The 57,671-nt window shown below is 50.2% G+C and carries 49 protein-coding genes (2 of these 49 cut by a window edge); 28 read left to right on the top strand and 21 right to left on the bottom strand.

Translation table 11 applies throughout. The annotated features are described in order from the left end of the window. On the bottom strand, positions 1–1,067 hold the 5' end (the start) of the coding sequence (locus tag BMW93_RS33465; protein ID WP_090386903.1) for a histidine kinase. It extends 2,512 nt beyond the left edge of the window; only the first 1,067 of its 3,579 coding nucleotides appear in the window; it begins with the start codon at positions 1,065–1,067; the stop codon falls past the left edge of the window. Between the two features lie 271 nt (positions 1,068–1,338). Here BMW93_RS33465 and BMW93_RS33460 point away from each other — a divergent pair, with 271 nt between their 5' ends. The 4 genes from BMW93_RS33460 to BMW93_RS33445 all read left to right on the top strand — a co-directional run bounded on the left by BMW93_RS33460 (position 1,339) and on the right by BMW93_RS33445 (position 5,848). Continuing rightward, on the top strand, positions 1,339–1,623 hold the full coding sequence (locus BMW93_RS33460) for a hypothetical protein (protein WP_090386901.1): 285 nt from the start codon (positions 1,339–1,341) through the stop codon (positions 1,621–1,623). A 464-nt stretch (positions 1,624–2,087) separates the two neighbouring features. Continuing rightward, positions 2,088–4,241, top strand: coding sequence for a hypothetical protein (locus BMW93_RS33455; RefSeq protein ID WP_143061773.1), 2,154 nt, complete (start codon positions 2,088–2,090; stop codon positions 4,239–4,241). An 11-nt stretch (positions 4,242–4,252) separates the two neighbouring features. Further along, positions 4,253–5,356, top strand: coding sequence for a T9SS type A sorting domain-containing protein (locus BMW93_RS33450; RefSeq protein ID WP_090386898.1), 1,104 nt, complete (start codon positions 4,253–4,255; stop codon positions 5,354–5,356). Positions 5,357–5,470: 114 nt separating this feature from the next. Beyond that, positions 5,471–5,848: a hypothetical protein gene (locus BMW93_RS33445; RefSeq protein ID WP_090386896.1), complete on the top strand. Its 378-nt coding sequence runs from the start codon at positions 5,471–5,473 to the stop codon at positions 5,846–5,848. Between the two features lie 349 nt (positions 5,849–6,197). On the opposite strand, the gene glgB is transcribed toward BMW93_RS33445, so the two are convergent. The 3 genes from glgB to BMW93_RS33430 are packed head-to-tail and all read right to left on the bottom strand — an operon-like array spanning position 6,198 to position 13,441. Beyond that, a complete protein-coding gene (gene glgB / locus BMW93_RS33440) occupies positions 6,198–8,123 on the bottom strand; it encodes a 1,4-alpha-glucan branching protein GlgB (RefSeq protein WP_090386894.1) in 1,926 nt (641 codons plus the stop codon). 11 nt (positions 8,124–8,134) lie between these two features. Further along, positions 8,135–11,476 (bottom strand): maltose alpha-D-glucosyltransferase, encoded by a 3,342-nt coding sequence (treS, locus tag BMW93_RS33435; RefSeq protein WP_090386893.1) that lies wholly within the window; start codon positions 11,474–11,476, stop codon positions 8,135–8,137. A 6-nt stretch (positions 11,477–11,482) separates the two neighbouring features. After that, positions 11,483–13,441 (bottom strand): alpha-1,4-glucan--maltose-1-phosphate maltosyltransferase, encoded by a 1,959-nt coding sequence (locus tag BMW93_RS33430; RefSeq protein WP_090386891.1) that lies wholly within the window; start codon positions 13,439–13,441, stop codon positions 11,483–11,485. Positions 13,442–13,902: 461 nt separating this feature from the next. Here BMW93_RS33430 and BMW93_RS33425 point away from each other — a divergent pair, with 461 nt between their 5' ends. The 6 genes from BMW93_RS33425 to BMW93_RS33400 all read left to right on the top strand — a co-directional run bounded on the left by BMW93_RS33425 (position 13,903) and on the right by BMW93_RS33400 (position 20,526). Continuing rightward, positions 13,903–14,280 carry a response regulator gene (locus tag BMW93_RS33425; RefSeq protein ID WP_090386889.1) on the top strand — a complete coding sequence of 126 codons (378 nt, stop codon included), beginning with the start codon at positions 13,903–13,905 and terminating at the stop codon, positions 14,278–14,280. A gap of 69 nt (positions 14,281–14,349) precedes the next feature. Beyond that, positions 14,350–18,567 (top strand): malto-oligosyltrehalose synthase, encoded by a 4,218-nt coding sequence (gene treY, locus BMW93_RS33420; protein ID WP_090386887.1) that lies wholly within the window; start codon positions 14,350–14,352, stop codon positions 18,565–18,567. Positions 18,568–18,648: 81 nt separating this feature from the next. Next, positions 18,649–19,119, top strand: a complete 471-nt coding sequence (locus BMW93_RS33415) for a hypothetical protein (protein ID WP_090386885.1) — start codon at positions 18,649–18,651, stop codon at positions 19,117–19,119. Positions 19,120–19,141: 22 nt separating this feature from the next. Further along, entirely contained in the window at positions 19,142–19,726 is a 585-nt protein-coding gene (locus BMW93_RS33410; RefSeq protein ID WP_090386883.1) for a DUF4202 domain-containing protein, read from the top strand. Between the two features lie 27 nt (positions 19,727–19,753). Beyond that, entirely contained in the window at positions 19,754–20,326 is a 573-nt protein-coding gene (locus tag BMW93_RS33405; protein ID WP_090386882.1) for a zeta toxin family protein, read from the top strand. Continuing rightward, entirely contained in the window at positions 20,323–20,526 is a 204-nt protein-coding gene (locus BMW93_RS33400; RefSeq protein ID WP_090386880.1) for a hypothetical protein, read from the top strand. Before BMW93_RS33405 ends, BMW93_RS33400 begins: the two co-directional genes overlap by 4 nt. 48 nt (positions 20,527–20,574) lie before the next feature. On the opposite strand, the gene BMW93_RS33395 is transcribed toward BMW93_RS33400, so the two are convergent. Further along, positions 20,575–22,422, bottom strand: coding sequence for a VWA domain-containing protein (locus tag BMW93_RS33395; protein ID WP_090386878.1), 1,848 nt, complete (start codon positions 22,420–22,422; stop codon positions 20,575–20,577). Positions 22,423–22,560: 138 nt separating this feature from the next. On the opposite strand from BMW93_RS33395, the gene BMW93_RS33390 reads away from it, so the two are divergent. The 4 genes from BMW93_RS33390 (at position 22,561) to BMW93_RS33375 (ending at position 26,244) form a co-directional block, all read left to right on the top strand. Then, positions 22,561–23,151 (top strand): RNA polymerase sigma factor, encoded by a 591-nt coding sequence (locus tag BMW93_RS33390; RefSeq protein ID WP_090386874.1) that lies wholly within the window; start codon positions 22,561–22,563, stop codon positions 23,149–23,151. Continuing rightward, entirely contained in the window at positions 23,138–24,286 is a 1,149-nt protein-coding gene (locus tag BMW93_RS33385; protein ID WP_090386873.1) for a hypothetical protein, read from the top strand. The genes BMW93_RS33390 and BMW93_RS33385 overlap by 14 nt, the downstream gene beginning before the upstream one ends. Before the next feature lie 342 nt (positions 24,287–24,628). Next, complete coding sequence (locus BMW93_RS33380) at positions 24,629–25,018, top strand: response regulator transcription factor (protein WP_090146739.1); 390 nt, start codon at positions 24,629–24,631, stop codon at positions 25,016–25,018. 14 nt (positions 25,019–25,032) lie between these two features. Beyond that, positions 25,033–26,244, top strand: a complete 1,212-nt coding sequence (locus BMW93_RS33375; RefSeq protein WP_090386871.1) for a sugar transferase — start codon at positions 25,033–25,035, stop codon at positions 26,242–26,244. 16 nt (positions 26,245–26,260) lie between these two features. On the opposite strand, the gene BMW93_RS33370 is transcribed toward BMW93_RS33375, so the two are convergent. After that, positions 26,261–26,878 (bottom strand): DapH/DapD/GlmU-related protein, encoded by a 618-nt coding sequence (locus BMW93_RS33370; RefSeq protein WP_090386869.1) that lies wholly within the window; start codon positions 26,876–26,878, stop codon positions 26,261–26,263. 101 nt (positions 26,879–26,979) lie between these two features. Here BMW93_RS33370 and BMW93_RS33365 point away from each other — a divergent pair, with 101 nt between their 5' ends. Genes BMW93_RS33365 through BMW93_RS33340 form a run of 7 tightly spaced genes read left to right on the top strand, consistent with a single transcriptional unit; the run spans position 26,980 to position 34,742 of the window. Then, entirely contained in the window at positions 26,980–27,657 is a 678-nt protein-coding gene (locus tag BMW93_RS33365) for a TolC family protein (RefSeq protein ID WP_090386867.1), read from the top strand. Then, positions 27,654–29,834, top strand: coding sequence for an exopolysaccharide transport family protein (locus BMW93_RS33360; RefSeq protein WP_090386865.1), 2,181 nt, complete (start codon positions 27,654–27,656; stop codon positions 29,832–29,834). Before BMW93_RS33365 ends, BMW93_RS33360 begins: the two co-directional genes overlap by 4 nt. Next, on the top strand, positions 29,831–31,003 hold the full coding sequence (locus tag BMW93_RS33355; RefSeq protein WP_090386863.1) for a glycosyltransferase: 1,173 nt from the start codon (positions 29,831–29,833) through the stop codon (positions 31,001–31,003). The genes BMW93_RS33360 and BMW93_RS33355 overlap by 4 nt, the downstream gene beginning before the upstream one ends. A 12-nt stretch (positions 31,004–31,015) precedes the next feature. Further along, the gene (locus BMW93_RS35635; protein ID WP_177194274.1) at positions 31,016–31,162 is read left to right on the top strand and encodes a hypothetical protein; all 147 of its coding nucleotides are present in this window, start codon (positions 31,016–31,018) and stop codon (positions 31,160–31,162) included. Next, positions 31,162–32,649 carry an O-antigen ligase gene (locus tag BMW93_RS33350; RefSeq protein ID WP_090386861.1) on the top strand — a complete coding sequence of 496 codons (1,488 nt, stop codon included), beginning with the start codon at positions 31,162–31,164 and terminating at the stop codon, positions 32,647–32,649. The genes BMW93_RS35635 and BMW93_RS33350 overlap by 1 nt, the downstream gene beginning before the upstream one ends. Continuing rightward, on the top strand, positions 32,646–33,503 hold the full coding sequence (locus BMW93_RS33345; RefSeq protein WP_090386859.1) for a beta-1,6-N-acetylglucosaminyltransferase: 858 nt from the start codon (positions 32,646–32,648) through the stop codon (positions 33,501–33,503). The genes BMW93_RS33350 and BMW93_RS33345 overlap by 4 nt, the downstream gene beginning before the upstream one ends. A 54-nt stretch (positions 33,504–33,557) precedes the next feature. After that, the gene (locus BMW93_RS33340; RefSeq protein WP_090386857.1) at positions 33,558–34,742 is read left to right on the top strand and encodes a glycosyltransferase; all 1,185 of its coding nucleotides are present in this window, start codon (positions 33,558–33,560) and stop codon (positions 34,740–34,742) included. Positions 34,743–34,752: 10 nt separating this feature from the next. Here BMW93_RS33340 and BMW93_RS33335 read toward each other — a convergent pair whose 3' ends face one another. From BMW93_RS33335 to BMW93_RS33320, 4 genes are all read right to left on the bottom strand, one after another. Next, complete coding sequence (locus tag BMW93_RS33335) at positions 34,753–37,362, bottom strand: ATP-binding protein (protein WP_090386855.1); 2,610 nt, start codon at positions 37,360–37,362, stop codon at positions 34,753–34,755. Between the two features lie 61 nt (positions 37,363–37,423). Beyond that, positions 37,424–38,191 carry a glycosyltransferase gene (locus BMW93_RS33330; RefSeq protein ID WP_090386853.1) on the bottom strand — a complete coding sequence of 256 codons (768 nt, stop codon included), beginning with the start codon at positions 38,189–38,191 and terminating at the stop codon, positions 37,424–37,426. An 8-nt stretch (positions 38,192–38,199) separates the two neighbouring features. After that, a complete protein-coding gene (locus BMW93_RS33325; RefSeq protein ID WP_090386851.1) occupies positions 38,200–38,976 on the bottom strand; it encodes a glycosyltransferase in 777 nt (258 codons plus the stop codon). A 3-nt stretch (positions 38,977–38,979) separates the two neighbouring features. Then, positions 38,980–39,846 (bottom strand): glycosyltransferase family 2 protein, encoded by an 867-nt coding sequence (locus BMW93_RS33320; protein WP_090386849.1) that lies wholly within the window; start codon positions 39,844–39,846, stop codon positions 38,980–38,982. Positions 39,847–40,004: 158 nt separating this feature from the next. Here BMW93_RS33320 and BMW93_RS33315 point away from each other — a divergent pair, with 158 nt between their 5' ends. The 5 genes from BMW93_RS33315 to BMW93_RS33295 all read left to right on the top strand — a co-directional run bounded on the left by BMW93_RS33315 (position 40,005) and on the right by BMW93_RS33295 (position 45,773). Beyond that, the gene (locus BMW93_RS33315; protein ID WP_090386848.1) at positions 40,005–41,354 is read left to right on the top strand and encodes a lipopolysaccharide biosynthesis protein; all 1,350 of its coding nucleotides are present in this window, start codon (positions 40,005–40,007) and stop codon (positions 41,352–41,354) included. 6 nt (positions 41,355–41,360) lie between these two features. After that, complete coding sequence (locus tag BMW93_RS33310; protein WP_090386846.1) at positions 41,361–42,296, top strand: hypothetical protein; 936 nt, start codon at positions 41,361–41,363, stop codon at positions 42,294–42,296. 6 nt (positions 42,297–42,302) lie between these two features. After that, a complete protein-coding gene (locus BMW93_RS33305; protein WP_090386843.1) occupies positions 42,303–43,643 on the top strand; it encodes a flippase in 1,341 nt (446 codons plus the stop codon). A 10-nt stretch (positions 43,644–43,653) separates the two neighbouring features. Continuing rightward, entirely contained in the window at positions 43,654–44,466 is an 813-nt protein-coding gene (locus tag BMW93_RS33300; RefSeq protein ID WP_229241096.1) for an alpha-1,2-fucosyltransferase, read from the top strand. A 92-nt stretch (positions 44,467–44,558) separates the two neighbouring features. Continuing rightward, positions 44,559–45,773: a glycosyltransferase gene (locus BMW93_RS33295; RefSeq protein WP_090386840.1), complete on the top strand. Its 1,215-nt coding sequence runs from the start codon at positions 44,559–44,561 to the stop codon at positions 45,771–45,773. Between the two features lie 31 nt (positions 45,774–45,804). Here BMW93_RS33295 and BMW93_RS33290 read toward each other — a convergent pair whose 3' ends face one another. The 5 genes from BMW93_RS33290 to BMW93_RS33270 are packed head-to-tail and all read right to left on the bottom strand — an operon-like array spanning position 45,805 to position 49,534. Further along, a complete protein-coding gene (locus BMW93_RS33290; protein WP_090386838.1) occupies positions 45,805–46,920 on the bottom strand; it encodes an acyltransferase in 1,116 nt (371 codons plus the stop codon). Continuing rightward, positions 46,917–47,492 carry an anti-sigma regulatory factor gene (locus tag BMW93_RS33285; protein ID WP_090386837.1) on the bottom strand — a complete coding sequence of 192 codons (576 nt, stop codon included), beginning with the start codon at positions 47,490–47,492 and terminating at the stop codon, positions 46,917–46,919. The genes BMW93_RS33290 and BMW93_RS33285 overlap by 4 nt, the downstream gene beginning before the upstream one ends. Before the next feature lie 3 nt (positions 47,493–47,495). Then, on the bottom strand, positions 47,496–47,834 hold the full coding sequence (locus BMW93_RS33280; protein WP_090386835.1) for an STAS domain-containing protein: 339 nt from the start codon (positions 47,832–47,834) through the stop codon (positions 47,496–47,498). A 6-nt stretch (positions 47,835–47,840) separates the two neighbouring features. Continuing rightward, entirely contained in the window at positions 47,841–48,998 is a 1,158-nt protein-coding gene (locus BMW93_RS33275; RefSeq protein WP_090386833.1) for a response regulator, read from the bottom strand. Then, positions 48,995–49,534 carry a hypothetical protein gene (locus BMW93_RS33270; protein ID WP_090386830.1) on the bottom strand — a complete coding sequence of 180 codons (540 nt, stop codon included), beginning with the start codon at positions 49,532–49,534 and terminating at the stop codon, positions 48,995–48,997. Before BMW93_RS33270 ends, BMW93_RS33275 begins: the two co-directional genes overlap by 4 nt. 182 nt (positions 49,535–49,716) lie before the next feature. On the opposite strand from BMW93_RS33270, the gene BMW93_RS33265 reads away from it, so the two are divergent. Together BMW93_RS33265 and BMW93_RS33260 are read left to right on the top strand one after the other, a co-directional pair. After that, a complete protein-coding gene (locus BMW93_RS33265) occupies positions 49,717–50,646 on the top strand; it encodes a glycosyltransferase family 2 protein (RefSeq protein WP_090386828.1) in 930 nt (309 codons plus the stop codon). A gap of 3 nt (positions 50,647–50,649) precedes the next feature. Continuing rightward, positions 50,650–51,822 (top strand): glycosyltransferase family 2 protein, encoded by a 1,173-nt coding sequence (locus BMW93_RS33260; protein WP_090386826.1) that lies wholly within the window; start codon positions 50,650–50,652, stop codon positions 51,820–51,822. 40 nt (positions 51,823–51,862) lie between these two features. Here BMW93_RS33260 and BMW93_RS33255 read toward each other — a convergent pair whose 3' ends face one another. The 6 genes from BMW93_RS33255 to BMW93_RS33230 all read right to left on the bottom strand — a co-directional run. Further along, a complete protein-coding gene (locus BMW93_RS33255; RefSeq protein ID WP_090386824.1) occupies positions 51,863–52,231 on the bottom strand; it encodes an Hpt domain-containing protein in 369 nt (122 codons plus the stop codon). A 105-nt stretch (positions 52,232–52,336) separates the two neighbouring features. Then, positions 52,337–53,350 (bottom strand): MlaD family protein, encoded by a 1,014-nt coding sequence (locus tag BMW93_RS33250; RefSeq protein ID WP_090386822.1) that lies wholly within the window; start codon positions 53,348–53,350, stop codon positions 52,337–52,339. 2 nt (positions 53,351–53,352) lie between these two features. Beyond that, positions 53,353–54,117: an ABC transporter ATP-binding protein gene (locus tag BMW93_RS33245; protein WP_090386821.1), complete on the bottom strand. Its 765-nt coding sequence runs from the start codon at positions 54,115–54,117 to the stop codon at positions 53,353–53,355. Between the two features lies 1 nt (position 54,118). Further along, positions 54,119–54,907: an ABC transporter permease gene (locus BMW93_RS33240; RefSeq protein ID WP_090386819.1), complete on the bottom strand. Its 789-nt coding sequence runs from the start codon at positions 54,905–54,907 to the stop codon at positions 54,119–54,121. A gap of 31 nt (positions 54,908–54,938) precedes the next feature. Further along, the gene (locus BMW93_RS33235) at positions 54,939–55,706 is read right to left on the bottom strand and encodes an EcsC family protein (RefSeq protein WP_177194273.1); all 768 of its coding nucleotides are present in this window, start codon (positions 55,704–55,706) and stop codon (positions 54,939–54,941) included. Positions 55,707–55,884: 178 nt separating this feature from the next. Further along, positions 55,885–57,671: the 3' portion of a sialate O-acetylesterase gene (locus BMW93_RS33230; protein WP_090386817.1), read on the bottom strand. 256 nt of this gene lie beyond the right edge of the window; the window shows 1,787 of its 2,043 coding nt (coding positions 257–2,043); its start codon lies beyond the right edge, outside the window; it ends in the stop codon at positions 55,885–55,887.

Genomic DNA, 57,671 nt, shown 5'->3' with positions numbered 1-57,671 from the left:
GTTTCCAGAAAATACTTGTAGCTGGGTACCTTATATATATACTGAAACGGATTGTTGGAAATCAATTTGCTCAGTCCATTGTTGGTCGCAAACCAAATGTCGTTCTCGACATCCTGAATGGCATGTTGAATGTAACCATAGGCGATCGAGTAAGGTGTGTCCTGGCTGTAAGGGATTTTTCGGATTGCTTTACGGGATTCTTTCACATATGCTGCAAACATCCAGGTGGAAATCCATAGCCTGTCCTGGGCATCCACAAACAGATAACTGATCCGGTCGGTAGGCACCCTGCCATCCAGGTCGCGATAAGTGCTGTCAGCCCCTGTCTTTGCGTCCCAGTAATGGAGCGATAAATCCTCTTCCGTTGCATACCATATATTATGTCGCCTGTCGATGGCAATTGCGGTAATCAGCTTCGTTTTAAGCAATGGAAAACGACGTGGATTGAAAGTGCTATCGTATACAACATGATTTTTGCAGTCAACAAAATAGCTCTTGCGCCCGCCTATCCAAAACCCCATTCGCTGTTCGTCCCAAACAAAGGCGCTGCGTGGAGCAAACGAAAAGTCATGATTCAAAAGTGGTTTCGTCCAGGGCAGCGCATCGGCAAGTGGGCTGAGTTTCTGATTATCATAAATGTAAATCGCCGACGCGCAGGCAATCCAGAGGCGCCGGTATGCATCGGCTCTGATGGAAATGACGGTTTTACCGGCAAGGATATCAAACCGGCTGTCGTTCTGGTAGCTGCCGCTTGACTTGTTAAAAAGTTTAAGTCCCACGGAGGTGGCGATGAGGAGATTCTTCGATCCATCGATAGGATAGATGTCGTTGATCTCCATGTTTTTGATACTTTTCAAATCCTCATAATGCTTCACCAGCTCGCCGTCGTAACGGTTGAGGCCGTTAGTGGCCCCCATCCATAGGAAACCGTCGGTGTCCCTATACAGGCAACGCACATCCTTTGAGCTGAGCCCGTCTTCCTCTTTTAGATTCTGGAAAATGAACTGAGCCCTGGACGCAAGCGGCCAAAGAAAGCAAAGGAGCCAAAAGACCTGATAACGAAGCATGTACCGGATAAATTTTCTGCTGATCGTGTAAGGTAGGCATAAGGAAAATCAAAGTAAATATTGATGAACGAAAGGCTGACACGGATTGATTAACGGAAATGGAGGATAGACGCCAGCCTTCTGTTACCCCTGGATGCGACCTAACTAGTTTGACCATTCAATCATTGATAGCTCGCCGTTAACACATCCCATTTTTATTACCTCACAGGCCGGATAACTTTGCTTAAGACACCGGTGGTAACCTACTATTCATCAAAAATTGACCATTATCATGGGACTCTATCTGACAGGCCTCCTAATAAATTGTGCCGCATTACTGGCAGTGGGCGGCTACTACTTATACTATATAATAACGAAGAAAGAACCGGAGGAGCCCAGGCACTATTTCTGGATGGTACTGGCTTCGATCGGCGTCGCCACGATTGCCTCGTTGTACTACATATATATAGGTAACCTTACAACCGCATCCATCCTCGCCTGGGTAATGGCGGTGCCGGTCATCATCACAGCCATCTTTATCATACTCATTATTATTTTCCGTCCCGACTGGAATTGAGTTTTTGAAAACTGATTGCGAGTGGCTGGGAGATCTATATAGTATTGTAGGTACGAGCGCAGACCGGAGCACATTTGCTCCGGTCTTTTTTATACAGCAATAAAGCGGTTAGCACCACTATTCCGAATCGTATTCAGGCTACGGAATTAAAACGACACCAAATAAATGAAAGGCAAAACCCATGGCCAAAATTGTGAACTATTGATTAATATAAATAATCCTATCGGCTATTGATATATTTATAATTATTGTCAACTATTTACGGTTGCTACAAACCGCTTATTCTAATTCACCCGATCGTTTTTTGATACCTACCAGACACTCATCGGATTCTTTTTGAGCGAAATCACAGGCCTAAATTTGAATCATCAATTTTTTAGAAGGAGATTCTTAGATGCCAATCTGCACAAAATCAAGTAGCGAATTCAATTAATCAATTGTTCCAAATTCAACACACGAACGTTATGAAAAATGTATTACTATTTTTACTATTTTCAATCCTATCCATTGTTGCCTCTTTTGGACAGGTATTTCCTGAGACAGGAGCAGGATCGTCATGTAGTAACTGTGTTCCTTCAAATAAATATGTTATCGTCTCGGGAACACCAGATGTGTCAGATATAAATTACTACGGTGGCACATTATTAAAATGGAAAAATTCGAGTCTTAACGATGTTGTTTTACCACCACCACCTAGTAGTCAAAACTCCGGTGCAGTGAATTACTCTACCAAGAATTTCCTCACTTTAATAAGTGGTCCAAATGTCGATTCAAAGGTCAAATTTACAGTGACCCAGTTTATTCCGGGGCAAAAATATAAAATGCATTTTGCGGTAATGGCGTCCAGGCTGTTATCAACCACATTTGGCTCAGAGGCTGTGTTGGAGATACAGCCATCAAATAGCGCGGTTAACCTGCTTACTTCAACAATTGATCTGACGGGAGCAAAGAATACGTGGATGCAAACCTACGTAGAATTTACCCCGACGACGGAGGAAACGACATTTATTTTGTCTGGCAACACAACTGTCGGCAGTGGAATGGTTAATTTCGATATCGCGCAAAGGCCATTGGACTGCATCTTGCCGGCGGGAAAACAGGTCGACCTTTACAAGGCGAATGTACAATTCATGTATCCATGTCAGACACAGAACTTGGACTTACTCGTAAAGCTTCCGTGGCCAGTTGGCGCTGATGTAGTTTGGCAGTTATCCGGCTACCCATCCGGCAACAAATTGGGAGCGTATGCCGTACAGCATGCCGGACCAAGTGCAAACTCATATAAGGCATTTTACTATAACAATGCCAATGACTGTTATTCGCTTGGCCCTAGTGATAAGTCTACTGCGGAGGCTAATATAACCTACGTCCCTCAACAAGTTCCATTAAACTTGGGTGCAGTAGTTGCCGTCGAGTGTCCAAAAACTACCTATACCCTTAAGTCTAAGCTGGCAACATCGGCAGATTCCAGTCGGGTAAGGTGGTTTCCCAATAACAGTCATCAGGGTCCGCCGATAGCAAACGGTGTTGTGAAGACGCCTGGCAAATACTACGCATTCTTTTACAGTGATGAATTCGGATGTTATTCAACAGACATGTCTACCTCTTCCGTAACGGTTTCATTCGAAAGCCCCTGCTGCCAAGCTGGAACCGACCAAGTAACCGTACAACCTGCCGCCATCATGAATAGCTGTCCCATGGCGACAGCCGACTTAACGACGACCACTCTCAATGCCAACGTTCCTCCTAATACTCAAATCGTTTGGTTCAACAACCCAACCCACACGGCGCCTGTCATAAGTAACCCTAACACTGTCGGACCAGGAACTTACTACGCGTTCATTTATGACTCTTCCGGGGCGGGTTGTTATAACACGGATAATTCTACCGCACAGGTTAAGGTTACAATCAACCCTTGTTTGAGCAATGTTGTGCTTAGCCTTAAAGTTGCGCTGCAAGGTGCTATGCCGGATGCAGGCGTCAAAATGAAAAATGGTTTGCAGACCTATGGAGGGACTGGACTTCTTCCCACAACCTCACCATACACGGCTTCAAGCGCCTATCCGAGTATTAACAATGCCGCAGGGCCTGTTGGCGAAGTCGTGGATTGGGTTTGGGTAGAGGTTCGCAGTGGTTCATCTCCTCAAACAGTGTTGCAAGCGCAAAGTCTCTTGCTTAAACCGGATGGAAGTATAGTTAACCGGAATGGACAACCGGCAACATTTAATCCGCAATCTGGTTCTGTGAGATTGGTTGTTAAGTATCGTAATCACCTGGCAATCATGAGCAACCCGATTCAGAGTTTCATCGCGGGTTCGATAATTAATTACGATTTCACTACTGCATTGTCACAAGCTTCAAATCAATTTAATTCGCCTAATCAAATGATTTTGCAAAATGGTATTTGGTGCATGCGTGCGGGTGACTTGAATGCTAGCCAGGACTTCATTGTAGACGGGACGGACGGAAGTTTCTTCAGCGTACAATTCAAAAGCGATGTGTTTGGCACATACGACCGGGCAGATATCAATATGGACGGTTTCGTAGATGGGGTTGACGGATCTTTATTCAATGCAAGTTTTTACCAAGACATTTATTCCACATTAATTAACTATTAAACACTTACACTATGATCAGAACTTCTAGAAAATGGATAACATTTCTGTCTGTCATCCTCGGCCTTTATAACATTTCGAACGCGCAGACGACGGTACAGATAGTTTATGAGAATGGCAAGTTCAATGCTAGTAAGACAAGCTTAACTTTCGATGTGCGGGCAATAAGAGGTCAAAATTACGACACGGCGATACCCGACAGCAGTAATTGGCAATACATGAACCTCCGGTCTGATATAGAGTTACCAGTAGGGATAATAATTTCGAGTACAAACTATATCTTTAATTCCACATATTCGAGCGGCGGCGCACTTTCGAAAAATCCACCTCCAAATCAAAACCCAAAACCTGGCAACTGGGCTGGATTTAGCTTTAATCTCACAAGGACGAGTCAAAATGATATTCCGGCGGGAGACGAAGGGATTGTATTAGGAACTGGCACGATGAACTTTTCAGGTTCGGTACCACCGACAGCCAAAGTTACGGTGAGGCCATTTGACGGAACATCCTATACTGCTTTCTGGACTAATTTGGAATTAACAATCCAAAGAAAGCGAATAGTTGGCACAGCAGATGTAGCCCTCCCAGTCAAACTAATTGATTTCTCCACCGCTCGTGAAGGCGACAAAGCAACACTGGCTTGGTCAACGTCAGAAGAGTCCAACAGCGATTATCTCGAAGTACAACGTAGTGGAGACGGCAAAAACTGGGAAAAATTGATCTCTGTACCAGCCAAGGGAGAAAGTTCAGTTGAAGCTCACTATTCGGCGGTAGATGAAAGTCCGATGGGAGGAAGGAACTACTACCGTCTAAAAATGATCGATAAAGACGGCACCTTCGCTCTCAGCAAAATCAGGGATGTGGAATTCGATTTGAAAGCAGGGTACACTTTGTTTCCCAATCCGGTGAGCGACAAGTTGAATTTCAAATCCGCTGCGGACTGGCAAAGCGTATCGAACATTAAAATATACAATGCACAAGGCGTTGAAGTATATACATCACCGTCAGTGCCGGTGAAGGAAGTCAGTGTGAAGAATCTGCCATCCGGAACCTATGTAGTGAAACTGTCTCGTAGAAGCGGACAGTCTAATGGTTATCAAATTGTTATCAGTCGATAGCCATAGATGACAGTGTGTGTGGTAAGCTCAGGTTGATGGCGTGTGCGCCTTAGTGCTCACTTTGAGCGCCACGCCGTCACTGAGTTGTTTTCGTAAACACTAATTTTTCTATCGATGAAGGTCAGAACTTTGAGGGTAGCTTTTATAACAATATTTGCGGGGGCTTGCGGGCATGACAAAGAATGTGTTCCACCGCCATTAGCTGATCAGATTATTGGAAATTGGAATGCGGAATTGGTATCTGAGCACAGCACCCCACAGGAAATTACATTCGAGAAAAACGGTGATTTCAAGGAAAGTAGAGGGTTGCTTTTTGGGACATATTTGAAGTCGGAAGACTATTGGAAAGTTGAAAATGATTCGTTGTATGTAGAGGGAGAATTATCCAACGGAACGCAAGTGAAGTATCAATTTTCAATAATGAGTCGCTCTTGTAATGAGATTTTATTTGATTTAGAAGGTGCCGACACTTTGAAGCTAATTAAAAAATAAAACTGATTTATGAAAAAATTACTATTAATAGGTTTGGTAATAACGGCACTAACATCCATCGTTGCAGTTAACCTGTACAACTCGAAGCCAAAGCCTATTTATTAAGATCTAAACCAGCGCACCCTTGTTCATTTACCTTATACTCAACTAGTATCTACATATATATATGAAACGGTTGATTCAGCGTTGGTTTGGGCTGTTCTATCTGATCGTGCTGCGAAACAGGATCAAATATTTTTAGCGATCAGCTAGTTACAGTTTATAGTGTGTGTATAGTGTGTATTCCGGACGCCGCTTGGCTGTTCGGAATATTTTTTTATGACCCCTTTGTTAATGGCTATATTTTGAATTATAACCATTCAAATTCGCTCTTGTATTTTAAAACAATTACACCCAATGGCGGTAATGTCAAAGGTATGGAATGCATGCGGCCATGTTTGGGAATGGGGTAACTTTCGATTTCTTCCAGATTGAGAATATCTGACCCGCCGTACCGGAGATTATCGCTGTTGAAAATTTCTTCGTAATATCCAGGCTTCGAAACACCTATCCGATAGTTCTCCCGCACTACCGGTGTGAAATTGGCAACAAAGAGCAATTGGTCAGATGGTGAAATACCTTTTCTGATCCACGCCAGCACACTGTTGGTTGCGTCCTGATGATCAATCCATTCGAAACTTTCGCCGGAAAAGTTTCTTTCATGTAATGCGGCCTCGGTAGCGTAGAATGCGTTAAGGTCTTTAACCAACTTTTGAATGCCTTCGTGCAGCGGCTGCTGGTTTTCATTCCAGTCCAGGCTGTAATCATGCCGCCACTCGTGATTCTGGCCGAATTCTCCACCCATAAATAGCAATTTCGCGCCCGGGTGTCCGTACATGTACGCGTACAACAGGCGCAGGTTCGCGAACTGTTGCCACTCGTCTCCCGGCATTTTATGGTGCAGTGAGCGTTTCCCGTGAACCACCTCGTCGTGCGAAAGTGGCAACACAAAGCGCTCCGAGAACGCATAATGCAGGCTGAACGATAGTTGCTCCTGGTGGTACGAACGATAAACAGCCTCCTTCTGAAAGTAAGACAGGGAATCGTGCATCCAGCCCATCATCCATTTCAGATCAAAGCCGAGGCCGCCGCTGCTTATGGGGTGCGTCACACCCGGCCACGCGGTCGATTCTTCGGCAATGGTAAGTACATCCGGGAACGATTGGTGGACAGCCGTGTTGAATTCCCGCAAAAAATCGATGGCTTCCAGGTTTTCACGACCGCCATACCGGTTCGGGATCCATTCGCCTTCCTTCCGGGAATAGTCAAGGTAGAGCATCGACGCGACGGCATCGACGCGCAAGCCGTCGATATGGTATTTGTCGAGCCAGTAAAGGGCGTTGGAAATGAGGAAGCTCTGCACTTCGTGCCGACCGTAGTTGAAAATGGCGCTTTGCCAGTCGGGATGGAAGCCCTGGCGCGGATCGGCGTGTTCGTATAAATGTGATCCGTCGAAATACCCCAGCCCGTGTTCGTCGGCGGGAAAATGAGAGGGTACCCAATCGAGTATGACGCCGATACCAGCTTCGTGAAGTGCATTAACAAGGAACATAAAATCCTGAGGCGTACCGTAGCGACTCGTCGGTGCGAAATAGCCGGTAACCTGGTATCCCCACGAGCCGTAAAACGGGTGTTCCATCACCGGCAGGAATTCCACATGCGTAAAACCCATAAAGCGGCAATATTCCGGAAGCTCCTGCGCAAGTTCGCGGTAAGTCATCCAGCGCCCTTCCTCTTCATGCACCCGTCGCCACGAACCGATATGCAGTTCATAAATCGAAATAGGGCCATTCAATGCCGGTGACTTCCGTTTTTCAAGCCATCCCGCGTCACTCCATTCGAAATCAAGGTTCCACACCACCGACGCGGTGCGGGGGGGAGTTTCCCAGTAAACGGCATACGGATCACCCTTTTCGACCGCGTAGCCATTGTTCGACCGTATAAAATATTTGTAAAGCTCCCCGCTGCCGAGGTTGGGAACCGCGCCTTCCCAAATTCCCGCGCCATCTTTGCGGGGCGAAAGTGGGTGCGCGTCGCGCGTCCAACCGTTGAAGTTGCCGATCACGGACACTTCTGCCGCATTCGGTGCCCAAACGGCAAAATGCGTTTCCTGCGAGTCACCGTCGGTGCGGGTATGCGCGCCGAGTTTGTTGTAAATATGATAATGCTTACCGGATCGGAACAGGTCGATGTCGTAGCCGGTCAGCAACGATTGCTTTTCCTTTTGTTGCGTCATAATTCCGATTGTTAAACCATCGCACCAGCCTCCGTTTTGTCGAGAATGGCCCGGATGCCCCTGAGCGGCACCATTACCCACGATGGCCTGTTGTTTACTTCGTAATTGAGCTCGTAAATGGCTTTTTGAAGCAAGAATGTTCTCAAAAGTGTTTCCAGATCGGCTTTATGATGCGGGATGATCGGACTTTCGCCGACGGTTTCCAGGTATGCTTTCATGAAAAAGCCGCTCATGTAGTGATACCATTGCTCCACAAAAGGAAGCAGTTTGTTCACATCTTCCGGTCGGATCTGGTTGTCGAGGTACAGACTGCCGTGTGCCGCGTAATGGAAAGATCGCAGCATACCGGCGACGTCGCGCAGTGCCGAGCGTTTCAATCTTCGTTCGCTGTAACTCCGCGCGGGCTCGCCCTCGAAGTCCAGAAGCACGAAATCCTTGCCGGTGAATAGCACCTGCCCAAGGTGGTAGTCGCCATGAATACGGATTTTGGCCGTGTCGATCTTGTGGCTGTACACTTTTTTGAGCTCCGTCAATATCTCTTCCCGTGACTGCATTACCTGCTCCGCGGATTGCCGTGTTTCCGGATCGAGTTTTTTAAGGTTCCGGTTCAGGCTCTGAAACGCCACACGCACGAGCGATTGCAGCGACGAATACACCGAACGCTGGTAATGCAGCGAGAATTCTTCCGGTTTAAAATCCGGATTATCCTTTTCTTTCGACAATGCAAGGTGCATTTCGGCGGTACGGACGCCCAGAAGACGCGCGTGTTCGGCAGTATGCACGTCGAGCAATTCTTTCATCATTTCCGGGATCTCTTCATAACTCACCGGATCGGTAAGCGTTCCGCGAAGCTCTTTCGGAAGTTCAAGGCCGGTTGCAGAAAGGACTTTTTCGTTGAAACTATCCAGCCTGTCGAGCATATTGGCCCAGGCGTCGGTCGCGTTGCTCACCATTTCCTGCATCATGCCGAGCACCATCGAATCATTTTTATATTTCCATTCAATAGCCCCTATGTACGCCGGGATATTCTTGAATCGGGCCTTATTGGTCAGATATTGCGTGATTTCCACATCCGGGTTAATTGCCCTGTCGACTTTCCGGTAGAGTTTGAAAAAATACTTCCCGTCATAGGTGATGGACGTGTTGCTCTGCTCGCCCGAAAGCACACGCGGCTTAATGCGATCGGTTTCCCTCACATGCTGGGCAAGCTGCCGATGGCCGGAAAAATGGATCTGGCTGTCTTTGGCATTAAGCCGCTCGTTGCCCGCCATATTCTGGATCAATGCCTGTTGAAGTTCGAGACCATAAATAGCATCGAACAACACGCCTTCTTCCTCGCCATTGATCTGAATGCGCGCCAATACAGCCTGGGGGCAATTCTCCCGGACATTAAATGCAAACGGCACTTTCCCAAATGCTACGGGAAGCTGGTACATTTCAGGCAGATCATTTTGGTAGGAGATTTCCAGCAGGAACAAATAGCATGGCGGATTGTCGCCCAGCGGAATGCTTGCATGCGAAACGATGCTAACCTTATCCAGGCCTTTGCCTTTTCCTCCAAACCAACGCATTTTCATCAGGTAGGAAGGTAAAATTACCGTTTCAAGCGTGTCGATGACGGCCGGTTCCAGCAGGTCTTTCCACTTTTCGAGCTTAATTAATGGCAGCTCGGCATTCTCATCGATTTCAGGATGAGTTTTTTGCATTAAGAAGCACTGGCAGCCATAAGCTTCCAATGTGAAAAAGTAAGCGGTGTTATCCTTCACGCCTGGGAATTTATTTTTACTATAAATTTCCACCGGCTGGAATCCTTTGTATTGATCCAGATCGAGCTCCACCGGCTGCGGAAACCTCGAAAGGTTGGCGAGTACCAGCATCGTCTCGTCTTCGTAGGTTCGGGTAAATGCGAGCACTTTCGCATTTTCGTGGTTCAGAAATTTGATATCGCCACGGCTGAATGCCTTGTACTTTTTACGGACACTGATGGCACGCCGCATCCACCATAGCAAAGACGAAGAGTTCCGAGACTGCAATTCGACATTCACCGATTCGTAATGGTATTGCGGATCGAGGATCAGCGGGAGGTACAAACGCTGTGGGTTTGCCTGGGAAAACCCCGCATTACGGTCGGGTGACCATTGCATGGGAGTGCGCACGCCGTCGCGGTCGCCCAGGTAGAAATTGTCGCCCATTCCGATCTCATCGCCGTAATAGATAATCGGCGTGCCGGGAAATGTGAATAGCAAACTGTTCAGCAGTTCGATTTTTTTTCGGTTGTTTTCCATCAATGGGGCGAGCCGGTGCCGGATACCGAGGTTGATCCGCGCTTTCGGATCTTTGACATACACCTTATACATATAGTCACGCTCCTCATCGGTCACCATTTCAAGCGTCAGCTCATCGTGGTTTCGGAGGAAAATCCCCCATTGGCAGTTGTCGGGAATGGCCGGAGTTTGGTCGAAAATGTCGGTAAGCGGGTAACGGTCCTCCATTTGGAGCGACATAAACATCCGCGGCATGATCGGAAAATGGTAGTTCATCTGGCATTCATCCCCATCCCCGAAATAGGCGGCCGAATCCTCGGGCCACATATTGGCCTCAGCGAGCAGCAACGTGCCCGGGTAGCGGTCGTCGACGTATTTGCGGAGTTTTTTCAAATAGGCATGTGTCTCTGGAAGGTTCTCGCAGTTGGTCCCGTCTCTTTCAAACAAATAGGGGACCGCGTCAAGCCGGAAGCCGTCCACGCCCATTTTGCACCAGAAATTGATGATCTTGAAAATCTCATCCTGCACGTCCTGACTATCATAATTCAAATCGGGCTGGTGGTGGAAGAACCGGTGCCAGTAGTACTGCTCGGCCTCATTGTCCCAGGTCCAGTTTGATTTTTCATAATCCTGGAAAATAATCCGCGCGTCTTTGAACTGCTTCGGATCGTCGGTCCAGACATAAAAATTCCGGTAAGCCGAGCCTTTCGGTGCGCGTCGTGCCCGCTGAAACCACGGGTGTTGGTCGGAAGTATGGTTGATCACCAGTTCGGTGATCACTTTCAACCCTCGCTTATGCGCCTCGCGCAGGAAGGTTTTAAACTCCTGAATATCGCCGTACGACGGGTTAATGGTGTAGTAATCAGCAATATCGTACCCGTCGTCGCGGAGGGGAGACGGGTAAAAGGGCAGTAGCCAGATGGCCGTTACGCCCAGGTCCTGAAGATAATCCAGTTGCTGCATCAGACCCTGAAAATCGCCGATCCCGTCGCAGTTGCCGTCTTTGAAGGCTTTGATATGTAATTCATAAATAACTGCATCCTTGTACCAATGCAAATTTTTCTCGGGCATTCCTTTCCTGTATTCCATGTGCTCTCAGTTCAATCGTTCAACTTTCAGAATGTGGGCCGGCATTTCGAAGGGATTCATCTGTACATAGTTGTACTCCCCGCGCCATTTGTATTTTTCCCCGCTCAGCATGTCGCGGATGAGGTACGGCTCGTCGTACCCGATCCCGAGCCGGTGCAGCGGGACCTTAATGTATGCACCCTGAGTGTGGTAATGGTCCAGGTTGACAGCTATGATCAGCGATTCGCCTCCCTCCGGCGCCAGCTTGGTGTAGCTGATCACCCGGTCATTATTGGTTTCATTAAAATCGATATTCCAGGTCGACTGCAATGCGGAATAGGCCTTCCTAATGCGATTTACGCGGGTAATGATCTCGCGGGTGCGGCTGTAACGATCCCAATCCCAATGCTTGATCTCGTACTTTTCGTTGTCGGTATACTCCTCCTTCCCCGGGTGCGGCGTATTGATACCGTATTCATACACAGGGCCATATAATCCATAATTAGAAGAAAGGGTTGCTGCCAGAATGAACCGGATAATGTGCGCATTCTCGCCGCCTTCCACGAGATGGTGGGGCAGGATATCGGGTGTATTAGGCCAGAAATTAGGACGGAAATAGTATTGCTGGTCGGTTTTGGTAAGTTCGTACAGGTATTGTTCCAGCTCCCATTTACTGTTCCGCCAGGTGAAATAGGTGTAGGATTGATTGAAACCGATTTTGCCCAGCCGTTCCATCACGCGCGGACGTGTGAATGCCTCCGCAAGAAAGATCACTTGCGGGTTTACCTTCCTGACTTCGGCTATCATCCATTCCCAGAAGGGAAACGCCTTGGTATGCGGATTGTCGATCCGGAACACATCGACGCCCTGGCCGATCCAGAAATCGATGACACTTTTCAGTTCATTCCAAAGATTTTGCCAGTCATGTGTTTCAAAATCAAATGGAAGAATATCCTCATACTTTTTGGGCGGATTCTCGGCGTATTGCACCGTGCCGTCGGGACGCCACTTGAACCACTGCGGGTGATCCTTCACATACGGGTGGTCGGGCGCGCACTGGTACGCGATGTCCATCGCGATTTCAATGCCGAGTTCCTTTGCCTGTGCGACGAGCCCGGTAAAATCTTTGATGGTACCAAGCTCAGGATGCACCGATTTGTGCCCGCCAAGCCGGTTGCCGATTGCCCAGGGTGAGCCCGGATCGGTGGAAGCGGGAACCAGCGAATTGTTTTTCCCCTTCCGTTTCATTTCACCGATCGGGTGAATGGGCGGGAAATACAACGTGTCGAAACCCATTTTGGCGATTTTCGGCAACAGTTTGATTACATCGCGGAATGTGCCGTGCTGGCCGGGGCCTTCGGCGGCCGAACGGGGAAAAAGCTCATACCAGGTGCTGAAACCTGCCTTTTTGCGCTCCACTTCCAGGCGAAAGGTCTGGTCAAAAACGCTGATACGGTCGGTGTAACGGATCTGGGACATGGCCTCGGCCAGGGCATCGCTGAGCGCAAGGTCCACCGCCTCCTGCGGGCTGGATGGATTTCCCAATGCGGCAATCCACCTTTCGAATGCAGGCAGGTAATCTTTGGCTGCCAAAGCGGAAGCCTCCTGCAAAATACCGGCGCCTATCCGTAACTCAACGGCAATATCCTGGTTCGCATCGAATTTTTTGACCAGACCTTTTTTCCAGGTCGTAAAATGATCAACCCAACCGGTAAAGCGATATTCGTAAAAGCCTTCGCGCTCGGGCGTCCATGTGGCGTACCAATGGTCGTTGCCAGTGTGCGCCATGGGTATATCCTGCCAGTGTTGTTCAGATCCGTGGCGGAAGATCACACTTGCCGCCACCGCATCGTGCCCGTCGGCGATGATATCGGCTGAAAACGTCACGCTTTCGCCTATTACCCTTTTTGCAGGGTACCGTCCTTCTTCAACCTGCGGCCTGACGTTGCTGATCACCACGCGCTTTCTTCCGTCCAGTGTGCTCATTGTCAACGGATTTTTAGTTGTAGTATGATGAATGTCCGGAATGGTAATGAAAATCGTGCCAAGTGAGAGGGAATGCCGGTAAGTTCCGGGTACTTGCGTTGGATCGAAATCGGGATTTTAACTTGGGAGTAAAGAAACTATTCAGTAACTTTTACATTCAGTAGCCCACTTCCATCAGATCTCACCACTCAACGATGGCCATCAACTGGCCGACGAAGAAGCAAGGCAGTGACCGCTCACGGGGTAAATGATTGTACTGCCCGGCATTAGTGACCGCATTTGTACTAATTTCGCGACCAGACAAAAGTATTAGGTCCTATTTGCCGATTTATCAGTTAGATTTAAAACCTTTGTAGCTTATTTACGACAACTATTTCTACAAACTAAAATTGGAGAGGTAGGAAAAATACGGTTGGCGTAGGTTGTTGGTGTGATTTCCTGTACCCTTCTCTTGATTTAAAATGGAATTTATCATCGTAGACGACAGTGTTTTCGATCAGTTTACCCAGGAAAAACTGCTGCTGAAAAGCGGTTTGACCGATACGGTAAGGACGTTCAGTTCGGCGCAGCAGGCAATAGACCATCTCCGTGACCAGGATGTGAATATACCTGAAACGGTGATCCTGCTCGATCTTCAGATGCCGGGGCTTAACGGTTTCGAATTCACAGAACAATATGGCGTGTTACCGGAAGCGGTCCGAAAGCGGATCCGCCTGTTTATGATTTCGTCTACCGTCGATATTTCCGACATCGAACAAGCCGAAGCCAATCCCCACATTATCCAGCTCCTGTCCAAACCCCTTGAAATACCCCTGTTGAAAGAGCTTCTCAAAGCATAATACCCTCCAATTCGACCGGCTGCTGGCATAATATTTAACAGGCTGACGATACACTTATCATCAGCTTACATGAACAACCCAGTTTCTACCTACCGGCTTCAATTTCATAAAGCCTTCACTTTTCAGGACTTCGAATATTTGATACCCTATTTCCGCAAACTGGGCGTAGGAACGATCTATGCTTCTCCGGTTTTGGCCGCTACGACGGGCAGTACGCACGGCTACGACGGCATTGATCCCGGTAAAATCAATCCCGAAATAGGTACGCTCGACCAGTTACACGATCTCACAGCACGCCTTCGTGAATCCGGGATCGGCTGGTTACAGGATATTGTACCGAATCATATGGCCTTTCACCCCGAAAACCCGTGGCTGATGGACGTGCTGGAAAAGGGTAGGCAATCGGTTTTTGCGGGATATTTTGACATCGCTTGGAATAGCGCACTCTTTCAGGGGAAGCTGATGGCGCCCTTTCTGTCCAGGGAGCCGGGAGAAATGATTGACGCCGGGGAAGTAAAAGTACTTTTCGACGGCAACCGGTTTGCACTGGATTTTGGCGGTCAGGTCTTCCCGCTTAACCTGCGGTCGTACATTTCTTTGTTCCAAAACATCGGGGAAAAATCGCAGGCAATCACGCAATTGCTTGATCAGCTGGAAGAAATGAACCGGATCGAAGACGCACCGGCATTCTCTCAGGCGTGGGACGAGTGGATCATGCAGCTGCGGGCGTTGTACGCCCATGAACAAGAGAAACGCTCGCTCGACGCTGCATTGGCGGCGATCAATGAAGATCCGGCAATGCTCAAAGTGCTGTTGGAGCAGCAGAATTACGTACCCTGCCATTGGCAGCGAACCGAGGAACAGATCAATTATCGGCGTTTTTTTACCGTAAACGGGCTCATTTGCCTCAACATTCAGGACGATACTGTTTTTGGAAAATACCACGCACTCATCCGGCAGCTGACGGAGGAAGGTGTTTTCCAGGGTATTCGTATTGATCACATAGACGGTCTTTTTGATCCATCGGCTTATCTGAGCAAGCTTCGGGCACAGGCTGGGAGCGATAGCTACATAATTGCCGAGAAAATCCTGGGAGAGGACGAAGAATTACCCGCCTCCTGGCCGATACAGGGGACGACGGGCTACGAGTTTCTGGCGGTTGTTAATAACCTGTTTACAAACTCGTCGGCAGAAGAAGCATTTACAGCCTTTTACAGTGAATTAAATACTGATAGCCAATCGGTTAGAGAACAGTTGCTGGGGAAGAAGAGTGAAATGCTCTACGGGCATATGGCGGGTGAGCTTGAAAACCTGTATCAATTATTCGTTTCGCTGGAACTAGCCGACCAGGAAACGCTCGACCGTCTGGGCGCGGAGGTTGTGCGCCAGGTAATCGGAGAATTCCTGATCCATTGCCCGGTGTACAGGTACTACGGCAATGCAATGCCACTGTCGGATGAGGAAGCCCAGGCAGTGAAGGACATTTTGATCGACATCAACAAGCATCATCTCGACCTTTCGCCGGCGGTTGAAGTGCTGGAACAATGCTTCATACATCGAACCGCATCGGGCGATGAGGATTACAATCGCCGGGCAGCCCAATTTTACCAGCGGTGTATGCAGTTCACAGGCCCGCTGATGGCCAAGGGCGGAGAAGATACGCTCATGTACACCTATAACCGGTTTATTGCCCACAACGACGTCGGAGATTTCCCGGACCGGTTCGGTATGTCGGTCGCCGACTTTCATCAATTCATGAAGAAACGCCGCAAAGAGTGGCCGATGGCCCTCAGCGCTACCTCCACGCATGACACGAAGCGCGGCGAGGACGTGCGCGCGAGGCTGAATGTGCTTACCGACCTGGCCGACGAATGGATCGAAAACGTAAACGAATGGCGGGTAGCAAACAATGGACTACGCAAATCCGGGCAGGGGCCGGACGCGAATGATGAATACCTCATTTATCAAACGATCGTCGGTGCTTATCCTATGCCGGGCGAGGATCCCGATGATTTTGAAGAGCGATTAGAGGATTACCTGCAAAAGGCATTGCGAGAAGCGAAGACAAATTCAAATTGGGCTTCGCCTAATGAAGCGTATGAGCAGGAAACAAAAGGATTCGCTGCCGAAATTCTGAAAAGGGATTCTGCATTTACAACCTCGTTTCAGGCATTTCTCGAATCCATTGCGGATTTTGGCATAATCAATTCCCTGGCTCAGTTAGCGCTGAAATTCACTTGTCCCGGTATTCCCGACGTCTATCAAGGCTGTGAATTGTGGGATTTGAGCCTTGTAGATCCCGACAACCGGCGTAAAGTTGATTTTGGTAAACGTACAGAATGGCTCGATGAAATGGAAAGCTACGAACCGGGCCGCTTGCAGGGAAAACTTTGGGAAGACCGCCGGAGCGGCCAGATAAAACTGTGGCTCACGCAACAGCTGTTCGGGTTGCGCAGGCAAAATCCGGTGCTTTTCACCCAGGGCGAATACATTCCGCTGAAAGTACGGGGTACCTACAAAGATCACTTGCTGGCATTCATCCGCCGGTATAAGCGCGACGTGTTCCTGACGGTCGTCCCATTGCACACAGCCATACTCTGCCGGAAGCAGCAGCTGGATTTTTTTAACATCGACTGGCAGGATACGCATGTGGTGTTGCCGGAGAGCTTGCGTCCGGAATGGAACAACCTGCTGACCGGCAGCGATGAAGTATTCGAACTGAAACTCGCACCTGCCGAGCTTTTCAAAGGTATGCCGGTGGCGATCCTGCAAGGCAAGCGAGTCGAAAATGATCGCAATGCGGGTGTGCTGCTGCATATCACTTCGCTGGCATCGCCATTCGGGATCGGCGACATTGGCCCGGCGGCATATCAGTTCGCGGATTTTTTAGAGAAAACCAGTCAGAAAGTGTGGCAAATACTGCCGCTCAATCCCACGGACGCTTCGCAAGGTAATTCCCCGTACAGCGCATTGTCGAGCAGAGCAGGTAATCCGTTGCTGATCAGCCCGGAAATGCTGGCGGGCGAAGGGTATTTGACCCGTGAAGATTTGGAAGAAAATCATTTGCCCGATTCGCCGACAGTAGATTTCAATGCAGCGGGAGAGAGGAAAAAGGTGTTGCTGGAACGCGCGTTCCAGAACTACAAGGAACTCCACGGCGAAACCTCGGCAGAGTTCGATGCGTTTGCCAAGGGCCATGCCAGCTGGCTGGACGATTTTGCCCTGTACATGGTCCTCAAAAAGCGGTTTGACAACCAACCCTGGTACACCTGGCCCGAGGAATTCCGCAACCGGGAGCAGGCTGCGCTCGACAAACTGAGAGAAGAGGACCGAGAGCAAATACTGCGGGTCGAATGGCAGCAGTATGTGTTCGACAGCCAATGGAAAAACCTCCGGCAGTATTGTAACGACCGTGAAATAAAGCTGTTGGGAGATATTCCTTTTTATGTAAGTCACGATTCGGCCGATGTATGGGCCAACCGGGAGTTGTTTTGCGTGGACGAGGACGGCAGGATCACGGGCATTGCCGGAGTTCCGCCCGATGCATTCTCCGAGGATGGTCAGCTATGGGGGATGCCGGTGTTCAACTGGAATGCGCTGCAATCCCAGGGGTACCAATGGTGGATCGACCGGCTGGCACGGAACATCGAGCTGTTCGACCTCGTTCGGCTGGATCATTTCAGGGCATTTGCGAATTACTGGCAGGTACCCGGCGGCGAGAAAACCGCAGTACGCGGGGAATGGAAGACAGGCCCCGTCGAAGATTTTTTTCGGGCGGTAGAAGCGGCGCTGGGACAATTGCCATTCATTGCGGAAGATTTGGGTGAAATCGGTCCCGAGGTTTATTCGCTGCGCGATAAGTTTAAACTTCCCGGGATGAAGGTGTTACAATTTGCATTCGACGAAAATATGTCGCAATCCGATCACATTCCGCATCATTACAAGCACAATTTCATCGCGTACACAGGCACGCACGACAACAATACCACCAAAGGCTGGTACCGTGAGCTGGTGCCGGCGGGCATTCGGGAGCGCCTGGAAACCTATTTGGGTAAGCCGGTTTCAGAAGAAAATGTAGCCGCCGAGCTCGCGAAAGCGGTTTTTGCCTCGGTTGCGAAAACGGCGATATTACCCATGCAGGATATTCTGAACCTGGATGAAACGACCAAAATGAACCTGCCCGGCTCGAACGGAAACAACTGGTCGTGGCGGTTAATGCCCGGGCAGATTACGGACGCCGCTGCCGAATTCCTGACGTCCATTACATTGCTCTACAACCGCGAGTAAGCATTAAAATTCCGTGGTTTAAATCGAAAGTCCGATGCAGTTGTGGCTATATTTGCGCATAGCCATCAACCCGGTAACATCATGCTTTTTCGAAAATTCGCTGCTTTCGTACTCCTTGCCTTTACGGGCGTTTTTACCGTTTCATGCGACAAGCCAGCGGGTACGCCGCAGGAGGCCGCGGAAATGCTGACGGAAGTACAGCAATGGAAAATTGAAGAAATCGTGGTCAACGACGCGGTCACTTTCAAGGACGGTAAAATGGCGCAGCAATTTGGCGGGATTGATTTTCAGCGGTATATGGAAACTGTCCAGCTGAAAAAGGGCGGGGTATTTTCGGGCATTTTCAAAGGCGAATCAACACCGTTTTTATTGAAATGGCAGGTAACCGATCAAAATATTACAATCGGTGCGCCGGAAGGTGGCGGCAAAGGCGAATGGACGGTGCGCCCGGACGATGTCCGTAAGGATTCTTTCATCATGAAAACACAAAGCACCGCCTACGACTACCCGCGCATGACCACCATTGCCCTGAAATTCAAGGCGGACAAATAGCATTTACCTATACCAAATCACCATGAGCCAGCTCGACAAAGCTTTTGAACTTTTTGATGCCTACAACAAGCGCTCGCCCGAGCAGATCGTGTGGGAGAATGTAGCGTATCCGATCGAATACTTTTATGCGATCAAACTCCACGAGTGGGTCACAAAACTCGACCCGCAAGCCGATGAAAGCCTGCTGCTGGCCTCGCGCTGCCAGCATATCGGTCGGTGGGAGATCGCGCGTAAAAGCTATCCTGACGGCCGGGTAGGTTATCTCAAATGGCGCAGCGACCTTTCGAAATACCATGCGGGTATCGCATCCGAGATCCTGACGGAGGTCGGCTACGACGAAGAAACGATTACCCGTGTGAAGCAGATCGTCCTCAAACAACGCCTCAAAAGCGATACCGACGTACAAACGATGGAAAACGCATTGTGCCTGGTGTTTCTTCAATACCAATACGACGACCTGATCGCCAAAATGACCGAAGAAAAAATGATAGATATCCTTCGCAAAACGTGGGGTAAAATGACTACGCCCGGGCATGAAGCCGCATTATCTTTGGGGTATAGCGAGGTAGGGAAGGATTTGATTTTAAAGGCTTTGAAAGAGGATTGAGATTAATTTAAACTACCTATACACACTATGCACAATTTGTACATTATAGCAGGCTGTAACGGAGCGGGGAAGACGACTGCAAGTTATACCATCCTGCCTGAAATTCTGAATTGCAAGGAATTTGTAAACGCGGACATTATCGCCGCCGAGATTTCGCCCTCGGAGCCAGAGAAGGCAGCGTTCGAGGCTGGACGGATAATGCTGACGAAAATTAAAGAATTGATGCAACTTCGAGAAGATTTCGCATTTGAAACCACTTTGTCAACCAAAAGCTACGCTTCGCTCATTAGAGAGGCCAGAGACCTGGGTTATACCACCACTTTATTGTATTTTTGGCTATATACGCCATACGTAGCATTAGAGCGGGTGAAATATCGGGTGCGAATGGGCGGGCATTCTATTCCAGAAGAGACAATAATCAGGCGATACGAGGGAGGGCTAGCCAATTTTTTTAGAATGTATCAGCCGATTTGCGATAGTTGGATGATAATTAACAATATGAACCCCACGCCAATGGTCATTGCGGAAGGAAGCTTTGATAACGAACTTGATGTTTTTGATGAATTTCTTTGGACTAAAATTAAATCACAGTGGAAATGAAAGCAGAGATTCAAAACGCAGATCGCCTTTCAAAAAGAATCATTTTCGGTGTCAGAAAAGCAGTTCGCAAAATGATAGAAGAACGCGCTGCGATTGACGAAGTGGTAATGGTAGGCGACGGTGAAGAAGGATTTAAATACGTTCCTGCAAAAGATTTACTGGAATCTCTTAAAAACTCAGATGAGAATGCCGATAAATGATAAAAGCCGGTCAACAACACATCGACCGGCTCTTGTTTTAACACAATATCACTTCCTGGACAGCTCCTGCGCCCCGTCCAAACTCTGCGCAACCTTCACCAGCTGTACGAATTCCGAGCGGTAACCTTCCTCGTCCTTTCCGAATGCGCCTCGTGCGCGCTGGATCACGTCCGCGTAGGTAGCCTTTCCTTTGTATTCGGAGCCGCGCAACAATAGGCCGAATTCCGCGACGGCGCTCGCGAACCTTAAGTTCTCAGAACATTTTTCAAATACGACAGATCTAGCATTCACCGGGAGGTCGAAAAGCACGCTTTTTTCGCTGTCCGGCTTTTTGTAACGTACTTTCACAGTCATCATTTCATCGCTGTTGCCGGTTGCAGGGGCATTGTTTTGCTGGTATTTCAATGCATCGGTGGCACTGATGTAGGTGGTTTGGGTGCCTTTGGGCACGATTTCGTAAATGGCCGTCACGGTATGCCCTGAACCCATATCGCCCGCGTCTTTTTTGTCGTCGTTGAACTCGTCGTTCCGCAATGCGCGGTTTTCGTAGCCGATGAGTCGGTAGGCCTGTACGTGTGCGGGGTTAAATTCGATCTGGATTTTGACGTCCTTGGCAATTGTAAACAATGTCCCGCCAAATTCCTGCACAAACTCCTTTCGCGCTTCCTGAATGTTATCGATGTAGGCGTAGTTGCCGTTTCCCTTGTCGGCCAGCGTTTCCACGTGGCTGTCTTTGTAGTTACCCATTCCAAAACCCATCACGCTGAGGAAAATGCCCGCTTTACGCTTCTCCTCGATCAGCTTCTGCAATTCGGATTCATTGGAAATGCCCACATTGAAATCCCCGTCGGTGGCGAGGATCACGCGGTTGTTGCCTTTCGGCAGGAAATGCTTTTTGGCAATATCATAAGCCAGTTCAATACCTTCTCCGCCTGCCGTCGACCCGCCCGCTTCCAATTTATCGAGGGCGTCTTTGATGATCTTTTTCTCGCTTCCCGGGGTTGGAGGCAATACTAACCCCGCCGAGCCGGCATAGGCGACGAGCGCTATTTTGTCTTCCGAACGAAGTTGGTCCACGAGCAGTTTGAATGCCTGTTTGAGCAACGGGAGCTTGTTGGCCTCATTCATCGAACCGGAAACATCGATGAGGAAAACGAGATTGGAAGCAGGCAGGTTCTCGGTCGAAACGGTTTTGGCCTGTAAGCCGATGTGTACCAGTTTCAAACCGGGATTCCAGGGTGAATCGGTGGTTTCGGCGGCAATCGCCAGTGGGTGCTCACCGGAAGGTTGCGGGTAATCGTAGTCAAAGTAGTTGATCATTTCCTCGATCCGCACAGCATCCTCAGGCGGCATCTGGCCATTATTCAGAAATCGACGCACATTACTGTATGCCGCGCGGTCGACATCGACGGAGAATGTGGTCACAGGCTGCTGACTAACCGACAGGAAGCCGTTTTCATTGATCGGCTTGTAGCTTTCGGCGGGAACGGACATTTGCATCACCGCGCCATGAAAAGAGGCCGGAGTCGAAGCCACGGAATGAGATCTGTCCATCTTTCTCATTGGCATCGGCTGGCCGCTAATCAGCACTTCATTCAGCGTTTGTGCCTTTGGGATAAGGACAATTTTCAAAACCGAATCGGAGGTGATCGGCGCCGTCAGGTTTTGGTAACCCGCCTTTTTGAATACCAACGTCCTCGCTAGTTTCGGCACGCCAAGCGAAAAATACCCGGATTGGTCGGTGACGGTGGTGGCGCCGCCGCCTTGCAGGGAAACAGTCACGCCGGCGAGTGGCGCATTGGCGGCGTCGGTAACGGTGCCGCGGATTTGTCGCTCGGGCAGGAATGCAAATGCACTCAAAATCATGGCTAATAGAATGGTCACTCTGGCTTTCATGGTTTCCTGATTTAGTTATTTACCCGCTGGATGCGCGCCGCCTGCTCATTCCATAAAAGTTTTTAAATTTTTTTTGTGGAATTTTGATTAAACCGCATCCAGTGGTCAGAAAGCTGGAACACATTTCCACTAGCGCACGTGAAGTTTTTGAAACTGTTTCATTTTAAGGACCATAAGCCGGTGTCAGAGGCCGATCAGCTCGCTGCGTACCGGCGTTCGGGCGACGTCGCTGTGCTGGGCGCCTTGTATGCACCTTATATGGATATGGTATTCGGCGTCAGTTTTCAGTACCTGAGGAATGAGGAAGACAGCAAGGATGCGGTCATGCAGATTTTCGAAAAACTCATTATCGATTTAAAGCAGCACGAGGTCTCGAACCTCAAAAGCTGGCTGCACAGCGTCGCACGGAACCACTGTTTAATGAAGCTCCGCTCAGCGCGGACGTTGGCGGGTTTCGAAGTGATCGAGGACGTGGAACACGAATTGCATTTGGCAACGCAGCCGGAAGACAATCCTCTGCACCTTGACGGGCGGCTCGATGCGTTGGACGAATGCATGCAAAAGCTCACGTATGAGCAACGGGTCAGCATCGAGCTGTTTTATATGCAGGACAAATGCTACCGCGACATCGCCGGGGCGACCGGTTTTGACATGAGCAAAGTGAAAAGTTATATCCAGAATGGGAAGCGAAACCTGAAAATCTGCGTCGAAGGCCATGGCAGCTACTAACGATCTCATCCCCGATTTCGAAGATTTCGAACGCTATTACGGTGGGCAGATGCCGGCCGAAGAGCAGCGTGCGCTCGAAGGACGTATGCTCGATGAGCCCCTGGTGGCCGATGCCTACGAAGGTTTTCTCGCGTGGCGGGTTGCGCATTCGGATGCGGCGAGTGTGCGTGCGGACCTGCGCGACCGCCTGAATGAGCGCGTCGCGCGGGAAAGGAAGCCTGCATTGCCATTGTGGGCGTATGCCTCGGCGGCGTCGGTACTGCTGGTGTTGTTCGCGTATTGGACGTTTTTTCTGCGCGCTAATCAACCCGTAGTGCAAAATACGACTCCTATTTCCCGGACTGAGACGGCGAAACCGGCCGAGGCTCCCTTGGCGGAACCTGTTCAGGCTGATGATAAAGTTGCGGAAACTTCCCAACCTGCCGTTCCACAACCTTCGAAAGCACCATTATCAGCCAATCCGAAACCGGCGGGGAGTGCAACGGGTCGCGAAGATGCCGCAAGCGAAGCGGTACAGAACCCTGAATTTTTATGGAAACCCAATGCAGCGACGGCTGTCGCCGGGGCCGAAATAAATCAGGATCAGGTCACTGTTCCATCGGAAAACCCGGAGGTAGCACCGGCGACGCCATCGCAACCCGCTCCTGATAACACGCTTGTGGCACCCGAAGCATTGCATGCAGTAGGTAAATCGGTAGCCGCGAGGTCGAAGGTGGCGCCTTCGAAACCGTCCCTCGTGTCCCAAAAGGCGGCCGATACCGTTCCGGGTGGTCCGGGAGAAATGCTTAGCGAGGTCGTCGTCGTCGGAGCAACCACCCAATCAAAGAAATCAGCTTCCGCGTATTCTTTGGAGCCCGACCGCCCCGCGCCGGTGCCAGCGTCGGGGTGGGGGGCATATCGCGCCTATCTGGACAAAAACACCGATTCTTCGGCCGTAACAGGTCAAATAACAGTTACATTTATTGTTAATGCTACGGGTGCATTGTCGGGCTTTATTGCCCGGGGCCCGGAGGAACTTCAAAAGGAGGCGATCCGCATTATCAGCGTCGGACCCGCCTGGGCGCCCGCCCGTACGAAAGGGATGCCGGTGGCGGCCCCTGCCGAAATCCAGCTACAATTTCGTCAGGCTCAATAATACAGTCCAAATCAGATGGTTACCTGGTTACTTGTAGAAGTAATTTTAAAATATTTCCAAAATTGGCCGGTTATTTTTTGCGATCTAGGCCGCAGTATTTAATTTTACTACAAGCTCTTAACTACTCATCTCTTGATTTTTTACCAAATCTGAATTTGTAATTTTCTCTCCATAGTCGCTTGACGGCCATTTCCAGTCCCGGTACGAAGCGATGCACAGGCGAAATCTGCAATTTTCTGGCTTAAATTTTGTTATGGCAAGTATTATTACTAATTCTACGAAATAATTGTCTGCCAATTTTTACAGTTCAATACCGAATATTTGCCCACTTATACTCAACCTATGGACAATAGAAAGAATCTGTTGATTATAGACGACGAACCCAGCATTACTAAAATACTGGAACATTTTCTTAAGAAGGATTTCAACGTGGTGATCAAGAGCGACGGATCGGAGGGAATGCTCTGGCTCGAAGACGGTAATCAGGCCGATCTTATCATTGCCGACCTTCATATGCCCAATCTGAGCGGCAAGGAGTTCCTGAAAGTAGCGAAGGCCAGCAACCTGTATTCGGAGATACCCATTATCATCCTTTCGGGTTCCGACGAAAGCAGCGAGCGTATCCAGTGCCTTAACCTCGGGGCCGACGATTTTATGGTCAAGCCATTCAACCCGATGGAGGTACACGCGAAGATCAACGCCGTTTTGCGGCGCAGTAAACGCTTCTCTTAAACGACGACAATATCATGGAACTGGCCGGCACAACGACAGAAACAGTAACGGCAGGCAAGACCTACGTTGCCCAATTCAGGGTTATTTATGTCCATCATAATTTCCAGGAATACCTCCGGTTTACCGAGCGCTTCTCCGAATATGTGCAAGTAGAGTATTTCGATACGCCCGCCGGTGCCCTGGAAGCATTGAAGGAAAACTATCCTGCGGATGTGATCGTTGCGCACGACGGAAGCGGGGGCGTGGAACTGCTCGACACGATCAGGAACAGCGCCGGTTTCGGGAATATACCTTTCGTATTGCTGGTCGACAGGCTCTCCCGCCACGCGATCGACGTGGCGCGGGAAAGGCGTGCCGATGATGTTTTTTCTGTGAATTTCGACGACGGCGACCTCATTACCCGCATTAAATACTTCAAAAAGCGGCAGTGGTATGTGGCCAATAAAGCGTCACAAAAAATCGGTTCGCAGGGGCATAAGACACCGTTCTGGAAACGGGCGATCGACGTGATCACGACCGGTACCGCGGTGATCCTGCTGTTGCCGGTGTTCATTATCGTGGCGATCCTGATCAAGCTCGACTCGAAAGGGCCGGTTTTTTACAAATCCAAAAGGGTAGGGAGCGGGTACAAGATTTTCGACCTGTACAAATTCAGGACGATGCGGACCGATGCCGATCAACTGATCCGTAAAATGGCCGCATTGAATATGTATTCCAAAGCCGAGCCTGCCGCCCAGATCGAAACACAGGGCCTTTGCGACGACTGTCTTGCCGGAAATCAATGCAAAAGCCTACTTTTCCATGACGGTAAAGAGATTTGCGAAAAGCTTTATCAGTTCCAGAAAGACCAGAAGGCTGCATTCATGAAATTTCAGAATGACCCGCGCATTACACGCCTGGGAAGTTTTTTGAGGAATTCCAGTATCGACGAGCTGCCGCAGCTGATCAATATCCTCAAAGGCGATATGTCGCTGGTAGGCAACCGCCCGCTGCCTTTGTATGAAGCCGAAAAAATGACTACTGACGATAAAATCCTGCGTTTTGCGGGTCCTGCCGGCCTTACCGGCCTGTGGCAGGTGACCAAACGCGGCAAGGGCAAGTCGGATATGACCGAGGAGGAGCGTACGCAACTCGATATTACCTATGCCCGGGATTTTTCATTTAAAATGGATATGGAGATCATCCTGAAAACATTCCCCGCACTGTTGCAGTCGGAGAATGTCTGACGGAAGCAAATGTATGTCAGGACGCTTTCACCCACTCTTTGTATTCGGGATCGTATTTTTTGATAACACGTGCGGGATTTCCCACAGCTACCGAATAGGGCGGGATGTTCTTGGTGACAACGGCCCCGGCAGCCACAACAGAATGCCGGCCAATGGTGACGCCCGCGGTCACTACGGCATTGGCACCGATCCAGCATTCGTCTTCGATGAAAATGGGTGCGACGCTTACGCCTTGCTTATGAATCGGTTGACTAATGTCCTGATAATCATGGTTCAGGCCGCTGGCGACAATATGCTGCGCCAGGATCACATCGTTACCGATCGTAACCGGGCCGATAATGACATTTCCCAGGCCGACGAGCGAGTTGGCGCCAATACTCACTGCCCCCACGCCATTATTGATTGTACTGAAATCCTCGATCATCGAATTATCGCCGATCGAAAAGGGATTGAAAGGCAGCACGTCCATCCGTACCCACCGGCGGATGATCACATTCTTGCCTCTTTGATGAAAGAAACGGTTCAAGAATACCCGGACCCAGAGCCTCGGACGCGCCTGATTAGTGGGTATCAACATCCAGTGGACAAATTTTTTCAGTCCCGGACTGTTCCGGATTTGGTCGGATAACGACATTTTGCCTAGATTAGTGAGATGTAGTAATATTTTTACCAAAAGTATTTCGTAATGCCGCAAAGTCAAGCGAAACAGATTTTAAATAAATATTTTACCCTGATATGCCGATAAAACAAGTTGCTTTTGGGCTCCTGCTTTTTTTGACGATCCAAAGCGCCCGTGCCCAGGAATCTTTGAGCAAAGACGTAGACTACGCGTACCTGGATAAGCTGATTGCCGTTTGCAAGGCCAATTATCCCAAAATCAAGATGTACCAGGCGCATATCAACGCCGCGGAGACGGGTGTAAAAAAAGCGAAGCTCTCGTATTTCGATATTTTCAATTTCTCCTACCTGTACGTTCCTAAAAACGACCGTGCTACTCCTGTATCGGCTTCATTTCCATTTACTTATCAGTTTGGTTTTTTCGTCAACATCGGCGCCATCCTGCAAAAGCCCGCGATGGTAAAGCAGGCAAAAAGCGAACTCTCATCGGCGGAGTACGATAAGCAGTCGTTCGACCTGAGTATGGAAGCGGAGGTCAAGAAAAGGTATTTCACTTATATCCAGAAAAAGGCAGTGTACCGCGTGCGCTCGAATGCTTCTTTGGACGTAGAGAGCATGCTCGAAAATGTCAAAAAGCGCTTTGAGACGGGTCAGGAGACTTTGGAGAAATATAACCAGATGCTCATCATGCAAACCGATCATGCGCAGAACCTGCTGAATACCGAAAGCGAGGTTTTGATTGCGAAAAGCAGTCTGGAAGAATTGTTGGGACAAAAATTGGAAGATATCAAATGACGGAGGTTGTACAGTTTCTAAAATTACTGCAGAGGAATAAGATCACCCTCATTCTGGTCCCGCTGATCACCGTTATTGTCTGCTATTTCCTTGTCCGGCGGCTACCGGATACGTACGAGTCGCATGCGCGCATCGCGACCGGGCTCGTGGACAAGACCGATCAGGTAGTAACCCGCGCCAAAGACGAGCAAGACCAGCAGATCGCACGCAAGTTTGAAAGCCTGATCCAGGTCATGCGCCTGAAACGGACACTCGATCAGGTCTCTTACCGGTTGATTTTGAATGATTTGAAAGGCTTGAAGGACTCGACCTGGCGTGAGCCCGTGCGTGCACTGGAAGAAATGAACAAGGGGGATAGAGCGAAAGCCATAACGCTCATTACCAGGAAATACCAGAAGCGCGAGGAGCTCTTTTTGTGGAAACCCGACGAGAAAAAGCTCAACGATATCATCGTGGAAATGGGCTACGGCGCCAATACCCTGCGGGACAAGCTCGTCATTTACCGCACCGGTGTGGGCGACTATATCGACATTGAATTCGAAGCGGAGCATGCCGATTTATCGGCCTATGTGATCAATACCCTCGCGCAGGAGTTTATCGCGGACAACTCGTCGCGGGTGGTGGGGAATAACAAGAAGACGATCGACTTTCTGCAAAGTTTCATGCAGCAGAAGCTCAATGCGCTGAACGAGCGGATGAACACGCTGAAAAATTTCAAAATACAAAACCGGGTACTGAACCTGAACGAGCAGGCGAAAAGCATTTACGGGCAAATGGCCGATTTTGAAACCCGCCGCCAGATCGCCCAGAAGGACATTATCGCCTACACGGCCGCCATCGGGAATATCGACAGCCGCTTCAACCCGACCGAACGCAAGTATTTCGAAAGCGCATTGACCGACATTAACCAGAAAATCATCGCGACCAAGAGTAACCTGAAAGCCCTGAACGAACGCTACATCCTGAGCAATTTCGATAACCGCATCAAGTTCAGCGTCGACTCGCTGCGGAGCAGGCTTTCGGAGGAAATCAACGAAGCTACCGACAAATATGCCTACAACCCGATGGTGGTGAAGCAGGACCTGGTAACCCAGAAACTGAGCATGGAAATATCGCTGGAACTGGCCAGAAACAGTGTGGCATCGATCCAGGGCGAGCTCGACCGCCTGAATCGTAAGTTCGACGGACTGGTACCGAACGAGGCGAAGATCCAGGAGTACGAAACCTCGATCGACATCGCCAGCAAGGAATATATCGAAGCATTGCAGCGCTACAACGAAGCCAGCCTGGAATTCAGCTTTCCCGTGTACCTGCGCCTGATCGAGCGCGCGATGCCGGGCGAGGTGCAGGCGTCGAAGAAAATGGTGCTCGTGATCCTCTCCGGGGTGATCAGCTTCACGTTCTGCGTATTTGTGTTTTTCATCCTTTACTACCTCGACAAATCGATCCGCTACCCGCTGCAATTGGCCAATGAAACGGGCAAACCGGTCTTAGGCTATTTAAATGCATTGGATAAGGATTCGAACCTGAGCCTTTCGGGGATGAATGCTTCGGACGACAAGGCAGTTCGGCTTTACAAGAATCTTGTGCGGTCTATCCGCTATGAGTTGGACAATGAAATGAGCGATCCGAAGATCATTGCCGTGACCAGTCTCGGTTATGGGGTCGGTAAGACGCCGTTCGTGATCGCATTGGCCTGGGCATTCTCGAAGATCAACAAAACAGTGCTCATTATCGATGGCAACTTCGCGCAGCCGGATATTTCCAAGCTGAACCCCGAGAGCACACCATTTGAAAACTTTGTCAAATCCAATAACCTGCCGGAGGCGACACCGGGCCAGATCACTATCCTCGGTGCCAAAACAGGCGATATTTCAGTGCTCGAACTGGCCGACGAAAAGGTAATAGGCGAGCGTTTGCAGGCATTGAAAGCGCGTTTCGACATTATCCTGATCGAAACCGACTCGTTACGCGCGATGAACCGCGCCAAGGAATGGATCACATTCTCCGACCTGGTGGTGGCCGTCTTCGCGGCGGGTCGTTCCATCGGCTCGGAAGATCAATCCAAAATACAGTACCTCAACGGTTTGAACGGGAAATTTGCGGGCTGGGTGCTTACCAACACCGAAAGCATTCCCGAACAGGCCGGAAAAGTGGCTAAACCGGTGGAAGTATGAAATTCCTGGAATGGATAGGGCTGGCGATTCAGGCGGTGATCGGGTATAACCTCGTATTTCCCGTGTTTCTGCTGCTGATTTATGGTTTGAGAAAGGCGATAACTTCACATCGGCCGACGACCGACAGCACGCTGCCCGATTACGGCATTATCGTCACGGCCTACGAGTATACCGCCCAATTACCGGCGGTGGTAGGCTCATTGCTGCAACTGAATTACGAGCGCTATCATATTTACGTCGTGGCCGATAAATGCGACATCAGCAACCTGCATTTCCCTGCGGACAAAGTTGCATTGCTGCGTCCGGAGCAGGTGTTGGGCAGTAATACCCGTTCGCACTTCTATGCGATCCGCCGGTTCATCCGCCCGCATACGCACCTGACGATCATCGACAGCGATAACCTCACCGATCCCGACTATTTGAATGCGCTGAATGTGTATTTCAGCCAGGGATATGAAGCCGTGCAGGGCGTGCGGGAGGCTAAAAACCTGGATAGTACCTACGCCTGCCTCGATGCGGCCCGCGACATTTACTATCATTTTTACGACGGCAAAGTACTGTTCGGCGCCGGCTCGTCGGCTACGCTGGCTGGTTCGGGGATGGCATTTACGAGCGCATTGTACGAAAAAGTACTCGGGCACTTGGATGTAACCGGTGCCGGGTTCGATAAAGTGCTTCAAGAGGGCATCGTAAGCCGCGGTTACCGCATTGCATTTGCGGAAAAGGCCATTGTTTACGATGAAAAGACCACAGGCTCCGACCAGTTGGTAAAGCAGCGCGCCCGCTGGATTAATACCTGGTTCAAATACTTTGGGTACGGATTTAAAATTCTGTTTAAAGGCATTACCCGTTTCAGCCTTAATCAAATCCTTTTTGGGCTGGTATTGCTGAGGCCGCCTTTGTTCATATTCCTGCTTCTGTCGGTGTTTTTTATGCTGATCAATCTGCTAATCGCGCCGGTTTTGTCGCTGGTGTGGCTGGTTGGGCTGGTGGTGTTCGTACTCGGGTTTTATATTTCGCTGAGAAGCTCGCCGACCGATCCGAAGATTTACCAATCGCTGGTGAATATCCCCAAATTCATGTTCTACCAGCTTACCGCATTGCTGAATGCGCGCCGGGCGAACAAGATTTCGGTGGCGACACGCCAGGAAAACAAAACGCAGGGTTAATGCTAGGTTACTATGAAAATTTACCCGGATAAAAAGGTCAGCGAGCAGAAACGGGGCCTCAACGAGCTCTCGCCGATGCAGCAAAAGATACGTCAGGCGGCATTGCTGCTGGCGTTGGTGAGCGTATTTATCTGGTTTTTTAAAATACTGTTCTTTTAGTGAAAGACATTCAGATCCATATTCCCGGAAAGAGCAGCGAGGGGTTGAGCCGCGTCGAAAAACTGCGCGCGCTCTTCGACCGTAAACTGACGGGGCTGATCATCCTGCTGCTGATTTCGATTGCATTCGGGGCACTGATCGCCTACCAGGGTATCCTTGCGGGAGCGGGCATTCTGGGGCTGATGTTCGGGCCGCCGGTGGTGTATTGCATCGTCGCGTTTCCGGAATTCGGGATTACTGTGCTGCTCATGCTCGCTTACCTGCTGTTTTTTGTGGGCCGTCTGGGGATTAACTTTCCGCTTGGAACGGTGATGGACGGCATTCAGGGACTTTTGATATTGGGTTTCTTCATTCAACAGAAACACCGTCCCAACTGGAAGGTGTTCAAAGGGCCGATCAGCGTGATGATCCTGATATGGATCGTTTACAACCTCATCCAGGTCGCTAACCCGTCCGCCGAATCGCGGCTCGCGTGGGTGTACACGATCCGCGCGGTGGCGGTCGTGATGCTGACGTACTTCGTGTTCATGTACCAGATCCGTACCATTCAGTACCTGCGGTTTTTGCTCAAACTCTGGCTCGGACTGGCCCTTTTTGCCGCATTGTACGCTTACAAGCAGGAATACATCGGCTTCTCCGGGGCCGAGCAGGCCTGGCTCGACTCGGAAGGCGTGGCCGATCTGCTTTTCATCGCCGGTCACTGGCGCAAGTTCTCGATCTTTTCCGATCCCGTCGCATTCTCCTACAACATGGTGGTGAGCAGCATTATCTGTATCGCATTGCTGACGTTCGTGAAAAAGAACTGGCAGAAAATAGTGCTCGCAGTAATGATCGCATTGTTCTTCTCGTCCATGCTTTTCTCGGGTACGCGGGGCGCGTACGTGCTCATACCCGCGGCGATGGTGCTGTTTGTGATTTTGAGGATCAACCGGCAGGTGCTCATCTTTTCGGGCATTGCGGCGGTTTTTTTTGTGTTCCTGATTTTTGTCCCCACCACCAATTCCAACATCGTACGCTTCCAGACGGCCTTCAAGCCGAACGACGATATTTCTTTTCAGGCGCGTAAAAACAATCAGAAACGCATTCAACCCTACATTCTAACGCACCCGATCGGGGGCGGGCTCGGGGCTACGGGCGCTTGGGGGCAGCGGTTTGCACCCCAGTCATATCTCGCGAATTTCCCACCGGACAGCGGGTACGTCCGCATTGCGGTGGAGCTCGGTTGGGTAGGTTTGTTCCTGTTCTGTTTGCTGATGTTTTTTATTTTGAAAGAAGGCATCAACAACTATTTCCTGATCAAAAACCCGGAACTGAAAACCTACTGCCTGGCGATGCTGTTGGTGGTGTTCGCCTATAACGTCGGTAATTATCCGCAGGAAGCGCTGGTGCAGTTTCCTTCCAATATCTATTTCTACCTCGCGGCGGCGATCATCAATATTACCCGCATCCTCGACGAGCGGGAGCAGAAAGCAAAGCTTACCGTATGAAAATCGCTCATCTGATACTGGCGCACGCGGCACCGGCCCAACTGACGAAGCTGATCGGCGCGTTGGAAGATGAGCACGCCTGGTTTTTCGTGCATCTCGATAAGAAGGCCGATCTGAATGCATTCTCTTTCCTCCAAAATCGAAAACGAATAACGCTCGTGCCCGACCGCGTAGATGTAGGCTGGGGCGCGTACAGCATTGTGGAAGCGACGCTCCGTGGTTTCAGGTCGATAGTGAAATCGGGTATTGATTTTGACTATGTAAACCTCCTCAGCGGGGCCGATTATCCATTGCAGTCGCCATCGGAAACCCATGATTTTTTCGCCATGAATGCAGGGAAGAACTTCATGGAGTACTATTCTGTCCATAGCGAATGGACTGAGGCGATCCCGAGACTGACTGAATATCACCTTACTAACTATAATTTCCCGGGAAGACATCTGGTGCAAAAATGGCTGAACAGGCTGCTCCCCGCGCGGACAATGCCCGACGGACTGGAACCGGTAGGACGGTCGCAATGGATGAGTCTGACCTTGGATGCGGTGCGCTATTTGCTGGATTATCTGGACAGTCATCCTGCGGTTGTGAGGTATTTCAAGCTCACGTGGGCACCTGACGAGATTATATTTCAAACTATTTTGTATAATTCCCCATTCCGAACCTCACTCGTGAACGATAATTTGAGGTATATTGACTGGTCGAAAGGCGAAGCGAGCCCGAAAGTGCTCACGGAAGAGGATCTGGACCGGATGCTGACGTCGGGGAAACTATTTGCCCGCAAAATCGATCTCGCACGGTTTCCGGCGGTGATCGCGAAGCTCGACAGGAAAATTCAGGACCATCACTATAAGTAACCGAATCTCAACGAGGGTGGGGAATGTTTGAACCCACGCACTAGCCACTGCAATATGGATATTGTCATTACGGGACAACAGGCCTGGGATGTAGAAATCGGGAGTAACTGCAAGAACATTGCCCTGGAATTCAGCAGGAATCACAGGGTATTGTACGTCAATTCCCCTCTCGATCGCATCAGCCTGCTCAAAAATGGCGACGACCCAAAAATTGCGAAACGCCGGAAGGTAGTTTACGGCAAGGCTGACGGCCTGGAAGAAGTACAACAAAACCTTTGGGTGCTGTACCCCGACAAGATGATCGAGTCGATCAATTGGCTGCCTGAAATGCTTTTTGATATACTGAATAAAAGGAATAACCAGCTCTTCGCGGGATCGATTGCCCGTGCTGCGAAGCGGCTCGGCTTTACGGACTACATTCATTTCAACGACAATGATATGTTCCGGAGCTTTTTCCTGAAAGACCTGCTCAAACCGCGCCTGTCGATTTACTACTCGCGCGACTACATGCTGGCGGTGGATTACTGGCGGAAACACGGCGCACGCCTTGAACCCGACCTGATCGCCAAAAGCGACCTCTGCGTAGCCAATTCGACTTACCTGGCCAACTATTGCGCCAAATATAACCGGCATTCGTTTTACGTGGGCCAGGGCTGCGACCTCGATATTTTCATGGCCGGAAATCAGGCCCCCGAGCCTGCGGACATCAGCGCGATCGCCCGCCCGCGTATCGGGTACGTGGGCGCGCTGCAAAGCATCCGGCTCGACATGGAGCTGCTGGAATACATTGCACAGCAACGCCCCGACTGGAATATCGTGCTCGTGGGCCCGGAAGACAACGAGTTTCTCCAAAGCAGCCTGCACAAGCTACCTAATGTGACTTTCACCGGCTCCCGCAATATCAGCGACCTGCCGGCGTACATCAATGCATTCGACGTGTGCGTGAACCCGCAGTTGCTCAACGAGGTAACGATCGGTAACTATCCTCGCAAAATCGACGAATACCTGGCCGTTGGGAAACCGGTGGTCGCCACCGCTACCGACGCCATGAGCGTATTCGCCGAGCATGTGTATCTCGGCAAGGGGAATGAAGATTACGTCAGGCTGATCGACCTTGCGCTGACCGAAAATTCGGCGGCGCGCACCGAAGCCCGGCGCACGTTCGCCAGCTCGCACACGTGGGAAAATAGCGTGGGGGAGATTTACAGAGCCATCGCCCAGGCCGGTGCCGACCTGTGATGGCCCTGCATTAAAGCTTTTTCAACTGCGCAAGGCCTGTTTCTGCTTCCGCCTTCAAATCTATCAGCTTCTGGTTCAGATCGCTTGTCCAGTTACCCTGTTTCAGCGTCGCTTCCAGGTCTTTGTACTGGTTGGCGGTATTGAGTAATCCCACCGAAAACAACGAAGACCGGAATTTGTGAATGGCCTGGCGAAGTCGTTCCAGATCGTTGGCCAGTGATGCTTCGGCGATGTTGGCAAGCTGTATCTGGCTGTCTTTTTCGAAGAGCGCGATCAGTTCGTCGCGTAGTTCCTGGTCGCCTCCCGTTATTTCGGCGAGATATTCCAGGTTTAAGATCGTATCTGTCATTTTAGTTTGGGGAGGTTGTTGAGCAAAGCTGGGGGATTGAGGTGGTTCGTAATTCTCTTTGTTTCCAAGATGTGCAATGGTATATAATAGTTCACTTTCCTTAAAAGGTTTCGAAATATAGCTGTTGGCGCCGATACTGAGGCATTCTTCTTTCTCGCCGACCATCGCGTGGGCCGTCATGGTGATGATCGGGATAGTGCCGGAAATACGCTTACGTATCTCTTTAATAGCGGTGTAGCCGTCCATCACAGGCATTTGAATATCCATTAAAACCATATCGAAAGTTTCGTCCCGCAACCTGTCGAGCGCTTCCTGGCCACTGTTCACGATGGTCAGGGGAATATTCAGCCGTTCGAAAATGGCTTTTAGCAATTTCTGGTTCAGGGAATTGTCCTCCGCTGCCAGAATGCGGAGCGAAGTTACGGAGGTCGTGATATTGATCTCCTTCTCGATATCCTCCTGCATTTCGGCTTCCTTCACGATCCTGAACGGGAAATCCATCGTGAAAACCGAGCCCTTACCCAGCTCGCTTTCCAGGTTCAGGGTACCTTCGAAAAGTTGCACGAGCGATTTCACGATACTCAATCCCAATCCCGTGCCGCCGAACACCCTCGTGGTGCTTTCGGTAGCCTGCACAAACCGGTTGAAAACCTCTTTAAGTTTGTCCTTCGGAATACCAACACCCGTATCTATCACTTTGAAACGGATATTCTGGATTTCGTTCACGGGTTCGCCGATGGGCTCGACGTGCAGTGTTACACTGCCCTTTTCGGTGAATTTAACGGCATTGCCGCATACATTCAGCAATATCTGCGTGAGCCGGAGCTTGTCGGTCTCGACGAATTCGGGCAGGCCTTCTCCCAGCAGGGCTTCGTAGGCTATGCCCTTTTCTACGGCCCGGTGGTGCATAATGGCAGAGATCGAGTCGGCCAGTTCGCGGATCGAGACCGGGGTCTTTTCCAGATGTACCTGTCCGGCTTCGATTTTCGAAAAGTCGAGGATGTCGTTGATCAGTTCGAGCAGGTTTTTGCCTGCATACTGAATGTAGCCTACATATTCGAGGCTTTTCTGGTCGGTAACCTCGCCCAGGAGCAGGTTCGTAAACCCGATGATCGCATTCAGCGGCGTCCGGATCTCGTGGCTTACATTGGAAAGGAAAATATCCTTCACACGCACCGATTTCTCGGCCAGTATCCGCGCCTTTTCCAGCGTCGCTTCGTAATTGGCCCGCTCGGTAATGTCGCGAAAAACGGTAATGGCACTTTTGATCTGTCCGTCGAGGCCTATTACGGGCTGCACGTTCGTTTCGAGGTGGTATATCTTATCGTTTTTGACGAGGTCGATTTTGTTGCCGGTGAGCTTCTCGCCCTGTAATGCGCGCGCGACAGGTAGCGTATCGGCCGAAAACCGCACGTGGTACCGGGTAGGATCGAGTAGCTTGATGCGTTTCACCTGCTCTTCGAGCGTTTCGGGCCGCTCGCCGGCCACACCCAGGATTTCCCGGCCCGATTCATTGAGCACCTCGATTTTATGCTCGTTATTGATCACCATCACCCCGTCGGGGATCGCTTCCAGGTACTGGCTGACCGTGCGCTCTCTTTCCTTGATTTCCTTCTGGAACAGGCGTTGTTTGCGTTTGTCGAGGTTCAGGAAAATGATGGAAAGGATCGTGAGGATAAACCCGACGGCGCCCGTCAGCATGATGAACAGGATTGAATTCTGCTGGGTGTCCGAAACCAGCTTCCGCCGCTGGTCCATATTGTGGTTTTCGTAGTCTTCGATCTCGTTGATCTTGCGCGTAAGCAAGTTGTTGAGCCGTATCCCTTCGCCTTCCTGTATTTTTGAAAAAGCCTGCTGGCTGCCCTGCGTGCGGTAAATGCTGATCACATTCTGCGAATAAAGCACAATCTGGCTGGATATTCCGAGCAGCTCTTTAATGCGCCGCGTCTGGATCTCGTCGGTTTTGACGAGGTTGAAAAGCGTGTCGGTAATGCCTACGAGCTGGATTTTTTTGTTGTAGTTGTCGGTCAGCAGGTCGTTGTTCTGCGTGATCAGGTACCCGCGCATGTTTGACTGAAAGTCTTTCGTGACCAGCCCAAAATTGGCCGACTGGTTCAGTACACCGATCGTCACGTTCAGCCGCTCGTTGTTCAGCGAGAGGTCGCGGACGTTTTTATAGGTAAAGTACTGGGAACCGAAGATCAGCGCCAGTCCGAGGTAAATGCTCGCGTAATACCATCTGAATGAGTCATTTGTTATACGGGTCGGCATATCTCAGGGGGCGGAAACATTGGGTTAATAGCACCAAGATCGGAATAAACCGAGACTATATTCAGGTCAGGTAATCAAAATTAAATTTCAAATGCCGGTAAAGATCCCGGATCTGTTTCACCGGAAACCGGTCGGTCTGCCGCCAGTTCTCGCGCGACATGGTACTGGGCTCGGACTCGGAATTTTTCTGGACAAACAACCCCGTAAAATCCTTATAAAAATAGGCCTTGCCCTTGTTTTTAAGGAACGACATCATCATCCGGTACTCGGTGAAGTCGCCTTTCCGGCCTTCGATATACCTTCCGAACTTTTCAAAAAAATTACTCCTGCGCAGGTGCGGGTGGTCGCTGTACGCGTAAAACTTGCGGTAACCGGGTTTCCAGAGCTTGAAATCCATTTCGTAGTAGCCATGCTCGGGGTTGCGGAGGTGCGGATATTCGAAATAGGCATAGAACCGTACGACGTCGGTTAGCGGCTTCCGGCGCATAATGTCGAGCGCGTGGGTAAAGCTTTCCGGGAAAATGGTGGTCGGCGTGAAATCCTCCTGCACGTAAAGCGTGAGCGGCGTCTGCACCGCATCCTGACCTTTGTTGATATTGTTGCCCAAACCCCGGTTTTGCGGCGTGGTAATGAGCCTGAATTCATGCTTTTTCTGCAACTGGATCAGGTAATCGACGTGCTCGGGCCTGCTGCCGTCGTCGGATACGACAATATCGCCGAACCGGCAGCCCAGCGCTTCAAACGAAAGTAGCAACTGTTCCAGCGATTGGCTCCGGTTGTAATGGGTAATGAGCAGCGTCACCTCCCCGAAAAAATATTCCTTGTTCATGTAGCAGTCTATTTCATGAAAACCAGGTCCAGGGTATTTTTCAGCCAGCGATAGCGGAGGTACCCAAGCCGCGCGAGCTTCACCAGCGGGTTTTCGCTCAGTTTCCAGTTTTCGCGCTCCATGGTACTGGGCTCGTCGGAGGAGTTTTTCTGGTAAAACAATTGGGTGAAATCATTGTAAAACAGCCCTTTGCCTTTCTTTTGTAAAAAGCTGACAGCCATTTTATATTCAGTAAGGTCACCTTTAATGCCTTCGGGATAGCGGCCGAACTTTTGAAGGAATGTGCTCCTGCGCAAGTGCGGGTGGTCGCTGTAATAGTAGAATTTCAAATGGTTCATGTCCCAGAAGCGGTACACCATTTCGGAATAACCCTTTTGGAATGGTTTCAGGGTAGGGTAGGCGAAATAGGCGTAGAACCTTACAATGTCCCATTTCGCATCCTCGCGCATGAACGTGAGCGCGTCCTGGAAATGCGCGGGGAAAATATCGGAAGGCTGGAAATCCTCCTGAACATATAATGTATACTCCGATTGCACCGCATCCTGGCCTTTGTTGATATTGTTGCCAAGGCCACGGTTCTTCGGCGTGGTAACGAGGCGGAAATGGAAGCGATCGGTGAGGGCCTGAACTTTTTCGAGGTGCTCGGGCTTGCTGCCGTCGTCCGAAACGACAATATCCGCAAACCGGCAGCCGAGCGATTCGAATGTCGTCAGCAACCGTTCCAGCGAGCCGCTGCGGTTGTAATGGGTGATCAGTAAAGTTGTATCGGGAAAATGGTGCTGCATATGTTACGAGAGATATTCGCGCATGCCTTGCAACTGTCGCTTGGCCCGATTGTAGAATGCTTTCGAAATGCTGCCGTCGTCGAGCAGGCGGCGCGGCGAGGTGAAAACCGTCGCTCTGGCGCTGGTAACCTGTTTCAGTTCGCCTTCTTTTTTGAGGTTGAGTGCCATGCGGCCGTCTTCGGCTTCGTTCTGGAAATCGCTGCCCACGATATTGGCATAAACCCGGGAGCCGCTCACCTTGAAACCGCCCGTTCGTCGCCCTACTTCCGTCACAAAGCCCATATTGAAGCCGTAGACATTCAGGTATTCGCGGTTTTTCTTACGGATCCGGATCATGAGCCCGGCGAATTTTTCATAGAACCAAAGCCCGAGGCGTCCCTGGCCGGCAGGCGGAATGAATGCGTAGTTGCCGTAAACACCCGTAATGTCCGCGTTTTTCACCATCGGCTCCACCATGAGGTCGATCCAGTCGGGTGGGTAGAAGGTGTCGGAATCGGCGCAGAGGTGAAACTTCCCGCGGGCGTGGTCGAGGCCCATTTGACGGGCAAAGGGTGTTCCCTGAATGGTTTGCAGGTAATTCCGCACGCCCAGCTTGTCGAGCACGTTCTGAGTGCCGTCGGTGGAATTGTTGTTCACCACCACGATCTCGACCTTGTACCGCGTGCTGCTCGCCGAAAGTGATGAGAGCGTCCGGTAGATATTGTTTTCCTCGTTCCAAGCGGGGATTACCACCGATACTTCGGGGGTTTCGTCCTTAAACCGGCTGATACGTTCCCGCAAAGCCTGAATTTCCCCCTCGGTGAGGTCTTCGAAACGCTTGTTTGTAAAAAGGTGCGGTAGAATCCATTTAGGTAAGCCCAATAAACTCATATTCTGGCAATCAGTAGGTTTTGTACGTCTTTACAATCAAGCATGGCCCGTGCGGCAGGCAGTTGGGAGGAAAGTTAAAACATTATTCCTGCTTTGCGCAAAAATATTGTAAAATTACTTCGCATATTGCGATTGGTTCGAATCTTGCCCACGATCGGATGGCCTTGCAGCTTTTACACAAATTAAGGAACAAACATTTTCTTTCGCTGGCCGGAAACGGCATCATGTCGGTGCTCGGGATGCTCAATATGATCATCCTTTATCGTGCATTGCCGGTCGCGAGCATCGGTATGTGGGTGTTCTTCCTGTCGATATTGCTCCTGGTCGACACATTCCGGTCGGGTTTCCTGACCACGGCTTTTATCAAATTCTACGCAGGTGCGAGCGACGCCCGGAAGCGCGAAGTAGTTGGCTCCGCCTGGTTTATCGGCGGGGCGATCACGGGCATTCTGGCGCTGATCAACATCCCGGCGTTCCTGTTTTCGGACTGGTTCAAAAATCCTTCTGTCGTGCTGTTCGTGGAATGGTTCGGCATTATCTACATCGCTTCATTGCCGTATTTTATCGCTTCGTGCGTGGTGCAGGCCGAGCAGCGGTTTGACCAGCTTCTCTGTATCCGCTTCCTGAGCCAGGGCTTTTTCATCCTTTTTGTGATGGTGATGGCATTCACGCACACGGCCAATCTGCAAAATATCATCTACGCATACCTCGGCGGTGCCGCATTGACGAGCATTTTCACGATCGTGATGGGCTGGGCCAGACTAGCCAACTTCAAGGATCGCACAAGTGAATGCATTAAAGAAATCTTCCATTTTGGTAAATTTTCGGTTGGTACTACATTGAGTTCCAATTTGTTTGGAACATCCAATACCATGATCATCAACTTCATGCTCGGCCCGGCCGCATTGGCGGTATTCAACCTCGGGCAGCGGTTGATGGAGATTATTGAAATACCGCTCCGCAGCTTCGCAGCCACCGGTATGCCCGAACTTTCGGCCGCCTACAATGAAGGCAATCGCCCGAAAGTGATCGAAACCATGAAACGGTATGCGGGGCTCATTACCATGGCATTGTTACCCGCCTGCATCGGTGCGGTGATCCTGGCTGACGTAGCCATACACATTATAGGAGGGGAGAAATACATTAACTCGGAAGCGGCCAACATCATGCGCCTCTACATGACCTTCGCGCTCCTGTACCCGCTCGACCGTTTTTTCGCATTAACACTCGACGTTATCCATCAGCCCAAAATCAATTTTATCAAAGTCCTGATCATGCTTGCGGGCAGCGTCATCGCCTCCGTCACGGCGATTTACCTCACCGGCAGCATTTACGGCGTCGCCATTGCCGGGGTGGTGCCGACGCTCATCGGCGTGGGTATCGGGTACTGGGGGCTCAACCGTTTTCAGCCTTTCGGTATCCTGAGCGTCTTTTCGACGGGCTATACCGAGGCGGTCAATCTGGTGAGATTATGGTGGGGCAAACTGATGGTTCATAAGGCACAATGATGGATTATGCTTAATAAAATACTCAGCCTGGTCGTGCTGCTGCGGTATGGAAAATTACCGTGGGAGCATCGCTATTTTTACCGCGATACGCTCCGCTGCCAGGTGCGGCAATGGAAATACATCTGGAAGGATTATGTGAGCCGGAAGAAATACAAGAAGCTGACTTTCAGTGGTGAATTTGCGCCGGAGCTGCAATTTGTGCTGCCGTTCGCTTATTGGCATTACAAAAACGGCACGCTCGAAAGCACCGTTTCTTCGAAGTATACCAAAGAACTCTACTTCTTTTCGCCGGATCACAAAGAGCAGTTCGATACCCGTTCGAACGAGGGGAATTACAATTTCGAAATGCCGCGCATTCTGTACAGTCAGGATTACGATATGTCGAAGTGGGTACCGGTACCATTGAAAGAAACATACCGCAACAATGTATACCTCTACGAAAAGCCGGTCCTGATCATCGCCAACCGCTACAATATGGAATGGGACGGGCCGCCGGTGAGTTTTTACAGCATGGAAATGCTCGCATTCATTCTGGAAAAGCTGAAAAGCAAATACACCGTCATTTACAACCGGCCACGTCCGCAGCACATTACGATGGACAACTCCGACATTTACGATATGGACGAGTTCAGCTGGCTCGCTGCCGAACACCCGGATGTGATTTTAATGGAAAACCTCTTCAAGGAAAATAAAGGTAAGGCCAACAATTTCAATCACTTGCAGCTCATGGTGTATGCCAATGCCAGCCACTTCATATCGATTCACGGCGGCACGGCCACTTTGGCGAGCTATTTCGGTGGTACCAACCTGATTTTATCGAAAAAGGGGCCGGAGCATTATTTCAAATGCTTCGAAAAGCTGTACCCGCAATTTTCGGGTGCGAAAATCTTGCATGCCAAAACCGACGACGAGGTGAAAAAATACGTCGAGGCACATTTCTGACTGGTTATGGAGGGGAAAAAGGATTACTGGCTCAAATCGGGGTTTATCAATATCGTCCAGAATTTCTCGGGCGTGTTCTTCGGTTTCGCGGGCTTTTATTTGCTGGTCAGGCTGCTTACCAAGCACGATTTCGGGGTCTGGACACTGTTCATTTCCACGACGACGATCCTGGAAGCGATCCGCAGCGGCCTCTTGCAGAATGCATTGATCAAATATATTTCTTCTTCGGATTCGAAGGAGCATCCTGCCATTATCACCGCCTCGTTCGCCATCAACGGCATTGTGCAAGTCGTGTGCATTGCCGCGATACTGATCTTTTCGCCCTGGCTGAGCCGTCTCTGGGACGCGCCGCAACTGGTGGAAATGATGTACTGGTACATTGCCATTTACCTGCTTTCGGGCTTGCAGGCGCAGTTCAACGGCATCGAGCAGGCGAATCTGCGGTTCAACGGCATTTTCGTGACAACTATCATCCGGCAGGGCGTGTTCTTCACTTTCGTACTGGTTTGCTACGTTTTCAGCTTTTCGGTGGAGCTGGTTTTCCTCGTGTGGGTGCAGATCGTGAGCGCGCTCGCGGGAATGCTCATCGCATACAGCCACGCGCGTACGCACCTGGCATTGTCCGCGCAGGTGAGCCGGGAATGGATGGGCAAGCTGTTCGGGTACGGCAAGTATGCATTTGGTACATTAATCAGCTCCCTGCTTTCGGGTACCATCGACCAGATGATGCTGGGCGCCATGCTCTCACCGGCGGCTTCGGGGGCATTCAATATCGCCGTCCGCATTACCAACCTGATCGACATCCCCGGCAATGCGGTAGCCACAATCGTATTCCCGCAGAGCGCGAAGCGGATGGAGTCGGAAGGGAAGGGGGCAATTAAGTATTTATATGAAAAATCGGTGGGTACCACGCTCGCATTGGTGGTGCCGGTAGTAATTTTTCTGTACCTTTTTTCCGGCATTGTGATCACATTGATTGCCGGCGAAAAATATGCCGATTCGATCCCATTGTTGCAAATTACGCTGCTTTATTGCCTGCTGATCCCGTTCGGACGACAGTTTGGTACAATACTGGATTCGATTGGCAAGACGCGGGTTACGTTTTTTGTCGTGATAGGTACAGCAAGTATGAACCTTTGTCTTAATTACTTCTTCATTCGCCAGTGGGGCGTGGTAGGGGCGGCATATGCCACATTATGCTCCAATATCGTGGGTTTTGCCGTGGCGCAGGTCATTTTGAAAAAGGAGATCGGCGTGAATGTGCTCAACACGTTCGTGTACATGTATAAATTCTATCCCGAGTTCCTCGACCGGTATTTGCGGCCGATGTTGAAAGCGAAGTCTTAAAAATCAGCACATGATGGTAGGTGTTTACTTTTCGGGCCGGCTTGGCAACCAGTTGTTTCAGTATTACTTTTTGTTGTACCTGAAAACCAGGAACCCGCGCCTGACGTATTTCTTCCCGAACCCTCACCATGCCTACCTGAGCAAATATTTCGACCTGGGCGGCTACCATAACCTGACGCTCGGCTCGAAACTGTATTCGGGTTTGACGCGCGTAATTCCGAAGATTGTCAGGTTCAAACCGGTGTACGTCCATAACTTTTTCAGTCCCAAAGAATTTACCCCGAAAAACGGGCAGATGTATTACGGCTACTACCAGTCGGATTTTTACATCAAGCATTTACCCAAAGGCACAATACCGAAGTTGAAACCGGAGTTCGAAAAAGCATTTGACGACCAGTACGGCCTGGTTTTCAGGGAAAATAAGACCGTAGTCGTGCATATCCGCCGCACGGATTACCTTTCCTACGGCAAGCGGGATATTTCGCTACCCGTGGCGTATTTTCAGAAACAGCTCAATTCGATTGAAAACCTGGACGCGTACAAGGTGTATTTTGTGAGCGACGATATGGATTTTGTGAAGACGGCATTTCCCGCGCGCGACAACTTTTTCTTCGTCTCCAACTCGGAGATCATCGATTTCCAGTTGATCATGCATGCCGACATTGCCATCATTTCCAACAGCACATTTGCCTGGTGGGCGGCTTATATGTGCCCGAAAAAAAATCACGTCATCGCACCAAAGAACTGGTTTGGCTTCCGAATTGGCCGCGAACACCCCAAAGGCATCATGACGGACCGGTTTGAATGGCGGGATGTATTGTAAAAATTTCTAAATTACGGCCTTAGCGCCGGCGCTGGTACATTGCCGCTACACCGACAACGATCTGATGAGAACCTATTGAATACGCTTTGCTAATGAAACTGAAAGGACATCAGATCATCATTTTTGGCCTACCCCGATTTGACTCACCCATTGAATCCACGAATTACACGACGGCGAAGCTGCTCGCGCGGGAGAATGAGGTGTATTATATCGAGAACCCATTTACGGTGAGGGACTTTTTCAGGCTACGCAAAACGCCTGAATATCAGTTGCGTAAAAAGCATTTCTCGCTTACCGGCTGTTCGCTCATCGAAACGGATACCCCTAACCTGAAAGTGATCATCCCGCCGATATTGTTGTCGGTCAACTTTCTGCCGGAGAACGGGATTTTCCGTGCGGCATTGAGATTCAACGAGTTCCTGATCCGTACCAAGCTGAAAAGTATTCTCAAAGCGTACAAAATCCGGGACTACATATTCATTAACTCCTTCAACTTCCATTACCCCGGCCTCACCGACGGCCTTACGCCCAAACTGAAAGTATACCACTGCCTCGACCCGATGGTACTGCCGTTCAACCGGCGCCATGGCGTGGTTTCGGAGGATATCCTCGTGAAACAGAGCGATGTTGTGATTTGCAGCAGCAAGCAGTTGTACGAGGAGAAGAAAACGCAGAACCCGTACAGCTATTTCGTAGCGAATGCGGCCGATCTGGGGCATAGCAGTAAGGCATTAAATAATGATTTGCCGGTATTCCCGGCCATAGCAGCATTGAAGAAGCCGGTGATCGGGTACCTGGGGGCGATTGAACGACGGATGGATTATGACTTGCTGAAAAAGGTGATATTGGCGAACCCCGACAAGAGCTTTGCATTGGTAGGACCTGTTTCCAGGGAGTTCGTGCCGGACTGGTTTTTTACCGCCGAAAACGTCCATTTTCCAGGCTCCATCGATTACCACGATATGCCTGCGGTGATCAAAGGCTTCGATGTCGCGCTCATTCCGTTCAAGAAGGACGAGGTGAGCAGCAGCATTTTTCCATTGAAACTCTTCGAATACCTCGGCGCGGGCAAACCTGTGGTCGCTATTGACTTTAATCCTGATTTAAAGGAGTTTACCAAAGGTGCGGTTAAGTTTTGTGAAGATGCTGAAAGCTTTTCGGAAGCCATTAATGCCGCATTGCAAACCGATAATGCCGACCAACGCAAAACCCGCGTGACGATCGCCGCCGAAAACACCTGGGAAAACCGTGTCGAGGCCATTGCGGATATTATCCATTTCCATCTCGAACAGGTGATTCATCCTTGAATGACGACCGGCGGCCAACCGCCTTCGTAACTCACTTCCGCGCCACTTCTCCTTCCTGCACCTTTTTGGGCGATTTGTATTGAAAACGCATTTCAATGTGCTTGTACGTCCACGCGGAAACGAAGTAGATGATGATGAAGTTGAAGATGAAAAGGTAAGAGTACGCTTCCGGAGGAAACTTCAATATTCTGATAAACAATACATTAAACAGGCTGATCAGCAATGCGTGCGTCATATAGATCGAGTAGGAGTACTGGCCCAGCTTATGCAGCAGTTTCACGCTTTTCAGCGCTTTGGAAATAATGCCTTTTTCAAATGCAAATGTATAAATGCAAATGAAGAACAGTATTTCAAAAACGGCGCCCCACGGTTTCATGACCTCGCCGTTGTAAATGCAGAGGACGATCAGCGAAAGCGATATTACTTCCACTACTGAAAACAACGCGGGCGACCACTCGCGCACGCGCAGGTGCGTGTTGCTGAAAAGGTTGAAGCAAAGTACGCCCGTAAAAAAGCCGAGAATGCCCCTCAGAAAACCGTAATCGAAGCTGTAATTGATCTGGAAGCTGTTGGATACCGACCAGAGTGCAGTGAGCGAAATGACGATCATCAGTACATACCATGCATTCCGGCTGCGGAATTGGCCGGATCGGTGAATGTAAACCACCAGGCTCCCGAAAACGAGGTAAGCCATCATTTCCGCGCTGATCGACCAGCTCGGGATGTTCCAGCTCACGTCGTTCACACCCGGTACCGGCGTGGAATTAACGAGAAAAAGCGAGGTGAAAAAAGTGTAAATATTGTTGGCCGGGTTCACCAGATTATTGACTTTGATATAGGGCACAAGGAGGTTTTTGGCCACTTCCATACCCACAAACGCCAGCAGCATCACGAAATGCAGCGGGTAAATGCGGTACACGCGTTTTTTGAGAAACAGCCTGAATTGCCCCCAATCGGCGAGCGACTGGTAACTGTACGCAATCACAAACCCGCTGAGCACAAAGAAAAAATCCACGAACATATCCGAGTTCTCGACGAAACGGTTGTTCAGAATGGGCGTATTCGCAAACGGCCCGAGGTGGAACAGGAATACGAGCGACGCAAACAGGCCCCGAAAAATGTCCAGAACTTCGAAGCGGTGTTTCATAGGAGTGGCTGGGTGAAATAGAAAGTGCTGATAAATCGGTTGAGGCCCGTGTCGGGTTCGTGCTCATAGGCGAATTCGTCGGAAGCCTTGGTCATGATGAGAAGCCCGAAATGCTCGCTGGTATCCGACAGCAATGCGGGCATTTCCAGTTCGGCGAGCTCTTCGATGAAGAATATCGCCCGGCCCGATTCGTCGGTGCGCACACACAGCGAATCCATACCATTATGGTAAATAGGGAAGTCGAGCGGCCGTACCATCTCTTCCAGCGGCCAAATAATCTTTTTCTTGTCCTGGCCCACGAGCACCAGCGGCTTGCCGTAATCCTCTTTTTCGAGGATCACCGCATCCATCGTCAGGCCTATCCGGAGCACCGATTCCCGCTCGCCCGAATGCTTCACCGCATTGGTCAGCAGCTCCATGATCACCCATTTGATTTTGGCCATGAGATCGTCGTGGAGCGGCGAATTACCTGCTTTTTGCCGGATATGGTCGAGGCACAGGTTCAGCGTGCCCGGAATACCCTCCCGGTTACTCTTGAAAACTATCGTGATCTGATCCGAATCCTCCGTCATAAACTAGCTAAGTGTTCCCAGCGCCTCTTCATAATCGTTAAATATCCTGAACACCTTGTCCATGCGGATCAGCGTGAGCAGGTTCTTAACATCCGGTTTCAGAGATACCAGGTAAATGTCGACGTTGCGCGGCATGGCATATTTCAATGCTACCACCAGGCTGCCCAGAAAAGAGCTGTCGATGTAATTCACGTTTTCAAAACTGACGATTACTAACCGGACACCCTTGCCGATGATCGTGATCATTTCTTCCTTGAATGCATCCGCATTCGAAAGACTGGCCTCCTGGGGTAAAATCGTGGCTTGTACCACGCGGTTCGCTTCCTCAACTTTCAGTATCATACAGGGTTATTGTTTTTCTATAAAAATGATGCTCGCATCATCCATCTGGTTGCTGTCGTCGATCAGGTCTAGTACATGCTGCCTGATCAGCGCAAAACTGTCGGACTTGCCGAGGTATGGGGTTATTTTTTCTACAAAAAAGGGATAATCGCTTTTCTTCGAGCCGTTCGAGGGGATGTCGATCATTCCGTCGGTGAAAATCGCCAGCTGATCACCGGGCTTCATCGCCACTACTTGCTTATCGTAAAGGCCGTCTTCCAATAGGCCCAGCAGCAGCCCGGTAGATTGCACGGTCGACTCTTTGCCGGTTTCAGAAGAGTAGCTGATCAGCGGAAGGTCGCCCGCACCCGTGTAATGCACCTCGCCCGTATGCGTATCGAGCAGGAGCAGGGAAAGGCTCGACAGTATATTCTGCAAACTTTCGTCGAGGTAAATCAGCTTGTTGATCTTCTGCACGATGGTTACCAGCTCGAAATCCTGGTCGAGCACGCAAAAGCGGATCGCGGCGCGGATATAGCTCAGAAAACCGAATGTGAAGAACCAGGCTTTCCATTTTTTACCCATAATATCACCGAGGAAAGCGAAGCAGAAGCGGCTGTCGACCTGCACGAAGTCGATGAAATCACCGCCCGGGTAGCCGCGGTAGCCCTTGTGCCAGTAAAAAATACGGTAGCCGCTTACCGCCGGCGCATGCGTCGGGATCGATTTGACATTCAGCGTTTCGGCTGCCACCTTCAATTCCCTGACCGATCTTACGTGCTCGTTTTCAAGGATTTTGATGATATTATTAAGCTTGGTGATAATAACCGGGATCGGCGTTTCCTTATTAATAAAGTCCAGCGCCGACATATTCAGGCCTTCGAGTACCAGTTTGTTGTCGGTAAAAGAAGTCAGGAAAACGAAGGGAATGTCGCTGATATTCGGGTTGAGCAACACGGCCTGCCGGAAATCGAAACCGTTCATTTCGGGCATATCGTAATCGGAGAGGATCAGGTCCGGCGTTTCCACCAGCAGCATATTCAGTGCCTCCGTGGCCGACTCACACAACACGCAGTTATAACCGGCTTTCTGGAGGGCATGCTCGATTACCTTTCGGAAAAGCAGGTTATCCTCTACGAGCAGGATTTTTTTGACGGCGGTTTGCGGCTCGGCGTAGCTGATCATTTCTTGTTGAAGTTTAATACAAACAAAAGCACTCCACCAAAAATAATCAGCAGCGACACAAGGTCCATAATCGTGACGCCGTCATTGATATTGAAATAATACACCGTAAAAAGCTCGAAACTGGGCGGTGCGGGCATGATGATCATCGCGAAACCGACGATGATGAGGAGGATAGCGAGAATGAACATGACGCCTTTCTGAACAATCCTGCCGCGTTTGGGTGCATTGATCCGGCTATCGAACTGGTTTTCGGCCAGGAGTTTTTCCAGGCCTTCGAGGAGCTCCTCGCGCGAGAGGTTATTGTCCTGATCCAGCTCCCTGAATGGCGCCAGCTTCTTTTGAGTGGCTGCCGAGCGCTGGAATGCCTCCGCGATCTGTTTCTCGTATTGCCTTACCTGATGTGCATCGACATCCGCTTGCTCGATCGCCTCGATCAGCTCCGCAACCTTCTTGTCCAGCCGCGCAATATCCTGTCCCGCAGGACCGGATGGGCTTTGGCCGGAATTTTGATCGTTGAGCTTACGGTTGAGTTGCACGCTGGGACGGTTTGTTCGTAGAAAAGGCTTTCAGGGACGTATCCGGGATGTTTTTACAAAAACCGGCGATGATTGCCGGATTTTGGTTAAAGCTATGTTTTTATTGTTAAATTTGAAATAGTTCTACAAATCAATAAAAATATTCCTTCGATTTCCGTAACCCAAGCGGCCTGTTTTTGCGCATGAAAAAAGTTTCCATCGTAACGGTGAATTTCAATCAGCCGAAGGTTACCGAAGACTTATTGAAATCGCTGGCGGAGGTGAATGCCTTTCCAAATCTGGAAATCATCGTCGTCGACAACGGTAGCAAAACAAACCCCGTGCCTGAATGGCAGGAGCGCTATCCGGGTATCCTACCGGGTATCCTGTTCGTCCGTTCGGATCTTAATACCGGCTTTGCGGGAGGGAACAATATCGGCCTGGCGCACGCCACCGGCGACTACCTTTTCCTGATCAATAACGATACCGAGGTTACCGCCGAGCTGATCGGCAAGCTGGTGGATACGATGGAGGCCAACCCGAAAATCGGTATGATTTCACCGAAAATCCATTATTTCGACCAGCCGGGCATGCTGCAATACACCGGCTACACGCCGATGAATTACTATACCTGCCGCAATGCGTGCATCGGGCAGTTCGAGCAGGACCGCGGGCAGTACGATTTCCTCTCCGGCCCGACCGGCTATGCGCACGGGGCCGCGATGATGATCCGGCGCGATGCGTGGCAGAAAGCGGGCGGGATGGCCGAGAACTATTTCCTTTATTACGAGGAACTGGACTGGTGCGAGCGCATCAAAAGGGCGGGTTACGAGATCCACGTGAACCTCGATGCATTGATTTACCACAAAGAATCGGTGTCGGTAGGCAAGCGGACTGCTTTGAAAGAGTTTTTTATGAACCGGAACCGCATTTTGTTCATCCGGAAAAACGCGCCGGGTTTCAGGTTCTTCGTATTCTGCTGCTACTTCGCATTGGCGGTGGTCCCACGGAATATCATTCAATACATCAGGAATAAAGAATACCATTTCATCCCCGTGTTTTGGAGCGCCATCACCTGGCATTTCAAAAACAAACCCGATAGCGAAAACCTAGGCTTCCCATTGACCCGCTGATTTATGGAGATACTTTTCTGGCTCAGTCTGTTTATTGTTTTCTACACATTCCTCGGTTACGGCATCGTGCTGTACATGATGGTCCGCATTCGTCGGGCATTCAAAGGAAAAAGGCTCACACCGGGCCTGGATCAGGATTTCCCGACGCTAACACTCGTGATCGCCGCTTATAATGAGGAAAGCATTATCGAAGAAAAGATCGCCAATACGCTCCAACTCTCTTATCCGGCAGGTAAGTTAAGCCTGATTTTCGTCACCGACGGCTCCTCCGACCGCACGCCTGATCTCGTGGCCAACTACCCGCAGATCAAGCTCATGCACACGCCGGTGCGCAGCGGCAAAATCCTGGCCATGCACCGTGCTATGGACGAGGTGGATACCGAAGTGGTCGTTTTCACCGATGCCAATACATTTCTGAACAAGGACGCATTGCTGCTGATCGCAAGGCATTACGCCGACGCCAAAGTAGGCGCGGTGTCCGGCGAGAAGCGGGTCATGCAGGACGCATTGTCGGACGCGACGGCAGGGGAGGGCTTTTACTGGAAATACGAATCGACGCTCAAAAAGTGGGATTCGGAGCTGTATTCGGTAGTGGGCGCGGCCGGGGAATTATTCAGCGTGAGGCGATCGCTGTACCGCTCGGTGGAGCCGGACACGATCCTGGATGATTTTATGATTTCCATGCAGATCGCCGAGCAAGGCTACCGCATTGTGTATGAGCCGAATGCCTATGCTTCGGAGCTTTCTTCGGAAAATATCAAAGAGGAATTGAAACGCAAGGTTCGCATTGCAGCGGGGGGCATTCAATCTATTTTACGATTGAAAAAACTCATGAATCCCGTCAACGACCCGCTATTGTCCTTCCAGTACATCAGCCACCGCGTGCTCCGCTGGACGGTGACGCCGTTTCTGATGATCCTGGCATTCGTACTCAATATTTTAATTGTACTAAAATCCGGTGGCATAATTTACCAGTTGCTACTCGTCGGGCAGGCAGGATTTTACTCGCTTGCGCTGGCGGGCTGGGTGCTGGAAACGCGCAAGATCAAGGTAAAGGCGCTTTTTGTGCCCTATTACTTTTGCATGATGAACTACGCCGTGCTGGCGGGCATCCGGCGGTATTTCAAAGGCTCGCAAAGCGCGGCCTGGGAAAAATCTAAAAGAAAAAGCGCATAGCCGTCGGCTACGCGCTCAAAAATTCTTGTCGGAATGTCAATCAGAGCTGCTTCAACCGTTCGGATTCCGCTTCGAGGATAGGGATCAGTTCGTTGATCTCCACGGAAATATTCCGGTACATTTCGATCAGCTGTTCGGCGGGGTCTTCATTCTTGATGGCTTTTTCGAGCACTTCCACCTTCGGGCGCACGTGCGTGAGGCCGGTCATGGTGAACGAAGGTTTTAATCCGTGTACGATACTGGCCGATTCTTTGAGGTCGCCCGATTCCAAAGCACCTTGCAGTGATTGCCAGCGGGGGATAGAGTCGCTCAGGAACGCATCAAAAATCATGTACAGGATTACAGGATCTTCTCCGTAGGCCTGGTCGATGTAAGCAAGGTCCAGGGCGGGGTTGAGTTGTAAGGCCATCGGTTTGTGTTAAAAGTTTTTCAGAAGCTCAGTTAGTGGGATTGGTAAGGTATTATTCGAAGAAATACTTCGACAATATAACCGCTTTTCTGCAAAACTATGACATTATTGTTGGTTCTCCTGCTCTTTTACCTCTTCTTTGACCGGCTGCTTGGCATCCTCCTTGGCTTTTTTGCGGAAATACCTGCGGAAAAGGAAGTTGGACCGGAGTGCCGTCATATTTTCGTCTAGTTTCTCGGTCGTACTTTCGAGGTTTTTCAGCGTTTCTTTCAGGTTTCCGGCGGTAGCTTCGTCGTGCAGTAATACTCCTAACGGGCTTGTTTTGTTGGAGTTAAGGTCCTGGCTGGCTGTTTTAAGGTTGTTCACCATCACATTGGCCGACGAAACGGTTTCATTTAACCGGGCAATGCTTCCACGGAGGTCTTTCATGATCACGGTATCGGTCGCGAAGTCGTTGGCCAGGCCTCCTTCCCGGGTCAGCTTGGCGGAATAGCTGGCCAGCGAAGCGGTTAATGCCTGTGCATTCACCGACGCTTTTTTCATGGCTCCGAGCGTCTGATCGAGGTCGTTGTACAGCCGCTCGTCGTTCAGCAGCATTCCTACGGTACCTTTCCCGGCAAGGATATTCTTGCTGATGGTTTTGAATGCGCTGGTGATGCCGAGCAGGTTCTTGTTGTTTTCGGAGAGCACGGCCAGCATTTCCTCCGTACTTTCAATTTTCTCGACCGCTATTTCATCGCCGTCTTCAATGGAAGGCACTTTTTGCGTGCCGCCGTAAATGACGATGATCTTGTTACCGATCAGACCATCGGTGCTGACTTTCGCCTTGGCGTTTTTACGGACAAATTCCTGTGATTTTTCCTCGATGTTCAGCATTACTTCTACCTTGGAGTTGGCCAGGAAACGGATGCTTTTCACCGTACCGATCTTCACTCCGGAGTACCAGATGTTGTTCCCGATTTTTAGCCCGTTCACATCGTCAAAAATGGTTTTGACCGTGATAGCCGATGAAAATACCTTTTTCATGCTGCCGACGGTGAGAATCCCTACCACGAAAATGATAATGCCCATGACGACGAAAAGGCCTACGTTAACGGATCGTTTGGTTGATGTTGCCATTATTACTGAATAAAATTATAGTCGTAAAAACTCTTGATGCGCTCCTCTTCTGTATCAAATACTTCTTCAAATGTGCCCGTTTTGAGGAACTTGCCATCGAGGAGCATCGCAATGCGGTCGCCCGTGGCCCGTGCGCACGTAAGGTCGTGTGTGATAATGATCGACGTCGTCTGGTATTTTTCCTTTACCTCGTTGATCAGCTCGTTGATTTCCAGACACGTAATCGGGTCGAGACCGGCCGTTGGCTCGTCGTAGAGCATAATTTCCGGTTTCAGGATTAGCGTCCGGGCAATGCCGATCCGCTTGCGCTGGCCGCCCGAGAGTTCCGCCGGTACCTGGTTGATCGTTTGCAGCAGGCCTACGGCGTCGAGCACGTATTCGACCTGCTCGTCGATTTCGGCGCGGGTCAGGTTCGGAATATTGCGTACGAGCGGGAATTCAAGGTTTTCGCGCACGGTCATACTGTCGTACAATGCGCTGTTTTGAAATGAAAACCCGATTTTGAGACGTAAATCGCGCAGATCGTTGCCTTCCAGCTTTGAAACCTCCTTCCCTAAAACCACACAATCGCCGCGATCCTGTTTCAGTAAACCGATCATAATCTTGATCAGTACCGATTTTCCGGTCCCCGACCGGCCGAGCACGACCATATTTTCCCCCTTGGTAACGGTAAGGTCGACGCCCTGCAACACATGCAGGTCGCCAAATGATTTGTACAGGTCGCGTACCTCGATCACCGGTTCGCCCGGTTTGAAATCTTCTTCCATATTAAATCCTGAAATAATTGGATACCTGTACGATGATCACCTCCTCCACAAAAATGAGGAACATGGAGGTCACGACAGCCGAGTTGGCGGCTTTGCCGACACCCTCGGTGCCTTTGCTGGCATTGTAGCCCTGGTAACTGCCAACAATCCCGATCGTGAACCCGTACGCGACCGCTTTCGCGACCGACGTCCAGATATCCAGAAACGTGATCTGCTCGAATGCGTTCTCGAAAAAAGCAATGAAACTTGTGCCTTCATTTAACGTGACGTTCAGAAAAGCACCGAGCAAACTGACGAGCGAGCAGTAGAACATCAGGACGGGAATGGCAATCGTGCAGGCCAGCACGCGGGTTACTACCAGGAATTTGAATGGGTTGACCGCCGATACTTCCATCGCATCGATCTGTTCCGTCACGCGCATCGAACCCAGCTCGGCGCCGATACTCGAACCGATCTTACCCGCGCTGATGAGCGCGGTTACCAGTGGCGCCAGGGCACGCACAATCGCGATCGCCACAAGTGAAGGCAGCCAGGAAGTGGCACCGAATTCGGAGAGCGACGGCCGCGACTGCTTGGTGAATACCATTCCGGTGATGAAACCGGTAAGGCTGATCAGCAGCAGCGACCGGTTTCCGATTGCATAACATTGCTTGACTATCTCCTGGAACTCCATTCGGCCACGGAAAACCTCGCGGAAGAAACGGATAAAGAAAACATACGCATTATAAACCGCCAGTAAGGCATTGTCCAGAGTTTTGCCGTATACAAATTGCTTTTTGTTAGCGCTCATTCAATCGGTACATTGTATTAAACTTTATTTATCAGGCGGTTGTGGTCAGTAGTCCTCCTTGCGCGCCGAGCATCCGCTCTTCAAACCACCGCATACGGTAGGCATTCATCGCGTTTTTGCCCAGTTGGTCGAGCAGCCGGTAGTTAACGATCACGCCAACGGCCGCTCCGATACCCGGGATGAGCTGCGCCATTTTCGCAAGATCGATATAATCGCGGTATTCCTGCTGGAATGTTTTCCAATTGAACTCGTGGATGTCGGTCGGGAGGTCTTTGCTGCGGAGATCCCATTGGATCATTTGGGAAAAAACCTCTTGCCGTCCTTTCTGGCTCGAAAACGTGAGCTGGAAAATATGGAGAATAAAAAGTCGTTCCCGGTAGTCGTTGATGGGCCTGCCGTATAATGCGGCGATCTCGAAAAGGAGTTTGATTTTAATACCTATCAGAATAGGGAATTCGGCCAATGCAAGCCAGAAGCCTCCCGCGCCGGTAATACCGCCTTCGGCCGCGCCTGCTTTTTTATAAAAATCGATCTTTTTGCGGACGGCTGTTTCCATTTCTTCCAGCGATGCGCCGGGAATAGCCTGTGTGGTGGTGTACTCGGCCCCGGTGAGCACACCGCGCACCATTTGTTTAATGGTACCGGTGATCACTTCATGCACTTTATCGGGAATGATGTCGTTGATCTTGTCCTGAAATTTCTTGGAAGTCCTGTCGATAAAATTGGGCCGCTTTTGCATTTTGAGCTGCCATTTGGTCAATTCCGGTTTAATCTGCTCTTCATAACTGTCGATGTGCATATCGTTTCAGGGCTAATGTAGGACGGGATAGAGAAACGGTGGTTGCTACTCGGTAGCAAAAATCATTCCAATATCCATTAAAGTCAAAAATAGCTGTAAGAATTCCCGAAGAGGATATGCAGGTGGTTGCCCTGAGAGGGATTCAGTTGGTAAAAACGCTTGGTATTATATGTTCAAACTATCTGATCCATAGTTTTTTAGTGAAAGCCCGGCCATTTGATTCAAACCGGATCAAATGCATTCCTGAAATCTGCTTCGGGAGTGTGAAGCCGCTTCCCGCTTTGGTGGAGACTTTCTCGTTTAATAAAAAGTGGCCATTCACACCGATCAGACTGATATTGCCTGTTTGCGGCCTTGTAAAATGAATGGTTAGCTCTTCCCCGCGCAGGGCCGGGTTGGGAAATATTTCAAAAACCGCGTCGGGATCTTTTTCAGTACCCAGTACCAGCGAAGGAGCCACCTCCGCATAGGCGGGAGTAGCCGATTCCGCGACGTCGTTAGTCGCTACCACTCTGTACATAATAGGAACAGCGGATTCGCCGGGTTCATCCAGCCATTCGAAAATGCTTCCGTCCACCTGTGCTACCAGTGTGAAGCTTGTGGCATCGCCGAACTTGCGTTCCAGCACATAACCTTTCGCGCCCGGAACTGGTTGCCACGAAAGCCTGATACTTCCCTTTTCGCTGTTTTGAGCGGTAAGCAAGGTGCCAGGCAGCGCGTCGGCAATCGGCACATCGTAGAAAGTGAATGCGCGCATTCCCCTTGCATTAGTAATGTACGGGCCGGTGAAAGGGTAGTAGGGGTTTTCCTGTTCGACATACGGCGGCAGGTAATCGAGCGTCGCGGCATTTTGCGGGGTTTTCAGGTCGAGGGTAATGCGGTTGCCTTCCGCTTTGCCGGATGCTACCGCGCCGATCTGGTGGCCGAAGTAAAAGAAGTCTTTCAAATCCATTACCGGCCCACGGGGGTGTTGGTAGGGTTCGGGGTATTTCAATTCCTGGCCTTCGTCGAATACGAGCGTCAGGCTTTTCTTTTCTGAGGAATTGTAAAATGCCTTTTTCAGGTTCGGCGAAGCGATATTGGCGGTATCGGCAGAGGCATAGAAGTCTCTTAGCATCAGGCGCGAAAGCTCGGAGCCGCTTTGCTTGTTACCGTCGCGGTTGTAATGCAGACCATCGAAACCGGTAGTACCGACGGTCGCAATGCTGGTAATGTCGGGGTAAATAGTGGGCAAGCGCCGCTGGTAGTCACGTATGAGCGTACCTATGAGCGCAACGTGGTAAATGATATCGATCTGGAAAACGTAGAGCTTTTGCAGGCCGGGAAAATCCATTTTCAGGTTTTTGTATAAAACATCGAAAAATCCTTCCCAATTGCCACCCTCGCCGTACGCCTCGCTTTCACCCTGTCTGAAAATATAGGCCTTCACCGCGTCGGCCACACCCGCTTTGCGTGCCCGGTAGAGCATTCTGCCGTAGCCATTATTGAAATCTGTCGGGTTGCTTTCCGTTCGCAGCGAATGCGAATAGGCCGCCGACCAATGGTAACCCGCATTAATGAGGCAGTTTGGGATGCCCGACTGCTCCATCAGGCGTTTCTGGATTTCAAATCCCATCGTACCGACGCCATTGTTATAGGAATGCATGTTCGACAGCGCCCAAAGTGTGTCTGCCGGGTCATACGGCAAGGTGTTGAGGTTGCCGGTAATCTTTCCAAACGTCCGGCAAAACATGCTGGTGTCGCCCTCACCGAAAAAGCCGGTGGAATTGGATTGCCCCGACAAAATGTACACATCGCCACTCACCACCCGGGTGCGGGTGACGAGCAGCGTGGAGTCGGCGTCCTTACAAAGGAAGACTTTGAAGTCGTAATTGGCCCGCTCGGCTTTGATCGTGGCGTCTGTGCTGAATGTCCCTTTTGCATTAGCCCCGTATTGAATGCCTGCCCTGCGGTACTGGAAGGGCT

Source organism: Dyadobacter sp. SG02 (assembly GCF_900109045.1).
GTDB lineage: Bacteria > Bacteroidota > Bacteroidia > Cytophagales > Spirosomataceae > Dyadobacter.
Note: the sequence above shows the minus strand (reverse complement) of the source record. Positions and strands in the feature narration are given on the sequence as shown.

Bases quoted from the DNA above. Each gene is read 5' to 3' on its own strand.
- BMW93_RS33460 (WP_090386901.1), top strand. From the start codon at position 1,339: ATGGGACTCTATCTGACAGGCCTCCTAATAAATTGTGCCGCATTACTG.
- BMW93_RS33455 (WP_143061773.1), top strand. From the start codon at position 2,088: ATGAAAAATGTATTACTATTTTTACTATTTTCAATCCTATCCATTGTT.
- BMW93_RS33450 (WP_090386898.1), top strand. From the start codon at position 4,253: ATGATCAGAACTTCTAGAAAATGGATAACATTTCTGTCTGTCATCCTC.
- BMW93_RS33445 (WP_090386896.1), top strand. From the start codon at position 5,471: ATGAAGGTCAGAACTTTGAGGGTAGCTTTTATAACAATATTTGCGGGG.
- glgB (WP_090386894.1), bottom strand. From the start codon at position 8,123: ATGACGCAACAAAAGGAAAAGCAATCGTTGCTGACCGGCTACGACATC.
- treS (WP_090386893.1), bottom strand. From the start codon at position 11,476: ATGGAATACAGGAAAGGAATGCCCGAGAAAAATTTGCATTGGTACAAG.
- BMW93_RS33430 (WP_090386891.1), bottom strand. From the start codon at position 13,441: ATGAGCACACTGGACGGAAGAAAGCGCGTGGTGATCAGCAACGTCAGG.
- BMW93_RS33425 (WP_090386889.1), top strand. From the start codon at position 13,903: ATGGAATTTATCATCGTAGACGACAGTGTTTTCGATCAGTTTACCCAG.
- treY (WP_090386887.1), top strand. From the start codon at position 14,350: ATGAACAACCCAGTTTCTACCTACCGGCTTCAATTTCATAAAGCCTTC.
- BMW93_RS33415 (WP_090386885.1), top strand. From the start codon at position 18,649: ATGCTTTTTCGAAAATTCGCTGCTTTCGTACTCCTTGCCTTTACGGGC.
- BMW93_RS33410 (WP_090386883.1), top strand. From the start codon at position 19,142: ATGAGCCAGCTCGACAAAGCTTTTGAACTTTTTGATGCCTACAACAAG.
- BMW93_RS33405 (WP_090386882.1), top strand. From the start codon at position 19,754: ATGCACAATTTGTACATTATAGCAGGCTGTAACGGAGCGGGGAAGACG.
- BMW93_RS33400 (WP_090386880.1), top strand. From the start codon at position 20,323: ATGAAAGCAGAGATTCAAAACGCAGATCGCCTTTCAAAAAGAATCATT.
- BMW93_RS33395 (WP_090386878.1), bottom strand. From the start codon at position 22,422: ATGAAAGCCAGAGTGACCATTCTATTAGCCATGATTTTGAGTGCATTT.
- BMW93_RS33385 (WP_090386873.1), top strand. From the start codon at position 23,138: ATGGCAGCTACTAACGATCTCATCCCCGATTTCGAAGATTTCGAACGC.
- BMW93_RS33380 (WP_090146739.1), top strand. From the start codon at position 24,629: ATGGACAATAGAAAGAATCTGTTGATTATAGACGACGAACCCAGCATT.
- BMW93_RS33375 (WP_090386871.1), top strand. From the start codon at position 25,033: ATGGAACTGGCCGGCACAACGACAGAAACAGTAACGGCAGGCAAGACC.
- BMW93_RS33370 (WP_090386869.1), bottom strand. From the start codon at position 26,878: ATGTCGTTATCCGACCAAATCCGGAACAGTCCGGGACTGAAAAAATTT.
- BMW93_RS33365 (WP_090386867.1), top strand. From the start codon at position 26,980: ATGCCGATAAAACAAGTTGCTTTTGGGCTCCTGCTTTTTTTGACGATC.
- BMW93_RS33360 (WP_090386865.1), top strand. From the start codon at position 27,654: ATGACGGAGGTTGTACAGTTTCTAAAATTACTGCAGAGGAATAAGATC.
- BMW93_RS33355 (WP_090386863.1), top strand. From the start codon at position 29,831: ATGAAATTCCTGGAATGGATAGGGCTGGCGATTCAGGCGGTGATCGGG.
- BMW93_RS35635 (WP_177194274.1), top strand. From the start codon at position 31,016: ATGAAAATTTACCCGGATAAAAAGGTCAGCGAGCAGAAACGGGGCCTC.
- BMW93_RS33345 (WP_090386859.1), top strand. From the start codon at position 32,646: ATGAAAATCGCTCATCTGATACTGGCGCACGCGGCACCGGCCCAACTG.
- BMW93_RS33340 (WP_090386857.1), top strand. From the start codon at position 33,558: ATGGATATTGTCATTACGGGACAACAGGCCTGGGATGTAGAAATCGGG.
- BMW93_RS33335 (WP_090386855.1), bottom strand. From the start codon at position 37,362: ATGCCGACCCGTATAACAAATGACTCATTCAGATGGTATTACGCGAGC.
- BMW93_RS33330 (WP_090386853.1), bottom strand. From the start codon at position 38,191: ATGAACAAGGAATATTTTTTCGGGGAGGTGACGCTGCTCATTACCCAT.
- BMW93_RS33325 (WP_090386851.1), bottom strand. From the start codon at position 38,976: ATGCAGCACCATTTTCCCGATACAACTTTACTGATCACCCATTACAAC.
- BMW93_RS33320 (WP_090386849.1), bottom strand. From the start codon at position 39,846: ATGAGTTTATTGGGCTTACCTAAATGGATTCTACCGCACCTTTTTACA.
- BMW93_RS33315 (WP_090386848.1), top strand. From the start codon at position 40,005: ATGGCCTTGCAGCTTTTACACAAATTAAGGAACAAACATTTTCTTTCG.
- BMW93_RS33310 (WP_090386846.1), top strand. From the start codon at position 41,361: ATGCTTAATAAAATACTCAGCCTGGTCGTGCTGCTGCGGTATGGAAAA.
- BMW93_RS33305 (WP_090386843.1), top strand. From the start codon at position 42,303: ATGGAGGGGAAAAAGGATTACTGGCTCAAATCGGGGTTTATCAATATC.
- BMW93_RS33300 (WP_229241096.1), top strand. From the start codon at position 43,654: ATGATGGTAGGTGTTTACTTTTCGGGCCGGCTTGGCAACCAGTTGTTT.
- BMW93_RS33295 (WP_090386840.1), top strand. From the start codon at position 44,559: ATGAAACTGAAAGGACATCAGATCATCATTTTTGGCCTACCCCGATTT.
- BMW93_RS33290 (WP_090386838.1), bottom strand. From the start codon at position 46,920: ATGAAACACCGCTTCGAAGTTCTGGACATTTTTCGGGGCCTGTTTGCG.
- BMW93_RS33285 (WP_090386837.1), bottom strand. From the start codon at position 47,492: ATGACGGAGGATTCGGATCAGATCACGATAGTTTTCAAGAGTAACCGG.
- BMW93_RS33280 (WP_090386835.1), bottom strand. From the start codon at position 47,834: ATGATACTGAAAGTTGAGGAAGCGAACCGCGTGGTACAAGCCACGATT.
- BMW93_RS33275 (WP_090386833.1), bottom strand. From the start codon at position 48,998: ATGATCAGCTACGCCGAGCCGCAAACCGCCGTCAAAAAAATCCTGCTC.
- BMW93_RS33265 (WP_090386828.1), top strand. From the start codon at position 49,717: ATGAAAAAAGTTTCCATCGTAACGGTGAATTTCAATCAGCCGAAGGTT.
- BMW93_RS33260 (WP_090386826.1), top strand. From the start codon at position 50,650: ATGGAGATACTTTTCTGGCTCAGTCTGTTTATTGTTTTCTACACATTC.
- BMW93_RS33255 (WP_090386824.1), bottom strand. From the start codon at position 52,231: ATGGCCTTACAACTCAACCCCGCCCTGGACCTTGCTTACATCGACCAG.
- BMW93_RS33250 (WP_090386822.1), bottom strand. From the start codon at position 53,350: ATGGCAACATCAACCAAACGATCCGTTAACGTAGGCCTTTTCGTCGTC.
- BMW93_RS33245 (WP_090386821.1), bottom strand. From the start codon at position 54,117: ATGGAAGAAGATTTCAAACCGGGCGAACCGGTGATCGAGGTACGCGAC.
- BMW93_RS33240 (WP_090386819.1), bottom strand. From the start codon at position 54,907: ATGAGCGCTAACAAAAAGCAATTTGTATACGGCAAAACTCTGGACAAT.
- BMW93_RS33235 (WP_177194273.1), bottom strand. From the start codon at position 55,706: ATGCACATCGACAGTTATGAAGAGCAGATTAAACCGGAATTGACCAAA.